General features: G+C 57.9%; 45 protein-coding genes, 4 tRNA genes and 3 rRNA genes (1 of these 52 running past the window's edge). 18 read left to right on the forward strand and 34 right to left on the reverse strand.

Annotated elements, in window-relative coordinates:
- Positions 1-9 precede the first annotated feature (9 nt).
- The 14 genes from rrf to mrcB all read right to left on the reverse strand — a co-directional run bounded on the left by rrf (position 10) and on the right by mrcB (position 15,586).
- A 5S ribosomal RNA gene (gene rrf, locus BFP95_RS07590) occupies positions 10-125 on the reverse strand.
- A 156-nt stretch (positions 126-281) separates the two neighbouring features.
- Positions 282-3,173 (reverse strand): 23S ribosomal RNA (locus tag BFP95_RS07595).
- A 249-nt stretch (positions 3,174-3,422) separates the two neighbouring features.
- Positions 3,423-3,498, reverse strand: a tRNA-Ala gene (locus BFP95_RS07600).
- Between the two features lie 30 nt (positions 3,499-3,528).
- Positions 3,529-3,605: transfer RNA gene (locus BFP95_RS07605), tRNA-Ile, on the reverse strand.
- Between the two features lie 82 nt (positions 3,606-3,687).
- A 16S ribosomal RNA gene (locus BFP95_RS07610) occupies positions 3,688-5,224 on the reverse strand.
- The 16S, 23S and 5S rRNA genes sit together here with 2 tRNA genes alongside, the layout of an rRNA operon.
- Before the next feature lie 545 nt (positions 5,225-5,769).
- A complete protein-coding gene (msrQ, locus tag BFP95_RS07615) occupies positions 5,770-6,390 on the reverse strand; it encodes a protein-methionine-sulfoxide reductase heme-binding subunit MsrQ (RefSeq protein ID WP_065881619.1) in 621 nt (206 codons plus the stop codon).
- The gene (msrP, locus tag BFP95_RS07620) at positions 6,390-7,403 is read right to left on the reverse strand and encodes a protein-methionine-sulfoxide reductase catalytic subunit MsrP (RefSeq protein ID WP_065875698.1); all 1,014 of its coding nucleotides are present in this window, start codon (positions 7,401-7,403) and stop codon (positions 6,390-6,392) included. The genes msrQ and msrP overlap by 1 nt, the downstream gene beginning before the upstream one ends.
- A gap of 63 nt (positions 7,404-7,466) precedes the next feature.
- On the reverse strand, positions 7,467-8,324 hold the full coding sequence (gene pssA, locus BFP95_RS07625; RefSeq protein ID WP_049711521.1) for a CDP-diacylglycerol--serine O-phosphatidyltransferase: 858 nt from the start codon (positions 8,322-8,324) through the stop codon (positions 7,467-7,469).
- A 143-nt stretch (positions 8,325-8,467) separates the two neighbouring features.
- Complete coding sequence (ilvC, locus tag BFP95_RS07630; RefSeq protein WP_065875697.1) at positions 8,468-9,484, reverse strand: ketol-acid reductoisomerase; 1,017 nt, start codon at positions 9,482-9,484, stop codon at positions 8,468-8,470.
- A 47-nt stretch (positions 9,485-9,531) separates the two neighbouring features.
- Positions 9,532-10,023, reverse strand: coding sequence for an acetolactate synthase small subunit (gene ilvN / locus BFP95_RS07635; protein WP_003176102.1), 492 nt, complete (start codon positions 10,021-10,023; stop codon positions 9,532-9,534).
- A gap of 2 nt (positions 10,024-10,025) precedes the next feature.
- Entirely contained in the window at positions 10,026-11,750 is a 1,725-nt protein-coding gene (locus tag BFP95_RS07640; RefSeq protein WP_065875700.1) for an acetolactate synthase 3 large subunit, read from the reverse strand.
- A gap of 431 nt (positions 11,751-12,181) precedes the next feature.
- A complete protein-coding gene (locus BFP95_RS07645) occupies positions 12,182-12,511 on the reverse strand; it encodes a YqcC family protein (protein ID WP_065875696.1) in 330 nt (109 codons plus the stop codon).
- Positions 12,511-13,245 carry a tetratricopeptide repeat protein gene (locus tag BFP95_RS07650; RefSeq protein ID WP_065881620.1) on the reverse strand — a complete coding sequence of 245 codons (735 nt, stop codon included), beginning with the start codon at positions 13,243-13,245 and terminating at the stop codon, positions 12,511-12,513. Before BFP95_RS07650 ends, BFP95_RS07645 begins: the two co-directional genes overlap by 1 nt.
- Before the next feature lie 16 nt (positions 13,246-13,261).
- Entirely contained in the window at positions 13,262-15,586 is a 2,325-nt protein-coding gene (gene mrcB, locus BFP95_RS07655; protein WP_065909727.1) for a penicillin-binding protein 1B, read from the reverse strand.
- Between the two features lie 118 nt (positions 15,587-15,704).
- Between mrcB and BFP95_RS07660 the strand changes: the two genes are divergently transcribed.
- The 3 genes from BFP95_RS07660 to BFP95_RS07670 all read left to right on the forward strand — a co-directional run bounded on the left by BFP95_RS07660 (position 15,705) and on the right by BFP95_RS07670 (position 18,164).
- A complete protein-coding gene (locus BFP95_RS07660) occupies positions 15,705-17,261 on the forward strand; it encodes a bifunctional aminoglycoside phosphotransferase/ATP-binding protein (protein ID WP_065909732.1) in 1,557 nt (518 codons plus the stop codon).
- A 92-nt stretch (positions 17,262-17,353) separates the two neighbouring features.
- Positions 17,354-17,698: a pentapeptide repeat-containing protein gene (locus tag BFP95_RS07665; RefSeq protein ID WP_065875692.1), complete on the forward strand. Its 345-nt coding sequence runs from the start codon at positions 17,354-17,356 to the stop codon at positions 17,696-17,698.
- A 193-nt stretch (positions 17,699-17,891) separates the two neighbouring features.
- Positions 17,892-18,164 (forward strand): TfoX/Sxy family protein, encoded by a 273-nt coding sequence (locus tag BFP95_RS07670; RefSeq protein ID WP_010206563.1) that lies wholly within the window; start codon positions 17,892-17,894, stop codon positions 18,162-18,164.
- Positions 18,165-18,401: 237 nt separating this feature from the next.
- Here the strand turns inward: BFP95_RS07670 and BFP95_RS07675 are convergent, their stop codons facing one another.
- From BFP95_RS07675 to BFP95_RS07685, 3 genes are read right to left on the reverse strand one after another with little or no spacing between them, the layout of a single operon-like run.
- Entirely contained in the window at positions 18,402-19,169 is a 768-nt protein-coding gene (locus tag BFP95_RS07675; RefSeq protein WP_065881627.1) for a heme ABC transporter ATP-binding protein, read from the reverse strand.
- Complete coding sequence (locus BFP95_RS07680; protein WP_065891109.1) at positions 19,169-20,206, reverse strand: FecCD family ABC transporter permease; 1,038 nt, start codon at positions 20,204-20,206, stop codon at positions 19,169-19,171. The genes BFP95_RS07675 and BFP95_RS07680 overlap by 1 nt, the downstream gene beginning before the upstream one ends.
- On the reverse strand, positions 20,203-21,081 hold the full coding sequence (locus BFP95_RS07685) for a heme/hemin ABC transporter substrate-binding protein (protein ID WP_065881631.1): 879 nt from the start codon (positions 21,079-21,081) through the stop codon (positions 20,203-20,205). The genes BFP95_RS07680 and BFP95_RS07685 overlap by 4 nt, the downstream gene beginning before the upstream one ends.
- A gap of 156 nt (positions 21,082-21,237) precedes the next feature.
- On the opposite strand from BFP95_RS07685, the gene BFP95_RS07690 reads away from it, so the two are divergent.
- A complete protein-coding gene (locus BFP95_RS07690) occupies positions 21,238-21,555 on the forward strand; it encodes a Rieske (2Fe-2S) protein (RefSeq protein ID WP_065875688.1) in 318 nt (105 codons plus the stop codon).
- Here the strand turns inward: BFP95_RS07690 and sfsA are convergent.
- Together sfsA and BFP95_RS07700 are read right to left on the reverse strand one after the other, a co-directional pair.
- On the reverse strand, positions 21,552-22,262 hold the full coding sequence (gene sfsA / locus BFP95_RS07695) for a DNA/RNA nuclease SfsA (RefSeq protein ID WP_065891111.1): 711 nt from the start codon (positions 22,260-22,262) through the stop codon (positions 21,552-21,554). The two genes, BFP95_RS07690 and sfsA, sit on opposite strands and share 4 nt — an antisense overlap.
- Entirely contained in the window at positions 22,262-23,434 is a 1,173-nt protein-coding gene (locus BFP95_RS07700) for a pyridoxal phosphate-dependent aminotransferase (protein ID WP_065909734.1), read from the reverse strand. The genes sfsA and BFP95_RS07700 overlap by 1 nt, the downstream gene beginning before the upstream one ends.
- A 319-nt stretch (positions 23,435-23,753) precedes the next feature.
- Here BFP95_RS07700 and dksA point away from each other — a divergent pair, with 319 nt between their 5' ends.
- The 14 genes from dksA to BFP95_RS07765 all read left to right on the forward strand — a co-directional run bounded on the left by dksA (position 23,754) and on the right by BFP95_RS07765 (position 43,322).
- Entirely contained in the window at positions 23,754-24,197 is a 444-nt protein-coding gene (dksA, locus tag BFP95_RS07705; RefSeq protein ID WP_025857127.1) for an RNA polymerase-binding protein DksA, read from the forward strand.
- Between the two features lie 83 nt (positions 24,198-24,280).
- The gene (gluQRS, locus tag BFP95_RS07710; RefSeq protein ID WP_065881637.1) at positions 24,281-25,168 is read left to right on the forward strand and encodes a tRNA glutamyl-Q(34) synthetase GluQRS; all 888 of its coding nucleotides are present in this window, start codon (positions 24,281-24,283) and stop codon (positions 25,166-25,168) included.
- A gap of 62 nt (positions 25,169-25,230) precedes the next feature.
- Entirely contained in the window at positions 25,231-25,407 is a 177-nt protein-coding gene (locus tag BFP95_RS29405; RefSeq protein ID WP_003176118.1) for a hypothetical protein, read from the forward strand.
- Positions 25,391-28,345, forward strand: a complete 2,955-nt coding sequence (locus BFP95_RS07715) for a sensor histidine kinase (RefSeq protein ID WP_175402993.1) — start codon at positions 25,391-25,393, stop codon at positions 28,343-28,345. Before BFP95_RS29405 ends, BFP95_RS07715 begins: the two co-directional genes overlap by 17 nt.
- A 22-nt stretch (positions 28,346-28,367) precedes the next feature.
- On the forward strand, positions 28,368-29,798 hold the full coding sequence (locus tag BFP95_RS07720; RefSeq protein ID WP_065875683.1) for a sigma-54-dependent transcriptional regulator: 1,431 nt from the start codon (positions 28,368-28,370) through the stop codon (positions 29,796-29,798).
- Between the two features lie 707 nt (positions 29,799-30,505).
- The gene (locus tag BFP95_RS07725) at positions 30,506-31,909 is read left to right on the forward strand and encodes a polynucleotide adenylyltransferase PcnB (protein ID WP_065875682.1); all 1,404 of its coding nucleotides are present in this window, start codon (positions 30,506-30,508) and stop codon (positions 31,907-31,909) included.
- A 2-nt stretch (positions 31,910-31,911) separates the two neighbouring features.
- Positions 31,912-32,397, forward strand: a complete 486-nt coding sequence (folK, locus tag BFP95_RS07730) for a 2-amino-4-hydroxy-6-hydroxymethyldihydropteridine diphosphokinase (protein WP_065875681.1) — start codon at positions 31,912-31,914, stop codon at positions 32,395-32,397.
- Between the two features lie 365 nt (positions 32,398-32,762).
- Positions 32,763-33,563 carry a 3-methyl-2-oxobutanoate hydroxymethyltransferase gene (gene panB / locus BFP95_RS07735; protein WP_049711503.1) on the forward strand — a complete coding sequence of 267 codons (801 nt, stop codon included), beginning with the start codon at positions 32,763-32,765 and terminating at the stop codon, positions 33,561-33,563.
- Entirely contained in the window at positions 33,560-34,411 is an 852-nt protein-coding gene (gene panC, locus BFP95_RS07740; RefSeq protein ID WP_065881639.1) for a pantoate--beta-alanine ligase, read from the forward strand. The genes panB and panC overlap by 4 nt, the downstream gene beginning before the upstream one ends.
- A gap of 225 nt (positions 34,412-34,636) precedes the next feature.
- Positions 34,637-36,301, forward strand: a complete 1,665-nt coding sequence (gene pgi / locus BFP95_RS07745) for a glucose-6-phosphate isomerase (RefSeq protein ID WP_065875678.1) — start codon at positions 34,637-34,639, stop codon at positions 36,299-36,301.
- 105 nt (positions 36,302-36,406) lie between these two features.
- On the forward strand, positions 36,407-38,344 hold the full coding sequence (gene acs / locus BFP95_RS07750) for an acetate--CoA ligase (RefSeq protein ID WP_065909736.1): 1,938 nt from the start codon (positions 36,407-36,409) through the stop codon (positions 38,342-38,344).
- Positions 38,345-38,360: 16 nt separating this feature from the next.
- Entirely contained in the window at positions 38,361-39,230 is an 870-nt protein-coding gene (locus BFP95_RS07755) for an oxygenase MpaB family protein (protein WP_065875676.1), read from the forward strand.
- Positions 39,231-39,287: 57 nt separating this feature from the next.
- Complete coding sequence (locus BFP95_RS07760; protein WP_065875675.1) at positions 39,288-40,304, forward strand: class I SAM-dependent rRNA methyltransferase; 1,017 nt, start codon at positions 39,288-39,290, stop codon at positions 40,302-40,304.
- 87 nt (positions 40,305-40,391) lie between these two features.
- Positions 40,392-43,322 carry a DUF748 domain-containing protein gene (locus BFP95_RS07765; protein WP_065909738.1) on the forward strand — a complete coding sequence of 977 codons (2,931 nt, stop codon included), beginning with the start codon at positions 40,392-40,394 and terminating at the stop codon, positions 43,320-43,322.
- A 294-nt stretch (positions 43,323-43,616) separates the two neighbouring features.
- Here BFP95_RS07765 and BFP95_RS07770 read toward each other — a convergent pair whose 3' ends face one another.
- From BFP95_RS07770 to ftsH, 15 genes are all read right to left on the reverse strand, one after another.
- Entirely contained in the window at positions 43,617-44,240 is a 624-nt protein-coding gene (locus BFP95_RS07770; protein WP_049711496.1) for a BON domain-containing protein, read from the reverse strand.
- 295 nt (positions 44,241-44,535) lie between these two features.
- Positions 44,536-46,641, reverse strand: a complete 2,106-nt coding sequence (gene pnp / locus BFP95_RS07775; protein WP_057725022.1) for a polyribonucleotide nucleotidyltransferase — start codon at positions 46,639-46,641, stop codon at positions 44,536-44,538.
- 194 nt (positions 46,642-46,835) lie between these two features.
- On the reverse strand, positions 46,836-47,105 hold the full coding sequence (gene rpsO, locus BFP95_RS07780) for a 30S ribosomal protein S15 (RefSeq protein ID WP_003176135.1): 270 nt from the start codon (positions 47,103-47,105) through the stop codon (positions 46,836-46,838).
- Positions 47,106-47,220: 115 nt separating this feature from the next.
- Positions 47,221-48,138: a tRNA pseudouridine(55) synthase TruB gene (truB, locus tag BFP95_RS07785; RefSeq protein ID WP_016976825.1), complete on the reverse strand. Its 918-nt coding sequence runs from the start codon at positions 48,136-48,138 to the stop codon at positions 47,221-47,223.
- Between the two features lie 3 nt (positions 48,139-48,141).
- Positions 48,142-48,537: a 30S ribosome-binding factor RbfA gene (rbfA, locus tag BFP95_RS07790; protein WP_065875288.1), complete on the reverse strand. Its 396-nt coding sequence runs from the start codon at positions 48,535-48,537 to the stop codon at positions 48,142-48,144.
- Between the two features lie 159 nt (positions 48,538-48,696).
- Positions 48,697-51,207, reverse strand: a complete 2,511-nt coding sequence (infB, locus tag BFP95_RS07795; protein ID WP_065881646.1) for a translation initiation factor IF-2 — start codon at positions 51,205-51,207, stop codon at positions 48,697-48,699.
- Positions 51,208-51,234: 27 nt separating this feature from the next.
- Entirely contained in the window at positions 51,235-52,716 is a 1,482-nt protein-coding gene (gene nusA, locus BFP95_RS07800) for a transcription termination factor NusA (RefSeq protein WP_049711491.1), read from the reverse strand.
- 47 nt (positions 52,717-52,763) lie between these two features.
- Positions 52,764-53,222 (reverse strand): ribosome maturation factor RimP, encoded by a 459-nt coding sequence (rimP, locus tag BFP95_RS07805; RefSeq protein WP_049713475.1) that lies wholly within the window; start codon positions 53,220-53,222, stop codon positions 52,764-52,766.
- Positions 53,223-53,362: 140 nt separating this feature from the next.
- Positions 53,363-53,439 (reverse strand) — tRNA-Met (locus tag BFP95_RS07810).
- Between the two features lie 96 nt (positions 53,440-53,535).
- A tRNA-Leu gene (locus BFP95_RS07815) sits at positions 53,536-53,621 on the reverse strand.
- Between the two features lie 21 nt (positions 53,622-53,642).
- Positions 53,643-54,026: a preprotein translocase subunit SecG gene (gene secG / locus BFP95_RS28830; protein ID WP_083207073.1), complete on the reverse strand. Its 384-nt coding sequence runs from the start codon at positions 54,024-54,026 to the stop codon at positions 53,643-53,645.
- 4 nt (positions 54,027-54,030) lie between these two features.
- Positions 54,031-54,786 carry a triose-phosphate isomerase gene (gene tpiA / locus BFP95_RS07820; protein WP_003194193.1) on the reverse strand — a complete coding sequence of 252 codons (756 nt, stop codon included), beginning with the start codon at positions 54,784-54,786 and terminating at the stop codon, positions 54,031-54,033.
- Positions 54,787-54,852: 66 nt separating this feature from the next.
- A complete protein-coding gene (glmM, locus tag BFP95_RS07825) occupies positions 54,853-56,190 on the reverse strand; it encodes a phosphoglucosamine mutase (protein ID WP_065875290.1) in 1,338 nt (445 codons plus the stop codon).
- Positions 56,191-56,206: 16 nt separating this feature from the next.
- A complete protein-coding gene (folP, locus tag BFP95_RS07830; protein WP_065875291.1) occupies positions 56,207-57,058 on the reverse strand; it encodes a dihydropteroate synthase in 852 nt (283 codons plus the stop codon).
- 8 nt (positions 57,059-57,066) lie between these two features.
- A protein-coding gene (gene ftsH / locus BFP95_RS07835) for an ATP-dependent zinc metalloprotease FtsH (RefSeq protein ID WP_065875292.1) crosses the window boundary here: on the reverse strand, positions 57,067-57,671 show its end. It continues 1,306 nt past the right edge of the window; 605 of the gene's 1,911 nt are visible here — the last part of the coding sequence; its start codon lies beyond the right edge, outside the window; it ends in the stop codon at positions 57,067-57,069.

The following is a 57,671-nucleotide window of genomic DNA, read 5'->3' on the forward strand; positions in this document are numbered from 1 at the left end:
GGAATTTAATCTTGACGATGACCTACTCTCACATGGGGAAACCCCACACTACCATCGGCGATGCATCGTTTCACTACTGAGTTCGGGATGGGATCAGGTGGTTCCAATGCTCTATGGTCGTCAAGAAATTCGGGTACTGAGTCGTGGCCAGATGGCCTCGCTTCAGCAAATTGGGTATGTGACAGCTTTCGGTGTTTTCGTGAGATCGAACTTTCGGTTCTATCGTCTTCACACACCGCAATCTGATGCTCGTTAGAGTAGTCAAATTGCTTGGGTGTTATATGGTCAAGCCTCACGGGCAATTAGTATTGGTTAGCTCAACGCCTCACAGCGCTTACACACCCAACCTATCAACGTCGTAGTCTTCGACGGCCCTTCAGGGGACTCAAGGTCCCAGTGAGATCTCATCTTGAGGCTAGTTTCCCGCTTAGATGCTTTCAGCGGTTATCTATTCCGAACATAGCTACCCGGCAATGCCACTGGCGTGACAACCGGAACACCAGAGGTTCGTCCACTCCGGTCCTCTCGTACTAGGAGCAGCCCCTCTCAAATCTCAAACGTCCACGGCAGATAGGGACCGAACTGTCTCACGACGTTCTAAACCCAGCTCGCGTACCACTTTAAATGGCGAACAGCCATACCCTTGGGACCGGCTTCAGCCCCAGGATGTGATGAGCCGACATCGAGGTGCCAAACACCGCCGTCGATATGAACTCTTGGGCGGTATCAGCCTGTTATCCCCGGAGTACCTTTTATCCGTTGAGCGATGGCCCTTCCATACAGAACCACCGGATCACTAAGACCTACTTTCGTACCTGCTCGACGTGTCTGTCTCGCAGTCAAGCGCGCTTTTGCCTTTATACTCTACGACCGATTTCCGACCGGTCTGAGCGCACCTTCGTACTCCTCCGTTACTCTTTAGGAGGAGACCGCCCCAGTCAAACTACCCACCATACACTGTCCTCGATCCGGATAACGGACCTGAGTTAGAACCTCAAAGTTGCCAGGGTGGTATTTCAAGGTTGGCTCCACGCAGACTGGCGTCCACGCTTCAAAGCCTCCCACCTATCCTACACAAGCAAATTCAAAGTCCAGTGCAAAGCTATAGTAAAGGTTCACGGGGTCTTTCCGTCTAGCCGCGGATACACTGCATCTTCACAGCGATTTCAATTTCACTGAGTCTCGGGTGGAGACAGCGCCGCCATCGTTACGCCATTCGTGCAGGTCGGAACTTACCCGACAAGGAATTTCGCTACCTTAGGACCGTTATAGTTACGGCCGCCGTTTACCGGGGCTTCGATCAAGAGCTTCGCGTTAGCTAACCCCATCAATTAACCTTCCGGCACCGGGCAGGCGTCACACCCTATACGTCCACTTTCGTGTTTGCAGAGTGCTGTGTTTTTAATAAACAGTCGCAGCGGCCTGGTATCTTCGACCGGCATGAGCTTACGGAGCAAGTCCTTCACCCTCACCGGCGCACCTTCTCCCGAAGTTACGGTGCCATTTTGCCTAGTTCCTTCACCCGAGTTCTCTCAAGCGCCTTGGTATTCTCTACCCAACCACCTGTGTCGGTTTGGGGTACGGTTCCTGGTTACCTGAAGCTTAGAAGCTTTTCTTGGAAGCATGGCATCAACCACTTCGCTAACTAAAAGTTAGCTCGTCATCAGCTCTCGGCCTTAAGATCCCGGATTTACCTAAGATCTCAGCCTACCACCTTAAACTTGGACAACCAACGCCAAGCTGGCCTAGCCTTCTCCGTCCCTCCATCGCAATAACCAGAAGTACAGGAATATTAACCTGTTTTCCATCGACTACGCTTTTCAGCCTCGCCTTAGGGACCGACTAACCCTGCGTCGATTAACGTTGCGCAGGAAACCTTGGTCTTTCGGCGTGGGTGTTTTTCACACCCATTGTCGTTACTCATGTCAGCATTCGCACTTCTGATACCTCCAGCAAGCTTCTCAACTCACCTTCACAGGCTTACAGAACGCTCCTCTACCGCATCACTTACGTGATACCCGTAGCTTCGGTGTATGGTTTGAGCCCCGTTACATCTTCCGCGCAGGCCGACTCGACTAGTGAGCTATTACGCTTTCTTTAAAGGGTGGCTGCTTCTAAGCCAACCTCCTAGCTGTCTAAGCCTTCCCACATCGTTTCCCACTTAACCATAACTTTGGGACCTTAGCTGACGGTCTGGGTTGTTTCCCTTTTCACGACGGACGTTAGCACCCGCCGTGTGTCTCCCATGCTCGGCACTTGTAGGTATTCGGAGTTTGCATCGGTTTGGTAAGTCGGGATGACCCCCTAGCCGAAACAGTGCTCTACCCCCTACAGTGATACATGAGGCGCTACCTAAATAGCTTTCGAGGAGAACCAGCTATCTCCGAGCTTGATTAGCCTTTCACTCCGATCCACAGGTCATCCGCTAACTTTTCAACGGTAGTCGGTTCGGTCCTCCAGTTAGTGTTACCCAACCTTCAACCTGCCCATGGATAGATCGCCCGGTTTCGGGTCTATTCCCAGCGACTAGACGCCCTATTAAGACTCGCTTTCGCTACGCCTCCCCTATTCGGTTAAGCTCGCCACTGAAAATAAGTCGCTGACCCATTATACAAAAGGTACGCAGTCACCCAACAAAGTGGGCTCCCACTGCTTGTACGCATACGGTTTCAGGATCTATTTCACTCCCCTCTCCGGGGTTCTTTTCGCCTTTCCCTCACGGTACTAGTTCACTATCGGTCAGTCAGTAGTATTTAGCCTTGGAGGATGGTCCCCCCATATTCAGACAAAGTTTCTCGTGCTCCGTCCTACTCGATTTCATGACTAAGAGATTTTCGCGTACAGGGCTATCACCCACTATGGCCGCACTTTCCAGAGCGTTCCGCTAATCTCAAAGCCACTTAAGGGCTAGTCCCCGTTCGCTCGCCACTACTAAGGGAATCTCGGTTGATTTCTTTTCCTCAGGGTACTTAGATGTTTCAGTTCCCCTGGTTCGCTCCATACACCTATGTATTCAGTGTAAGGTAACCATCTTATGATGGCTGGGTTCCCCCATTCAGACATCTCCGGATCAAAGTCTGTTTGCCGACTCCCCGAAGCTTTTCGCAGGCTACCACGTCTTTCATCGCCTCTGACTGCCAAGGCATCCACCGTATGCGCTTCTTCACTTGACCATATAACCCCAAGCAATCTGGTTATACTGTGAAGACAACATTCGCCGAAAATTCGATAATACTCAAAACTGAGTAACTCACAAATTTTACCTTAGCCTGATCCGTTACCAGTGAAAGTAACGTTCAGTCTATCTTTCTATCACATACCCAAATTTTTAAAGAACGATCTAATCAAAGACTAGAAATCAACATTCACCATCATAACGATGGAATGCTCATTTCTAAGCTTTCATAACGTAGAAGCAGTAGTGGTGGAGCCAAACGGGATCGAACCGTTGACCTCCTGCGTGCAAGGCAGGCGCTCTCCCAGCTGAGCTATGGCCCCGTATTTCTACAGGCGTTTCCCACACAAAATTGGTGGGTCTGGGCAGATTCGAACTGCCGACCTCACCCTTATCAGGGGTGCGCTCTAACCAACTGAGCTACAGACCCAATTTCGGGCTGCTTCTTATCGTCTTCTTCAATGAATCAAGCAATTCGTGTGGGAACTTATGGAGCAGCTGATGTCGTCGATTAAGGAGGTGATCCAGCCGCAGGTTCCCCTACGGCTACCTTGTTACGACTTCACCCCAGTCATGAATCACACCGTGGTAACCGTCCTCCCGAAGGTTAGACTAGCTACTTCTGGTGCAACCCACTCCCATGGTGTGACGGGCGGTGTGTACAAGGCCCGGGAACGTATTCACCGCGACATTCTGATTCGCGATTACTAGCGATTCCGACTTCACGCAGTCGAGTTGCAGACTGCGATCCGGACTACGATCGGTTTTCTGGGATTAGCTCCACCTCGCGGCTTGGCAACCCTCTGTACCGACCATTGTAGCACGTGTGTAGCCCAGGCCGTAAGGGCCATGATGACTTGACGTCATCCCCACCTTCCTCCGGTTTGTCACCGGCAGTCTCCTTAGAGTGCCCACCATTATGTGCTGGTAACTAAGGACAAGGGTTGCGCTCGTTACGGGACTTAACCCAACATCTCACGACACGAGCTGACGACAGCCATGCAGCACCTGTCTCAATGTTCCCGAAGGCACCAATCTATCTCTAGAAAGTTCATTGGATGTCAAGGCCTGGTAAGGTTCTTCGCGTTGCTTCGAATTAAACCACATGCTCCACCGCTTGTGCGGGCCCCCGTCAATTCATTTGAGTTTTAACCTTGCGGCCGTACTCCCCAGGCGGTCAACTTAATGCGTTAGCTGCGCCACTAAAAGCTCAAGGCTTCCAACGGCTAGTTGACATCGTTTACGGCGTGGACTACCAGGGTATCTAATCCTGTTTGCTCCCCACGCTTTCGCACCTCAGTGTCAGTATTAGTCCAGGTGGTCGCCTTCGCCACTGGTGTTCCTTCCTATATCTACGCATTTCACCGCTACACAGGAAATTCCACCACCCTCTACCATACTCTAGTCAGTCAGTTTTGAATGCAGTTCCCAGGTTGAGCCCGGGGATTTCACATCCAACTTAACAAACCACCTACGCGCGCTTTACGCCCAGTAATTCCGATTAACGCTTGCACCCTCTGTATTACCGCGGCTGCTGGCACAGAGTTAGCCGGTGCTTATTCTGTCGGTAACGTCAAAACAATCACGTATTAGGTAACTGCCCTTCCTCCCAACTTAAAGTGCTTTACAATCCGAAGACCTTCTTCACACACGCGGCATGGCTGGATCAGGCTTTCGCCCATTGTCCAATATTCCCCACTGCTGCCTCCCGTAGGAGTCTGGACCGTGTCTCAGTTCCAGTGTGACTGATCATCCTCTCAGACCAGTTACGGATCGTCGCCTTGGTGAGCCATTACCTCACCAACTAGCTAATCCGACCTAGGCTCATCTGATAGCGCAAGGCCCGAAGGTCCCCTGCTTTCTCCCGTAGGACGTATGCGGTATTAGCGTCCGTTTCCGAACGTTATCCCCCACTACCAGGCAGATTCCTAGGCATTACTCACCCGTCCGCCGCTCTCAAGAGAAGCAAGCTTCTCTCTACCGCTCGACTTGCATGTGTTAGGCCTGCCGCCAGCGTTCAATCTGAGCCATGATCAAACTCTTCAGTTCAAACATCTTTGGGTTTTTAAGAAACCCTAAACTTGGCTCAGCAATCGTTGGTTACATCTTTGATTTCTCGCGGAGTAACTTGTGATGCTGATAATCTTGTTGACTATCAGTCTGACTCCACAAGCACCCACACGAATTGCTTGATTCAGTTGTTAAAGAGCGGTTGGTTAAGATCTTTCGTCTCAACCGAGGCGCGCATTCTACAGCAGCCTCATTTGCTGTCAAGTGATTATTTTCAGAAGTTTTCGAAGAATTCTTCAACAACTTCAACCACTTGCGCTTCCGATCTCTCGTTAGCGGGAGGCGAATTCTACAGCGTTACACGCTGCTGTCAACACCTCTTTTTCTCCGCTTTCGACCGAGAGGATCGAAACGTTAATAGAGCCAAACAACGCTGCCCTACCAACTCCTTCTGGGCTTCGATCAACTGAAGCAACTCGCTGTCGAATCTCGCATAACTCTTTGTTTACCAAGGAGTTTTCCGTTTCGACTGCGCCGGAAGTGGGGCGAATTATAGACTTCCAGAATCTGCCGTCAACCCTTAATTACGCTTTTGTTGCAGAAAATGGTTTTTTCGCAATAAGGCGGGGGATCCGGCGCATTACAGGCGGTATTCGCAGCACTAAGAGCAACACACCTATAGAAGCATAGATAGCCCACTCCTTCAGATCAGCCCGCACAATCCACAGCATATGCAGCAAGCCGAGGCCAAGAATCACATACACCAGGCGATGCAGCTTCTTCCAACGACTCCCCAGCCGACGCTGACTATAACGATTCGACGTCACCGCCAATACCAACAGCAACAGGAACCCCAACGCCCCCACAATGATGTAAGGCCGCTTGCGCAATTCCACGCCCAACTGCGTCCAATCCAACCCCAGTACAAACACACAATAAGCAGCCAGATGGAGCACCACATAGGCAAAGCACCACAAACCCAACTGCCTCCGCACTGCTATCCACCCCGCCCAACCGCTAAGCTTCTGCAGCGGGGTCATCCCCAGCGTGATCAGCAACAAGATCAACGTACCCAGCCCCAGTCGATCGACCAGAACCTTGCCCGGATCAGGCCCGAGGGCGAAACCCCACGCCTCATACAGCCAATACAACGGCCATATCGCCGCAGCTATAAAGACGCCAATGCGCCAAACTGGATAGCGCATCAGTAGTTCTTCCGCAAATCCAGACCGGTATAAAGAGAAGCCACCTCATCGGAGTAGCCGTTGAACATCTGCGTTTCACGCACATTCGGACTGAACAGGCCGCTCGGCAGACGACGCTCCCGCGCCTGAGTCCAGCGAGGGTGGTCGACCGTTGGGTTCACATTCGCATAGAACCCATACTCATCCGCAGCGATGCTCTGCCAAGTGGTTTTCGGTTGCTCGCTCACGAGACTGATCCGCACAATGGACTTCACACTCTTGAAGCCATACTTCCAAGGCACAACCAAGCGTAGCGGCGCGCCGTTCTGGTTGGGCAATTCACGCCCATACATGCCAACAGCCAGGATCGCCAGCGGGTTCATCGCCTCATCCAGGCGCAACCCTTCTATATAAGGCCAATCGATCAAGCCGAAACTCGAACGCTGGCCCGGCATACTCTTGGAATCCTGAAGAGTTTCAAAGCGGATGTACTTGGCCTTGGAGGTTGGCTCAACCTGCTTGAGCAAGGCCGAGATCGGAAAGCCGATCCAGGGGATGACCATCGACCACGCCTCGACGCAGCGCAGACGGTAGATCCGTTCTTCCAATTGATACGGCTTCATAAAGTCTTCCAGGGCATATCGCCCCGGCTTGGCGACTTCGCCATCAATCACCACACTCCAGGGCTCGGTCTTGAGCGAGCCCGCATTCGCTGCGGGATCACCCTTGTCCGTACCAAACTCATAGAAGTTGTTGTAGTGAGTCGCATCCTTGAACGGCGTGATCGCTTCGTCCTTTACCGTAACTGCCTGCCATTGGGTACTCGGCAGCTTCTCGGCAAACCAGCTCGGCGCCCTGCCCGCTTCAACATCAGCATAACGTGAGGCTTCCTCAGCATTGGCCCAACGCGGCAAACTGCTGGCTGCGATGCCGGCAAGCGCACCACCAAGCAAGCTGCGGCGAGAAAGATAGAAAGATTCAGGAGTGACATCCGATTCATGGCAATCGGACGCTTTAGGCAACTTGATTAACATGGCAACTCCGCAGCGTTGGAGAACTGATGCACCAATAGACTGCGGAGTATGGGGGAAATTACATTAAGGCAATGTTTTGTCGCGGCGCAGATGCAACAGATACTGAACCGGGCCCGAAGCGGCGTAGACCAGGAACGCCAGCAACAGAATACGCGGAGGATCACTGAACACCACGGCGAACACCAGCACCACTGCCAGGATTGCCACGAAAGGCACGCGCCCCTTGAGGTCCAGCTCCTTGAAGCTGTTGTACTTGATGTTGCTGACCATCAGCATGCCGGCAGCAGCTACCATCAACGCCACCAGGAACGACATTTTCGAACCCTGAATGCCGTAATCACTGAACGCCCAGACAATACCTGCCACCACCCCCGCAGCCGCCGGGCTGGCAAGACCGATGAAATACCGCTTGTCAGCAGTCCCCACCTGAGTATTGAAGCGCGCCAGACGCAAAGCAGCGCCCGCAACATAGATGAAGGCGACCATCCAGCCAACCTTACCCATATCACCCAGCGCCCAGGCAAATGCCAGCAACGCGGGGGCTACACCAAACGCGACCATATCCGACAACGAGTCGTACTCGGCACCGAAGGCGCTTTGCGTGTTAGTCATGCGTGCCACACGACCATCAAGGCCGTCGAGCACCATGGCAACGAAAATGGCAATGGCAGCAAAACCGAAATACTTACTGGCACTCACCGCATCACCCGCCGCCAGCGCACTTTGGGCGCTCATGGAGTTGATGATGGAATAGAAGCCGGCAAACAGGTTTGCCGTAGTGAACAGGTTCGGCAAAAGATAGATGCCACGATGCCGGACCTTGCGACCTTCGGCGTCATGCCCTTCTTCGACATGCTCATCGATCGGCAGCAGGCTTTCGGCGTCAGAAGCCTGGTGTGGCTCTTCGGGACGTTCGCTCATGGACTTTACCTTGCAACGGTGTGAAAAAATTCGACAAATACTTGCGGCGAGTGTTCGCCCGCAAACGATGCAGCTTTATACCAGAACCAGCCCACAAACGAAAAAACGCGGCCTAGGCCGCGTTTTCCGTTGATGCGTACGACTTAGTTTTTGGCTTTGTCGACGATCTTGTTGGCACCGATCCACGGCATCATGGAGCGCAGTTGCTCGCCGATGATTTCGATACCGTGAGCGGCGTTGTTACGACGCTTGGCGGTCATCGAAGGGTAGCCGGTAGCGCCTTCGCTGATGAACATTTTGGCGTATTCGCCGTCCTGAATACGTTTCAGGGCGTTGCGCATGGCCTGACGGGACTCGGCGTTGATCACTTCCGGACCAGTCACATACTCGCCGTACTCGGCGTTGTTGGAGATCGAGTAGTTCATGTTGGCGATACCGCCTTCGTACATGAGGTCAACGATCAGTTTCAGTTCGTGCAGGCATTCGAAGTAGGCCATTTCCGGAGCGTAGCCAGCTTCAACCAGAGTTTCGAAACCGGCTTTTACCAGTTCAACGGTACCGCCGCACAGAACAGCTTGTTCGCCGAACAGGTCGGTTTCAGTCTCGTCTTTGAAAGTGGTTTCGATGATGCCGGTACGACCACCGCCAACACCGGCAGCGTAGGACAGCGCAACGTCCTTGGCATTGCCCGAGGCGTCCTGGTAGATCGCGATCAGGTCAGGAATACCGCCGCCTTTGACGAACTCGGAACGCACGGTGTGGCCCGGGGCTTTCGGCGCGATCATGATCACGTCGAGGTCAGCGCGTGGCACTACCTGGTTGTAGTGAATCGCGAAGCCGTGGGAGAAGGCCAGGGTGGCGCCCTTCTTGATGTTCGGCTCGATTTCGTTCTTGTACAGCGCGGACTGGAACTCGTCCGGGGTCAGGATCATGACCAGGTCGGCAGCAGCAACGGCGGAAGCAACGTCAGTCACTTTCAGGCCATGGGCTTCAGCCTTGGCAACAGTGGCCGAGCCTTTGCGCAGGCCAACAGTCACGTCAACGCCGGAATCTTTCAGGTTGCACGCTTGTGCGTGACCCTGGGAGCCGTAGCCGATGATGGCGACTTTCTTGCCCTGGATGATCGACAGGTCACAATCTTTTTCGTAATAAACTTTCATGAGGTTCCTCTATATATCCAGGCCGTAAGGCCATTCACTAATTTGGGTTAAATGCTGAGTACTTTGTCGCCACGGGCAATCCCGGTGACACCACTGCGTACTGTTTCCAGAATCGAGGCCGTCCCGATCGATTGGATGAAGCTGTCCAGCTTGTCGCTTGTACCGGTCAGTTGAACGGTATAAACGCTGGCGCTCACATCGACGATCTGCCCGCGATAAATATCGGTAGTGCGCTTGATCTCGGCACGCTGGGCGCCGGTGGCCTTGACCTTGACCAGCATCAGCTCGCGCTCGATGTGGGCACTCTCCGACAGGTCGACCAGCTTGACCACTTCGATCAGCTTGTTGAGGTTCTTGGTGATCTGCTCGATCACCTCATCGTGGCCCACGGTGGTCAACGTCAGGCGCGACAGGGTCGGGTCTTCGGTCGGGGCCACGGTCAGGCTTTCGATGTTGTAGTTGCGTTGCGAAAACAGGCCGACAACACGAGACAGAGCGCCGGGTTCGTTCTCCAGAAGCAGGGAGATAATATGCCGCATGATTAAGTACGCTCCGTCTTGTTCAGCCACATGTCGCGCATAGAGCCGTCTTTGATCTGCATCGGGTAGACGTGCTCGCTGGTATCCACCTGAATATCGATGAACACCAGGCGGTCCTTCATGGCGAACGCCTCTTCCATCTTCGGCTTCAGATCTTTCAAGTCGGTGATGCGGATGCCAACGTGGCCATAGGCCTCAACCAATTTGACGAAATCTGGCAGCGACTCCATGTAGGAATGAGAGTGACGGCTACCGTAGCTCATGTCCTGCCACTGGCGAACCATGCCCAGCACACCGTTGTTCAAGCACACGATCTTCACCGGAAGGCCGTACTGCAGGCATGTCGACAGTTCCTGGATATTCATCTGGATGCTGCCTTCACCGGTGACGCATGCAACGTCAGCGTCCGGGAAACTCAGTTTCACGCCCATGGCCGCAGGGAAACCAAAGCCCATCGTGCCCAGGCCGCCGGAGTTGATCCAGCGGTTAGGCTTATCGAACTTGTAGTACTGCGCAGCGAACATCTGGTGCTGGCCCACGTCGGAGGTCACAAAGGCGTCGCCCTTGGTCACTTCGCACAGGGTCTCGATCACGGTTTGTGGCTTGATGATGCTGCCGTCGCCCTTGTCGTAAGGGAACAGGCCGCGATCACCGCGCCATTCGTCAATCTGCTTCCACCAACTGGCGACGGATTCCTTGTTCGGCGCTTCGCCGATGTCCTTGAGCGCGGCAACCATCTCGGTCAATACGCTTTCAACAGGACCTACGATCGGCACGTCGGCCTTGATGGTCTTGGAGATGGACGCCGGGTCGATGTCGATATGGATGATCTTGGCGTTCGGGCAGAATTTGCTCGCGCCGTTGATTACCCGGTCATCGAAACGTGCACCCACTGCAAGGATCACATCGGCATGGTGCATCGCCAGGTTGGCGGTGTAGCTGCCATGCATGCCGAGCATGCCGACGAACTGGCGATCCGTACCCGGGAATGCGCCGAGGCCCATCAAGGTGTTGGTCACCGGCAGGTTGAGCAGCTTGGCCAGTTCGGTCAGCGGTGCGGAACCGCCGCCCAGAATCACACCACCACCCGAGTACAACACGGGACGCTTGGCCGCCAGGAGCATTTCTGCTGCCTTGCGAATTTGCCCCGAGTGCCCACGAACGGCCGGGCTGTAGGAACGCAGCTTGGCTTTTTTCGGGAAGATATATTCGAATTTTTCCGCCGGATTGGTCATGTCCTTCGGGATATCGACCACGACAGGCCCCGGGCGACCGGACTGTGCGAGGTAGAAAGCCTTCTTCATGATTTCCGGAATTTCCGACGCATGCTTGATCATGAAGCTGTGTTTCACGATCGGCCGGGAGATACCGATCATGTCGGTTTCCTGGAATGCATCGGTACCGACCATGGTGCTTGCCACCTGGCCAGAAATGATCACCATCGGGATGGAGTCCATATAGGCAGTCGCGATGCCGGTAATGGCATTGGTTGCGCCTGGGCCGGATGTTACCAGTACCACGCCGGCTTTACCGGTGGCACGGGCATAACCGTCAGCCATATGGGTCGCGGCCTGTTCGTGGCGAACCAGGATGTGGGTAACAGCCGGCTCCTTGAACAGTGCGTCGTAGACATGCAGCAGAGCACCACCTGGGTACCCGTAGATATAGTCGACGCCTTCGTCACGCAAAAAGCGGACGAGCATCTCACCGCCAGATAAAAGCTCCACGTTGTTCACCTCTAAAACGCCAGAATACCGTCCGTTGAAAACCGACGGGTCTTAATAGGTTTACTTCTCAACAGAGCATGAGCGACGGTGGTCGCCGACTACGTCAGCACTGACTGAGCAAGTATTGGGATCGTCCCAAGTGTTGCGGGCTTTTCCCACCCAGCGCGAGGTAACGCGTTGCGGGTGTAACAGGTCGGCGCGGATGTGCGCCTCATGATCTGCTGAGCGGGCCTGCTTCTGGCAGTCCCGATACAGCGGACTTTGGATTCTTCTGTTTCAGCCCCTTCAAGTCAAGCAATAATTGCGCTTTTTTCCAACTAAGCGCATGAGAACGTAGGAGAAAGGGGTTTGAGGAGGGATAAAACTCGCCTGAATGTCGTCAAGCGGTAGAAATGTGCGCAAGACTGCCGGAAAACCCGGCAGTCAGGCAATTAACGAGCGTCGGCGATCAGTTGGTCGAACTTTTTCAGCGCATTGCGCAAGCCGAGGCTTTCCAGCGGGCGGTCCGCGTAGACCATCTCCGCCATCTCCATGATCCCTGAAGCATTTGGCAATGGCAGGTCCTGCTCGAGGATCTGCTTCATGCGCACCAGGAAGATCCATTGCAGCCACTGGTGAAAGTCCAGGGTGTCTACCGAAAAGGGCTCAACGCTGCTGAGTGCCTCGACGCTGGGGGACATCTCGTCCCACCAGCCCTGCACGCGCAATTCGCGCTCAATCAGCAATAACTGTTCGGCAATTGCGGGAAAGCGTGCATCCATCAGAGGCTGACCTTGGCTTTCTGGCGAGCCTGGGCCGCGCCGGCTGCGTCACCTTGTGCGGCACGCGCGTCACCAATCAAGGCCCACAGACTGGCTTGCAGGTCTGGACGACCGTTAGCCAGGGTCAGGCCCCGACGGGCAAACTGCTCGGCTTGCGGTGCGTCGCCCTGGGCCATGCGTACTTGCGCCAGACGGTACAACACTTGAGGCTCGCGAGGTGCAACACGCTGGGCACGCTCAAGGCTGGACGACGCGCCGTTCAAATCCCCCCCGGCCTGCTGTTGCTGGGCAGTGGTCAGCAGCGCCAGCACCGGGCCGTCCAATTGCTCATCAGCCGACAGGCCGCCACCGCTGGAGGATGACGGAATACCACTTGGCGTCGACGGCATGTTGTAGGTGCCTTGATTGATCGGCGCCGCTTGAACCGGCGTGGAGTCAATCGGGCCCGAGGTGCTTGGGCCCGGCGTCCAGGGCTCAGCACTGATCGGCGCCGATGCCGCTGCGCCGCCGCCTGGCACCATCACCACCACGCCGGAATCCTGTGGCATTGCCTGGGTCGTTGCCTGCGCAGGGCGCTGGGTCACGGTTTGACGGAACCCGCCATTGGCCGAAATCCGGTCGTTATTGGAGACGGCTGTGCTCGAGTCCACCACGGGAATGGAGCCGCGCTGGACGCTGGAGCAACCGCTGAGCAAAGCCAGAGCTGTAATAGCTGGAAACAACCATTTGTTCACTTGAAACCCTCTTTGCTTAATTCATCCAGCCCTTGACCCAATCCATCACCGATTCCGCGTCAGCAGGGGCACTGCCACCGCACGCGGCACCGGGTGGCGGTTCGCTGCCGCGAATATACGGCATCTGCACCGCGCCCGGACAATTGGCATCGGAGCCTTGACCCGTGTGCGGATCAATCCAGGCCTGCACGATGTTATCCGGCTGCGGCATGTTCAACGGCAGCGGGTCGGCCTTGCGCATGAAACTGGTCCAGACCTGCAGCGCACCGGTAGCACCGGTGAACGGGGTCTTGCCGTTATCGTCACGCCCCAGCCACACCACCGCCAGCACGTCCTGGCCGAAGCCGGCGAACCAACTGTCGCGCGAATCGTTACTGGTACCGGTCTTGCCCGCCAGCGTCAGGTTCGATGGCAGGACCTTATAGACAGAACTACCGGTACCTTCACGCATCACGCGCTGCATGGCGTTCTGAATCAGATAGATGGAGCCCGCATCAAAACGTTGCTGAATCTGGAACGGGTAACGCTTGAGCGGCTCGCCTTCGGCAGTCAACACGCTGCGGATCCCGCGCATCGGTGTATTGAAACCACCGTTGGCTAGGGTCTGGTACATGGTTGCGACTTCCATCGGGGTCATCGCGCCAGCGCCCAGCAGGATCGACGGAAAGGCCGGGAATTCACGGGTGACACCCAGTCGCGCGATCGTCTTGAGGACGTTCGGCACGCCGACTTCAAGGCCGAGGCGGGAAGTGGAGATGTTGTAGGAGTGAGCGATCCCTTGGTATAGGAACACCGTACCGTGGGAGCGACGGTCGAAGTTCTGCGGCGTCCACACCTGGCCATCAGCCCCCTTGACCGACAATGGATCATCCGACAGCCAACTGGTCAGCGTGTATTTGCTCGGCTTTTCCAAGGCGGTCAGGTAAACCGCAGGCTTGACCAGCGAACCGATTGGCCGTACCGCATCCAGCGCGCGGTTGAAACCGGCGAAGCTGGCCTGGCGACTGCCGATCATGGCCTGCACTTCACCGGTTTCCGGGTTGGTCACGACCATTGCCGCTTCGACTTCATCGGAGCCTTTACGCCCCGTGAGGCGCTTGAAGGTGTCATTGACGGACGCTTCGGCTTTCATCTGCAGGATCGGGTCGAAACTGGTGAAGATCCGCAGGCCTTCTTCGGTCAAGTCTTCGTCGCGGTAGTCTTCACGCAGTTGACGTTTGACCAGATCGATAAAGCCTGGGAAGGAGCTGTCCGCCAGCTTGCCGCGGGTAGTGACACCCAGTGGCATTTTCTTCGCCGCCGCAACTTGCTCCGCCGTGGCAACGCCCTGCTGCTCAAGCACATCGAGCACCAGGTTTCGACGTTCCAGTGCGCGCTCAGGGTTACGACGCGGGTTGTAGTAGGAAGGCCCCTTGACCATGCCCACCAGCAACGCGACCTGATGCAGCTTCAATTCAGACAGCGGCTGGCCAAAGAAGAACTGGCTGGCCAAGCCAAAACCATGCACGGCGCGCTGGCCGTCCTGGCCGACGAACACCTCGTTGAGGTAGGCCTCGAGGATTTCCTGCTTGCTGTAGTGCAGCTCCAGCAGCATCGCCATCATGGCTTCGGTGAGCTTACGGGTCAGGCTGCGCTCGCTGGTCAGGTAGAAATTCTTGACCAATTGTTGCGTGAGCGTACTGCCGCCCTGGGTCATCTTACCGCCAGAGGTGTTCACCCAAACCGCGCGGGCAATCGACTTCGGCGAGACGCCCCAGTGGTGGTAGAAATCGCGGTCTTCGACGGCAACCAGGGTTTCCAGCAGGTACGGCGGCACCTGATCAAGCTTGATCAGGATGCGATCTTCAAGGTTTTTCGGGTAAATGCCGCCAATCATCAGCGGTTCCAGGCGAACCACGGGCAGCTTCGAGCCATTGAGCGAGGACAACTCGGCAACGTAATCGCCGGAAAAGCGCACGCGCACCGGCTGGGCTTTTTCCAGGCCTTCATAGAACTGGAAGCCACGGGTATTCAGGTCGACGGTGTTGCCCGTGACGGCGGCCGCACCCGGACCGTTGCTCACGGGTTCACGGCGGTAGCCCAAGGCGTCGAGCTCGGTCAGGAAGTCGTCCTTGCTCAGCTTCTGGCCGGTGAACAGTTCCAGTGGACGCGCGTACACCTTGGCCGGAATGGTCCAGCGCTTGCCGGAGAATTTCTCCTGGACCACAGCGTCGAGGTACACCGCAAAGCCGGCTAGCACGACGAGGCCCACCAAGCCAAGCTTGAGCGCCCAGCCCAGCCAAGGGCGCAGGCCACGGGAGGGAGGTTTTTTACGGGAACGGGGAGATCGGGTTCGAGTCATGGCGGCGGATTATACGCACTTTATTGAGGATCAACATGAGCCGGACAGCGGTTTGCACGACCGGCCGCAGCAGCCATAATGCCCGCCATGTTTTTCCCCAGACTCTGAAGGATCGCCCGTGAGCCAGTCCCTGATCGCCGCCCTGCAAAACCCGGCTTTATACCCCCATCCGGTTGAAGCATTCCAAGTCATCGAGACCCATATTTCCTGGGTCGTACTGACCGGTTCCTACGCTTATAAACTGAAGAAGCCGATGAACTTCGGCTTTCTGGATTTCACCGACCTGGAAAAGCGCGGCCACTTCTGCCGGGAAGAACTGCGCCTCAACCAGCGCCTGACAGACGATTTGTATCTTGAAGTGTTGCCGATCACCGGCACTGCCGAAGCCCCGCAACTGGGTGGCGATGGCCCGGTGATCGAGTACGCGCTGAAAATGCGTCAGTTCCCACAAAGCCAATTGCTCAGTACCCTGCAAGCCAACGGCGAACTGACCAGCGCGCACATTGATGAGATGGCCAAGCAGATCGCGCACTTCCACCTCACCGCGCCGACAGTCCCGCAAGAACACCCTGCCGGCACCCCGGACGAAGTGATGGCACCGGTTCGCCAGAACTTCGATCAGATCCGCCCGTTCCTCAGCGACAAGGTTGACCTGGCTCAACTGGACGCGCTGCACGCCTGGGCCGAAAGCAGCTTCGAGCGCCTCAAGCCGCTGTTCGCCCAGCGCAAGCTGGAGGGTTTTACCCGCGAATGCCACGGTGATATTCACTTGGGTAACGCAACCCTGATCGATGGCCACGTGGTGATCTTCGACTGCATCGAGTTCAACGAGCCTTTCCGCTTTACCGACGTGTACGCCGACACCGCCTTCCTGGCCATGGACTTGGAAGACCGTGGCCTCAAGTCCCTGGCGCGTCGCTTCATCAGCCAGTACCTGGAGCTGACCGGTGATTATCACGGCCTGGAAGTCCTGAACTTCTATAAAGCCTACCGAGCGCTGGTACGCGCCAAGGTTTCACTGTTCAGCATGCCGAGCGAAGCCAGCCCGGTGCAGCGCGCGACGACCCTGCGCCAATACCGCAACTATGCCAACCTGGCGGAAAGCTACAGCACCATTCCGTCGCGCTTCCTGGCAATTACCCATGGTGTTTCGGCCGTAGGCAAAAGCCATGTTGCCATGCGCCTGGTCGAAGCCTTGGGCGCTGTGCGCCTGCGTTCGGATGTGGAGCGCAAGCGCCTGTTCGGCGAGCAACATGTGGAAAACACGCCTCAGGCCGGCATCTATGCAGCCGATGCCAGCGCGGCGACCTACGCGCGCTTGAATGAAATCGCCGACACCGTCCTTCGCGCAGGTTACCCAGTGGTGCTGGATGCGACCTTCCTTAAGCGCGAACAACGTGATGCAGCTGCCAAGATTGCTGAAGCCACCGGTGCACCCTTCCTGATCCTGGATTGCAATGCGCCTCAGGCCGTTATCTCAAGCTGGTTGGCGCAACGTCAGGCAGATAAAAACGATCCTTCCGACGCGACATTGACGGTTATCGAAGAACAGCACGCCAATCGCGACCCGCTGACAGCCGAGGAACTGCTCCTCAGCAAACGCGTCGAAACCAACGAAAGCGGGACCCTGGATGCCTTGGTCGCGCATATTCGCCAACACTTGCCAGGCTTGTAAGAAAAATTTCTTGGTCGTGTCGTCTGCCAAGTCGCACGACCACGCAATAGTGGCACTATAATGGCGTCATAAATCCAACAGGAGTCGCCTTCATGAGTCAGCCCAAGCTTCTTGATACTCCGCTTTACTCGCTCCTGCATAAAGATGATGTCCGAGGATTTAACGAGGAACGCCCAAAAGACGGCGTCATCGATATGCGCGGTGGCGACTTCCGTGGGTTGGACCTGCGTGAGCTTAACGCCGCTGGCGTGGATTTTACCGACGCGTATTTCCGCTCCGCCGATTTGCGTGGCCTGGACTTGCGTGACTGCCCACTGGAAGGAGCGAGCCTGGCCCATGCGCAGATTTCCGGTACTTACTTCCCGCCAGAACTCACTGCCGATGAGATCCTCATGTCGGTCAATTTCGGCACCCGCCTACGCTACCGCACCCGCTAAAATCCGCTGCCTCTACCCCGGTTTCGCATAGTCGAACCGGGGACTTCCCGCCTGCATGATCTAGTCATTCTCATACGTCTTTAGGCCGTTTCCGACTAAAGAACTACGCTTTTCCTACTGAGCGCTACACTCCTGCTCAGGCTTGCCTGGTCACGATACCCACCGAACCATTCGGCCGTCGCAAGGAGGCTTGATGAACGATGAGCTGCAACACCTGAAAAACCTCGGCAAGACGTCAGCACAGTGGCTGCACGCAGTGGGCATCCACAGTGCGTCCGACTTGCGTCGCCTGGGCGCGGTCGATGCTTACCGAGCCGTGCGGACGCGCGGGTTCCGCGCGTCAAAAGTGCTGCTGTATGCCATCGAAGGGGCATTGATGGATGTGCACTGGAACGACATTCCTGCTGAGCGCAAGGAAGCGTTGAACCGTCAATTGGACGCTCTGTCGGCACGCCAGAAAAATTAGCTCGACTATAAAACCCAACATTTACAGGCATTGCGAACATACGTTTGAGAAAACGCGGAAGACATGCAAAAACAAATGTTGACTCTCAAATGAGAATCGTTATGATTATCACAACTGGTCGCGAGATCAGCCGATAACTGAAAGACCATTGGTTCGGACTCTCAGATTATCTCCTCATCAGGCTAATCACGGTTATTTGACCCGGCTCTTGCCGGGTCTTTTTTTGCCTGTCAAAACCTAGCGCGCAATAATCAACGGATGCCCACGTTCCGGATGGGGTTGCACGAGCACATCCAGACCAAACACCGCTTTCAGCGGCTCAGGCTGCATTACCTGCGCCGGTGTATCCAGGGCATGGGGACACCCCGCCTGAAGCAACAGAATTCGATCACAGTAACGCGCCGCCAGGTTCAGGTCATGAAGGATCACCAGCACTGCCGCTCCTCGATCGGCAAAGGTCCGGATGGCCTGCAAGGTTGTATGTTGGTGCAAGGGGTCCAGCATTGACGTCGGCTCATCCAGCAGTAACGTCTGCCCTGCTTCACCTGGCCATAACTGCGCAAGCACGCGCGCCAGGTGAACGCGTTGACGCTCCCCGCCAGACAACGCCAGGTAGCTGCGACCGCTCAAGTGACCGACATCTGCCGCCTGCAAGGCTGCCTTTATAATCTCGTCGTCGCGTACTCGCCCAGTTTGATGTGGCAAACGCCCCATGCCGACAACCTCTTCGACGCGGAATGCAAAGTCCAGCGTCGAAGCCTGGGGCAAAACCGCAAGGCGCTGCGCCCGCTGCGCACCACTCCATTCGCTCAACGGTCGTTGATCCAGCCACACCGTGCCTTGATCGGGATGCAGTTCACCGCACAACGCGCCTAGCAACGTGCTTTTACCCGCGCCATTTGGGCCCAATACGCCAAGCACCTCGCCCGGCAATAAATCGAGGGTGACATCCGCCAACACAATTTTACGCCCGCGACAGATCTGCAAGTCTTCCACACGCAGCATCAGGCATGCCCCCGCAACAACAGGTAAAGAAAAAACGGAGCGCCGATAAACGCAGTGACGATGCCGATCGGCAGTTCAGCCGGCGCCAAGGCAAGGCGCGCTACCAGATCGGCAAACAGCAGCAAGCTTGCACCCGCCAATACGGAAGCTGGCAACAGCACCCGATGATCCGGCCCCGCCAGCAATCGCACCAAATGCGGCACCACCAGGCCCACGAAGCCAATCATGCCTGCTGCGGCCACCGCAGCGCCCACCCCCAAAGCCGTGCAGAAGACCAGCTCACGCTTAAGCCTTTCCACATCAATCCCAAGGTGATTGGCTTCTGACTCGCCGAGCAGCAATGCATTCAGCGCCTTCGCTCGGCGCGGCAACCACAGCGCCACACCCGCGCTCACCAGCAACAGCGGCCATAACCTGGAATAGCTGGCGCCGTTAAGGCTCCCTAGGTTCCAGAATGTCAGGGTGCGCAAGGTGGCGTCATCGGCCAGGTAGGTAAACAGGCCCACCGCAGAGCCGGCGAGGGCTGTAAGGGCAATGCCGGCAAGCAGCATCGTCGCGACATTGGTTTGGCCGTTGCGCCGCCCCAGTCGATAGACCAATGCGGTGACGCCCAGCCCGCCGAGGAATGCGCACAGCGATAACAAGTACGGCCCGAATGCATCCGGCAAACCGCCAAAAAACGAAGCACCGACAATCGCCACTGCAGCCCCCAACGCCGCACCGCTGGAAACCCCGACTAATCCAGGATCAGCCAGAGGGTTGCGGAACAATCCCTGCATCGCCACTCCCGACAAAGCCAACACGCCGCCGACCGCCAACCCCAGCAGCGTACGCGGCAAACGGATCTGCCCCAGGATCAGCTCAGCCTGCTCCAGCCCCTGTGCCTCAATAGGCAGCCCCATCAGTCGCAACGCGGCGTTGAGCGTATCCAGCAATGGCAAGCTGACCGGCCCCAATGCCAGCGAGAGCCAGATAGCCAATACACACAACAGCGCCAGCCCAATAAAGAGCGTCTTCGGTTTAACCAACGTGGTCATGGGGCAGGCTTAGCCTGGGACGGATAAAACCCGGCAGACAGCTCTGCCAGGCTTTGCGGCAGGCGCGGCCCAAGCCCGCCGACCAGCAAGGTGGTGTCCACCTCAAACACCCGCCCACTCTTAGCCGCCGGAGTGGAAGCCAGGATCGGATTCTCTTTGAATAGCGCCGCACGCGCCGCATCACCACTCAGGGCACGGTCAGCAAATACCAGCACATCCGGGCTCAACCCCGCCAACGACTCCACCGAAAAAGGTTTGTAACCACTATGGGTCGCCAGATTGCGCCCGCCCGCCTGTTGCAACATCCAATCAGCCGCCGTGTCTTTGCCCGCGATCAGCGGCTTGCCGCCTGCATGCCCGAGCAGCAGCAATACACCTGGCGCGTTTTGGGTGGACTGAGCCTTGGCGACCCAACGCTTTTGCTGGTTCAGCGCCTGCTCATATCCGGCAAACAATTCGGAGGCCTTGGCGTCATTACCCAACAACTTGCCCAAGTGCTGAAGATTGCCTTTTAACGCAAGCAAGTCAGGCTGCGCCGAGAACATCTCCACCTGCACGCCCGCGCTACGAATCTGCGCCAGCACGGGCGGTGGGCCCATTTCTTCAGTCCCCACCAGCACCTGCGGGCGCAAACTCAGGATGCCTTCAGCCGACAACTGTCGCTGGTAGCCAATGCTCGGCAACGCCCTGAGGGACTCGGGATGTTGACTGGTGGTATCGACCCCCACCAGTTTTGCCTCACCGCCCAGGGCCGTCACCCATTCCGACAGCGCCCCACCGGCACTTACCCAGCGTTGTGGCAGTTCAGAGGCTTGGGCCCCATGGTTGACCAGCAGTCCGACAACAAGCGCGATAGCGCTGGCACTCAGGCGCATAACAGGGTTTCCTTCCAGGGGCAGGGCCGCTCAAGCACTCATCAATGTGACAGAAAACGCTTGCCCACCATCGTAATGAGCGCCCGTACAGCAAACGGGCGAAGCCGGCATTTGATAATTGTTTGCATTTGAACGTCAAGGCACTTAAGGACTGAAATGAAGTTTCTCTGCTCCTCCGACACCCTCGCGCCAGACAGCAGCCTCGGTTTTGACATCGACGGCTGCAAGCTGTTGGCCGTGCGCCGAGACGGCGTGCCCTACTTCTATATCAACCGCTGCCCCCATCGCGGCGTTCCACTGGAATGGCAACCCGATCAGTTTCTCGACTCCAGCGCCAGCCTGATCCAATGCGCCACCCACGGCGCTCTGTTCCTGATCGAAAGCGGCGAGTGCATCGCCGGCCCTTGCGCCGGCCAAAGCCTCACCCCCCTGCCTGGCCGCGAAGACGCCCAGGGCCTTTGGGTGGAACTCTAGTCGAGCAGCACGTCCAACCGTCGGTCTACACAGATTTCTTCTGATGTAACCCGCACGCCATAGGCCAGCACTTCCACCCCCGCCGCCTTGGCTTCACGTAGCGCAGAGGCGTAACCGGCGTCGATCTCCACGGCCGGGCGCACTGCATCAATCCCCGAGAGATTGACGCAATACAACTGCACTGCCCGCACGCCCTCGCGCGCCAGATGGGCCAGTTCGCGCAAATGCTTGGCGCCGCGCTGGGTCACCGCATCGGGAAAAGCGGCAACCGAGGAACCATCAAAGCCCAGGGTCACGCTTTTGACTTCAACGTAGGCCGCGCCGTCGGCATACTCCAGGCGAAAGTCGATACGGCTTTTCTCCTGACCGTAGGGTACTTCGCGCTTCAAGGCGGTGAAGCCATTGAGTTCGGTAATTACCCCTGCACGCAATGCCTCCTCGACCAACTGATTAGCGCGTGCCGTGTTCACGCACGCCAGACGGCCCTGGGGTGTCTCGGCGATTTCCCAGGTGCCGGGCAACTTGCGTTTAGGGTCATTGGAGCGACTGAACCAGACCTGCCCGCCTTCGACCATGCAATTGAGCATCGAGCCGGTGTTAGGGCAGTGAATGGTCAGCAACTCGCCGCTAACGGTTTCGATATCGGTGAGAAAACGCTTGTAGCGGCGAATCAGCCGCGCTTCTTCGAGGGGAGGATTAAAGCGCATCAGCCTTGCCAACTCCGCAAGCCACGTGCGATCCGTTCCACTGCTTCCTGTAGCCGATCGAGGTTTTGCGTGTAGGCAAAGCGCACATGGTGGCCGGCGTGGTAGCGGCCAAAATCCAAGCCTGGCGTAAACGCCACATGCTCGGTTTCGAGGAAGTGGCGACAGAATGCGAAGGCATCACCGCCGAACGCGCTGATATCGGCATACAAATAGAATGCGCCTTCCGGCTCGACGGCAATACCAAATCCCAGCTCGCGTAACGCTGGCAGCAAGAAGTCGCGACGGCGACCAAATTCGGCCCGGCGCTCTTCCAGAATGTTCAGGGTTTGTGGGGTGAAGCAGGCCAGCGCCGCGTGCTGCGCCATGCTTGGCGCACTGATGTAGAGGTTTTGCGCCAGTTTCTCCAATTCACCCACAGCGTCGGGCGGCGCAACCAACCAACCCAGGCGCCAGCCGGTCATGCCGAAATACTTCGAAAAACTATTCAGGACGAAAGCATCATCGTCGACTTCCAGCACGCTGGCTGCGTCCGTGCCGTAGGTCAGGCCATGGTAAATCTCATCCACCACCAGATGGCCGTTGCGCGCTTTGATTGCGCCGGAAAGGCCGGCCAATTCGTCGCGGGTCAGGATCGTGCCGGTCGGGTTGGCTGGCGACGCTACCAGCGCGCCCACACTGTCCTGGTCCCAGTGCTTGGCTACCAAGTCGGCGGTCAACTGATAGCGCAACTCGGGGCCAACCGGCACCAGTTGCGCCGCGCCCTCCACCAATCGCAGGAAGTGGCGATTGCAGGGGTAGCCTGGGTCTGCGAGCAACCAATGCTTGCCCGGGTCCACCAAAAGGCTGCTGGCCAGCAACAAGGCGCCGGAACCACCAGGGGTGATCAAAATGCGCTGGGGGTCAACGTTCAGCCCATAGCGCAGCTGATAGAAACCGCTGATGGCTTCGCGCAGTTCCGGCAGGCCGCGTGCCGCGGTGTAGCGGGTCTTGCCATTGGCCAATGCTGCCTGGCCGGCCTGGATGATCGGCTCGGCGGTGGTGAAGTCCGGCTCGCCGATTTCCAAGTGAATCACGTCATGCCCGGCGGCTTGCAGCTCATTGGCCCGCGCCAGCAATGCCATGACATGAAAAGGTTCGATGGCGCGACTGCGCGCACTGTAGGGCTGAGCCATTAGCCTTCCTTAACGGTAGGGACAAAATCTGGATTCTACCGAACCCACGCCGTAAAACATGTTCTATTGCCTGCCCGGCGGCCTGTACGGATCGGGCAAGCGCCTGCAAAACGACTAAAATCAACATTCGAGGCAACCCATGCCCAGCAATGGCGGGCTGATGTAGTTTGCAACCCCTTTGCCATGGGCCTCGACAACCGGGAGTGGCGCACCCCGAATCTATCTGGTAAGTTCGCCCGCTTGCAGCCGCAGGGCCGGCAGGTGTCGGTGACGTTGCAATCCTGCGCAATGGATTAGAAGAGTGAGAGGCGGTCTATTCATGTCCACCCAAGCAAAGCAACAGCAGACTCAAGGCCTCAACGGCTTCGAACCTTACGTAGAGAAGAAAGGTGAGGAGTACATGGGCGAGCCCATGCGCGAGCACTTCACCAAAATCCTGAACAAGTGGAAACAGGACTTGATGCAGGAGGTCGACCGCACCGTTGACCATATGAAGGACGAAGCAGCCAACTTCCCTGATCCGGCCGACCGTGCGAGCCAGGAAGAAGAATTCGCCCTTGAACTGCGCGCCCGTGATCGCGAGCGCAAATTGATCAAGAAGATCGACAAGACGCTGCAGCTGATCAAGGACGAAGAATACGGCTGGTGCGAATCCTGCGGTGTCGAGATCGGTATCCGTCGCCTGGAAGCCCGCCCAACCGCGGACCTCTGCGTAGACTGCAAGACCTTGGCCGAAATCAAGGAAAAACAGGTCGGCAAGTAATCCCGCCGAGCTGAACGAATGGGGCGTGCAAACGCCCCATTTTTGTTTCTGGCGTTTACCGAATTTCCAGTAGTATCCGGCCCATGACAGCCTCTACTTATATCGGGCGTTTCGCCCCCACGCCCAGTGGCCATTTGCATTTCGGCTCGCTGGTCGCTGCTCTCGCCTCCTACCTTGATGCCCGCGCCAATAACGGCCGCTGGTTGATGCGTATGGAAGACCTCGACCCTCCCCGTGAAGAGCCCGGCGCCCAAGCCGCGATCCTGCACGCCCTGGAAAGCTACGGCTTTGAATGGGACGGTGAACAGGTCCGGCAAAGCGAGCGGCACGAAGCCTACGCCAAAGTGCTGAACGACATGTTCAACCACGGCCTGGCCTACGCCTGCACCTGCTCACGCAAACAACTGGAACCCTACAACGGGATCTACCCAGGCCTGTGTCGCAATGCCGGCCACGATCAGCAGGACGCCGCCATCCGCTTGCGTGTCCCTGAGCTTGCGTACCACTTTACCGACCGCGTTCAGGGCGAATTCCGACAGCACCTGGGACGCGATGTAGGCGATTTCGTCATCCGTCGCCGAGATGGCCTTTATGCCTATCAACTGGCTGTAGTGCTCGACGATGCATGGCAAGGTGTTACCGACATCGTGCGCGGCGCTGACCTGCTCGACTCCACGCCACGCCAACTCTACTTGCAAGAGTTGCTCGGCCTGCGCCAACCGCGCTACCTGCACGTGCCGCTGATCATCCAGCCGGACGGTAACAAGCTGGGCAAATCCTATCGTTCCCCACCGTTGACGCCCGACCAGGCCACGCCTTTGCTACTGAGAGCCCTGCGCGCCCTCGGCCAGCAACCCGGCGCCGAACTGCTGCACGCCAGCCCACGGGAACTGCTGGATTGGGGCATTTCACACTGGGATGCGACAAAGATCCCGCGCACACTCACGCTGGCCGAAGCGCAATTGAGCTGAAGGCGCTTGCAGCTTGCCAAGCATCCGTTACCATCGCCGCAGTTTTTCAATCAGAGGCCAACATGTACATCTATCGATTGGTCCTGCTGCTGGTCGTCGGGATCTACCTGTTTTCTCCCGCCATCATGGATTGGTGGATCGACGCCACGGGCGCCTGGTATCGCCCTTATTTGCTGTGGCTGATCCTGATCGTCGTGACTTTCATCCTGCAGAGCCAAAAAGATGCCGATGAGCTTTAGCCTCACCCAGATGCTGCTGATCAGCGCCGCCTATCTGGCCGCGTTGTTCGGCGTCGCCTGGATCAGTGAGCGCGGAATGATTCCGCGGGCGATCATTCGCCATCCATTGACCTACACCTTGTCCCTGGGCGTGTATGCCAGTGCCTGGGCGTTTTACGGCACCGTCGGCCTGGCTTATCAATACGGTTATGGCTTTCTTTCCAGCTATCTCGGGGTGTCCGGCGCGTTTCTGCTGGCGCCGGTGTTGCTGTACCCGATCCTGAAGATCACCCGCACTTATCAGTTGTCATCCCTGGCCGACCTGTTCGCCTTCCGCTTTCGCAGCACCTGGGCCGGCGCGCTGACCACCATCTTCATGTTGATCGGTGTATTGCCGTTGCTGGCCCTGCAAATCCAGGCCGTGGCCGACTCCATCAGCATCCTCACCCGCGAGCCTGTGCAACATAGAGTCGCCCTGGCGTTCTGCGCGCTGATCAGCCTGTTCACGATTTTCTTCGGCTCGCGCCATATTGCCACCCGTGAGAAACACGAAGGCCTTGTGTTTGCGATTGCCTTCGAGTCGGTGATCAAGCTGATCGCCATTGGCGGCGTAGGCCTCTATGCGCTGTACGGTGTGTTCGACGGCCCGCAACAGTTGGAGTTGTGGCTGCTGCAAAACCAGACCGCCCTCGCCGCCCTGCACACGCCCCTGCAGGAAGGCCCATGGCGCACGCTGCTGCTGGTGTTCTTCGCCTCGGCGATCGTGATGCCGCACATGTACCACATGACCTTCACCGAAAACCTCAACCCGCGCTCGCTGGTCAGCGCCAGCTGGGGTTTGCCGCTGTTCCTGCTGTTGATGAGCCTGGCAGTGCCGCTGATCCTGTGGGCGGGTCTGAAACTGGGGGCAACCACCAACCCGGAATACTTCACCCTCGGCATCGGCATTGCCGCCAACAGCCCGGCCCTGGCACTGCTGGCTTATGTCGGCGGTTTGTCAGCGGCCAGCGGGTTGATCATCGTCACGACCCTGGCGCTTTCGGGCATGGCACTCAACCATTTGGTATTGCCGCTTTACCAGCCGCCGGCCGAAGGCAACATCTACCGCTGGCTGAAATGGACGCGCCGCGCGCTGATTGTTGCGATCATCATGGCAGGATACGGTTTCTACCTGCTGCTGGGCGCCGGGCAAGACCTGGCCAACCTGGGTATCGTTGCATTTGTCGCCACCTTGCAGTTCCTGCCGGGTGTGCTGTCAGTACTGTACTGGCCGACCGCCAATCGCCGTGGGTTTATCGCCGGCTTGCTGGCGGGGATCCTGGTGTGGGTCGTGACCATGCTGCTACCGCTGGTCGGCAACCTGCAGGGCTTCTACATCCCGCTGCTGAACATGATTTACGTGCTGGATGACACCAGTTGGCACATGGCGGCGATTGCGTCCTTGGCCGCCAACGTCTTGATGTTCACCCTGATCTCGCTGTTCACCAACGCCAGCCCGGAAGAAACCAGCGCCGCCGAAGCCTGTGCGGTGGATAACGTGCGTCGCCCGCAACGGCGTGAATTGCATGCGGCCTCGCCCCAAGAGTTCGCCACGCAACTGGCCAAGCCATTGGGCGCCAAGGCGGCGCAAAAAGAAGTCGAACAGGCGCTGCGCGATCTCTACCTGCCGTTCGACGAACGCCGCCCCTACGCGCTGCGTCGTTTACGTGATCGTATCGAAGCCAACCTGTCGGGGCTGATGGGGCCGAGCGTGGCTCAGGACATGGTAGAAACCTTCCTGCCCTATAAGGCTGGCGGCGAAAACTATGTCACCGAAGACATCCATTTCATCGAGAGCCGACTGGAGGATTACCACTCCCGCCTCACCGGTCTCGCCGCCGAACTCGACGCCCTGCGCCGCTACCACCGCCAGACCCTGCAGGAACTGCCGATGGGCGTGTGTTCCCTGGCCAAGGATCAAGAGATCCTGATGTGGAACAAGGCCATGGAAGAGCTCACGGGCATCCCTGCACAACGCGTCGTCGGTTCACGCCTCAATACCCTGGGCGAGCCCTGGAAAGAACTGCTGCAAGGCTTCATCAATCTGCCCGACGAACACTTGCACAAGCAGCACTTGGCCCTCGACGGCCAGACACGCTGGCTCAACCTGCACAAGGCCGCCATCGACGAACCCCTCGCCCCCGGTAACAGCGGCCTGGTGTTGCTGGTGGAAGACCTGACCGAAACCCAGATGCTCGAAGACAAGCTGGTGCACTCCGAGCGCCTGGCCAGTATTGGTCGACTGGCAGCGGGGGTGGCCCATGAAATCGGTAATCCGATCACCGGTATCGCGTGCCTGGCGCAGAACCTGCGGGAAGAGCGCGAAGAAGACGGCGAAATTACCGAGATCAGCGGGCAAATCCTCGAACAGACCAAGCGCGTCTCGCGGATCGTGCAGTCGCTGATGAGCTTCGCCCACGCGGGCGGCCATCAGAACCAGGACGAAGCCGTGTGCCTGGCCGAGGTGGCGCAGGATGCCATAGGCTTGCTCGCCTTGAACCGGCGTAATTTCGAAGTACAGTTTTTCAACTTGTGCGACCCGGACCACTGGGTAGACGGCGACTCACAACGCCTAGCCCAAGTGCTGATCAACCTGCTGTCCAACGCCCGCGATGCGACCCCAGCCGGCAGCGCGGTACGCGTCAAGACCGAGGCTTTCGAACATACGGTCGATCTGATCGTCGAAGATGAAGGTAGCGGTATTCCACAGAACATCATGGACCGATTGTTCGAACCCTTCTTCACCACCAAGGACCCAGGTGAAGGTACCGGTCTGGGCCTTGCACTGGTCTATTCCATCGTTGAAGAGCATTATGGACAAATCACCATCGACAGCCCGGCTGACACAGAAAGCCAACGCGGCACCCGTATTCGGGTGACCTTGCCGCGTCATGTCGAAGCGACGTCCGCTGTGAACTGAGACCGTCGAGAGAATTGAATCAATGCCGCACATTTTGATCGTCGAAGACGAAACCATTATCCGCTCTGCCTTGCGTCGCCTGCTTGAACGAAATCAGTACCAGGTCAGCGAAGCCGGCTCGGTGCAGGAAGCCCAGGAGCGATTCAGCATTCCCACGTTCGACCTGATTGTCAGTGACCTGCGCCTGCCTGGCGCACCTGGCACCGAGTTGATCAAGCTCGGCCAAGGCACCCCGGTGCTGATCATGACCAGCTACGCCAGCCTGCGTTCGGCGGTGGACTCCATGAAGATGGGCGCGGTGGACTACATCGCCAAGCCGTTCGACCATGACGAAATGCTTCAGGCGGTGGCGCGTATCTTGCGCGACCGTCAGTCGGTCAGCAGCGCGCCTGCCGAACAGCGTCCCGCCGGCAAAGCTGCCGACAAGCCAGGGGTTGATAACAGCAATGGCGAAATCGGCATCATCGGTTCGTGCCCGCCCATGCAGGATCTGTACAGCAAGATCCGCAAAGTCGCGCCGACTGACTCCAATGTATTGATCCAAGGCGAATCAGGCACCGGTAAAGAACTGGTGGCCCGCGCCCTGCACAATCTGTCCAAGCGTGCCAAGGCGCCGATGATTTCGGTGAACTGCGCGGCGATCCCCGAATCCCTGATCGAGTCCGAACTGTTCGGTCACGAGAAAGGCGCGTTCACCGGCGCCAGCGCCGGGCGTGCGGGCCTGGTGGAAGCGGCGGACGGTGGCACCTTGTTCCTCGATGAAATCGGCGAACTGCCATTGGAAGCCCAGGCGCGTTTGCTGCGCGTGCTACAGGAAGGTGAGATTCGCCGTGTTGGTTCGGTGCAATCGCAAAAGGTCGACGTGCGCCTGATTGCGGCCACCCACCGTGACCTGAAAAGCCTGGCCAAGATCGGCCAGTTCCGTGAAGACCTGTATTACCGCCTGCACGTGATCGCCCTCAAGCTGCCGGCCCTGCGTGAACGCGGCGCCGACGTCAACGAGATCGCCAGCGCGTTCCTGCTGCGCCAGAGCGCACGCATCAACCGTACCGACCTGAAGTTTGCGCCGGATGCCGAGCAGGCGATTCGGCATTACTCGTGGCCGGGTAACGTGCGGGAACTGGAAAATGCGGTCGAGCGCGCGGTTATTCTGTCGGAAAGCCCGGAAATTTCCGCTGAGCTGCTGGGCATCGATATCGAGCTGAGCGACTTGGAAGACGACGATTTCATCGGCCTGGCCCCGCAACAGGGCGGCGGTAGCAATACCAGCCATGAGCCGACGGAAGATTTGTCACTGGAAGATTACTTCCAGCATTTTGTCCTCGAGCATCAGGACCATATGACCGAGACCGAGCTGGCACGCAAACTGGGCGTGAGCCGCAAGTGCCTGTGGGAACGCCGCCAGCGCCTGGGCATTCCACGGCGCAAGACCGGTGTGGCCAGCGAGAGTTGAGGGTGCGCCCCACAGGTAACACCCTCAGATGTGAAAAAACTGTTACCGCGGATATTTCCCGTAACAAAAGCCGGGGCTTACGGTAACGAAGCCCCGGCTTTTTTTGGTCCGTCAAAAGCCCGAAACCACCTCAACCCCCCGGTTTTGCTAGGCGGCGCAAAAGTTGGCACGCACCCTGCTATATGCTTAGTACAAAAACAATAACAAGCTTAGTACAAGACAATAAAAATAAGACGAATCGACTCACGCATAACAAAAACAACACGGCGGAGGCGCAGCTAACTGATTCTTTTGGAGAGGCGTTGCATTTGGGGCTTGCCCCGCAACCAGGCCGAGAACAACAAAAACTGCCCTAAGGCAGAGCCTGAACTGGTTGGATCGTAGATCAGCAACACAGCGACCAAAGCAATCCGTTTGCTCTTGACTCCCGATTGGGAGTGTCATGAAGGTGAAGCTTCATGGCGAGGGCGATCAACAAAAACAAGAAGCCCGCAACCAATAATAAAAATAGAGCACGCAACTACTTCTGGGGGAGCTTCGGCTCCCCTTGTAGTTTCTGCGAATTGGCCTTCCAGCAACCTCTTGAAGCTTTTGGCTTGGGGCTTGCAGCTTGTTCCTACACCATCCCCTGACTAAATGCTAGAATCCCGGCCCATCATGCGGTCATTCTTCGTTATGGCCGAACATTCCTTCAAACAGTGCATCCCATGCTGAAGAAGTTGTTCCAGTCATTCCGTTCTCCCTTGCGTCGTACGCAACACATTCGCAGCACGCCTGAAGTGCTTAACAGCAATCAGCATTCATTGCAGCGCGCTCAATTCAGCCGTTATGCAGTGAACATCGTCGAACGTTTGCAGAACGCCGGCTACCAGGCTTATCTGGTGGGTGGCTGCGTACGTGACATGCTGCTCAATATCACGCCGAAAGACTTCGACGTCGCCACCAGCGCCACGCCTGAGCAAGTGCGTGCCGAATTCCGCAACGCGCGGATCATCGGCCGGCGCTTCAAGCTGGTGCATATCCACTTCGGTCGCGAAATCATCGAAGTGGCGACGTTCCGTGCAGGCCACCCGCAAAACGATGAAGAGGAAGACACCAATCAATCTTCCCGCAACGAAAGCGGGCGCATCTTGCGCGACAACGTCTATGGCACCCTGGAAGAAGACGCGCAGCGCCGCGACTTCACCATCAACGCCTTGTATTACGACCCGGTCAGCGAGCGCATCCTCGATTACGCCAATGGCGTACACGATATTCGCAATAACCTGATCCGCCTGATCGGCGACCCGGTGCAACGCTACCAGGAAGACCCGGTGCGCATGCTGCGGGCCGTGCGTTTCGCCGCCAAGCTGAACTTCGGCATCGAGAAACACACCGCCGCGCCGATTCGCGAACTGGCACCGATGCTGCGGGAGATTCCCTCGGCACGCCTGTTCGAGGAAGTGCTCAAGCTGTTCCTCTCGGGCTACGCCGCCGACACCTTTGAAATGCTGGTGGACCTGCAGTTGTTCGACCCATTGTTCCCGGCCAGCGCCGAGGCTTTGGAACACAACCCGACGTACACCCACACCTTGATCAGCGAAGCGCTGATCAACACCGACCTGCGTATCAAACAGAACAAGCCGGTCACACCGGCGTTCCTGTTTGCCGCCTTGCTGTGGCCAGCCCTGCCAAAACGCGTACTGCGCCTGCAGGACCGTGGCATGCCGCCGATTCCAGCCATGCAGGAAGCCGCGCATGAGTTGATCGTCGAGCAGTGCCAACGCATCGCCATCCCCAAACGCTTCACCCTGCCGATCCGCGAGATCTGGGACATGCAGGAGCGCCTGCCACGTCGCAGCGGCAAACGCGCCGATCTGTTGCTGGATAACCCGCGCTTCCGCGCCGGCTACGACTTCCTGCTGCTGCGCGAAAGCGCCGGCGAGCAGACCGACGGCCTGGGCGAATGGTGGACCGACTACCAGGACGCCAATGACAGCGAGCGCCGCGACATGATTCGTGACCTCGGCAGCAAAGGCGATGGCGAAGGCGCTGGCCCTAAGAAGCGTCGCCGCAGCAGTACCAAACGCAAGCGCAGTTCGGCTGACGCCTCGGGCGCTGCGGGCGAATAAACGTGGAACGTATCTACATCGGCATGGGCAGCAATCTGGCTGCCCCGGATCAGCAATTGCGCAGCGCTATCGAAGCGCTGGCACAATTGCCAGGCACCACCGTTGCTGGCGTCTCCGCCTTTTATCAAAGTGACTCCCTGCTCCCAGGCCAACCGCGCTACACCAATGCCGTTGCTGCCTTGGACAGCAGCCTTGCGCCCCTCGAACTGCTGGATGCGCTGCAAGCCATCGAGAACGATCAAGGCCGCGAACGCCGTGAGCGTTGGGGCCCGCGCACGCTCGACCTGGACATCCTGCTGTTTGGCGATCGCCTGATCGACGAGCCGCGCCTCAAGGTGCCGCACTATCAAATGCACCTGCGGGCGTTTGTGCTGTATCCACTGGCCGAACTCGCGCCCGCCGAATTGCAGTTACCCAACGGCCAGACGCTCAGCGACTTGCTGGCAGCCTGCCCGTTTGTCGGCCTGGAACGCCTGCCCCAAGACTGACGCGGTCAATGTGGGAGCTGGCTTGCCTGCGATAGCATCACCTCGGTTTCACTGAAAGAACGAGGCGTCTACATCGCAGGCAAGCCAGCTCCCACATTTTGATCTCATGTAGCTTGAAAACGTCTCTCCACTTGCTGAATCGCGTCAGTAACAGCGGTAACACAGCCATCGTAACAATGCGGTAACACATCCAATTGACTTCCCGTGCCCTCCTCACGACTATAGGCGTCCCGCTGCCGCCAACCCGGCGCTAAAGGGCGCAATCCAGGCCTTATAAGCACTGCTCTCAAGACAGTGCGCCTGAATAAACGAAGACTCACGCGCGTTACTCGCTGTTTCCAAGCGCCTGAACGAGGACCCTTTTCATGCCAGACATTACCCTGACCACCTTGCAGAGCCTCAAGCTCAAGGGTGAAAAAATCACCATGCTGACCTGCTATGACGCCACATTCGCCCACGCCAGCTGCCAGGCCGGGGTTGAAGTGTTGCTGGTGGGCGACTCCCTGGGCATGGTTCTTCAAGGGAATGACAGCACCCTGCCCGTCACCACCGATGAATTGGCGTACCACACGGCCAGCGTCAAGCGCGGCAACGACGGCGCGTTTATCATCGCCGACCTGCCGTTCATGGGTTACGCGACGCTCGAACAGACTTTCCAGAATGCCGGCAAGTTGATGCAAGCCGGTGCGCACATGATCAAAGTTGAAGGTGCGGTGTGGCTTGCCGAATCGATCCGCCTACTGGCAGAGCGTGGTGTGCCGGTGTGCGCACACATGGGCCTGACCCCACAGTCGGTGAACCTCCTCGGCGGTTACAAGGTACAGGGCCGCAATGAGGCGCAGGCACGGCAGATGCGTGCCGATGCAATCGCCCTGGAACAAGCAGGCGCGGCAATGATCCTGCTCGAGTGCGTGCCGAGCGAACTGGCCGCCGAAATCACCCAGGCCGTCAAAGTGCCAGTCATCGGTATCGGCGCGGGCTCCGCAACCGATGGCCAGGTGCTGGTGTTACACGACATGCTCGGCCTGTCGATCACCGGCCGCGTGCCGAAATTCGTTAAGAATTTCATGATTGGCCAGGCCAGTATCCACGACGCGTTGAGCGCCTATGTTGCTGAAGTCAAAGGCGTGACGTTCCCTGGCGCCGAACACGGATTCTCTGCATGAACACCGTAAAAACCGTACGCGAATTGCGTGCTGCCGTGACTCACGCACGCAGCGCCGGCAAGCGCATAGGCTTCGTGCCGACCATGGGCAACTTGCACAGCGGTCACGCCACCCTGGTGACCAAGGCAGCCCAGCAGGCGGACTTCGTGGTCGCCAGCATCTTCGTCAACCCGCTGCAATTCGGCGCCGGTGAAGACCTGGACAAATACCCGCGCACCTTGGCTGCCGACCAGGAAAAGCTGCTGCAAGCTGGCTGCAATCTATTGTTCGCACCTACCGTCGAAGAAATGTACCCCGGCGGCATGACCGGCCAAACTCGCGTCAGCGTGCCGCAACTGTCCGAAGGCCTGTGCGGCGCCAGCCGCCCGGGGCATTTCGAAGGTGTAGCGACGGTGGTCAGCAAACTGTTCAACATGGTCCAGCCGGATATGGCCGTATTTGGCCAGAAGGATTACCAGCAACTCGCCGTAATCCGCGCCATGGTCCATGACCTGAACATGCCGATCCAGATCGTCGGCGAACCCACCGTGCGCGCCGACGACGGCCTTGCGCTGTCGTCACGCAATGGCTACCTCACCGACGAGCAACGCGCTATTGCGCCGGTGCTGTATCGCTGCCTCAGCCAGATCGCTGCTGCGATCAAAGCCGGTGACCACGACTTCGCGACGTTGCGCGCCGAACAGGTCCAGCACATCGAAACCGCCGGGTTGCGCCTGGACTACCTCGAAGTACGCCAAGGTGTGCATCTGCGCCCGGCCACTGCCGAGGATCGGGATATCGTCATTCTGGTGGCCGCCTACCTGGGCGCCACTCGCCTCATCGACAACCTGCATCTGACCCTCGACTGACCCCTTGCAGTTGCCCTTCTCCCTGCGTCAATAAAAAGTGCCGGTGCAAAAAAGTACCGGCATAAGCGCAGACAAAGCCAAGACATATCGACACGCTAGGTTTAATGTAATCGACCTGCGCTATGGTTAGCGCTGTCCCGAACCCATTCCTTGATGAAAGACTGGACGTTCCGGGCTCAGAAGTGTCCTAAAGGCAGTCCCCGTAATAAAAGGAAACCCGCAGCGATGGCGTACTACCGCACTCCTCATGACGTTACCGCTCTGCCCGCCTGGCAAGCGCTCAATCAACACCGCCAAGCCATGCAGGATTTCAGCATGCGCGAAGCGTTCAATGCCGATCCTCAGCGTTTTTCCCAGTTCACCTTGAGCAGCTGCGGACTTTTCCTCGATTACTCGAAAAACCTGATCACCAGCGAAACCCGCGACCTGCTGGTGTCCCTGGCGAAGGAAGTGAATCTCAAAGGCGCGATCGATGCGCTGTACGCGGGCGAGCCAGTCAATTCCTCCGAAGGCCGCCCTGCCCTGCACACCGCCCTGCGCCGCCCAGTGGGTGACAAGCTGTCGGTCAACGGCGTGAACATCATGCCGGACGTGCACAAGGTGCTGAACCAGATCACTGACCTGGTCGGCCGCATCCACGACGGTTTGTGGCGTGGCTACACCGAGAAGCCGATCACCGACGTCGTGAACATCGGTATCGGTGGCTCGTTCCTCGGCCCGGAGCTGGTTTCCGAGGCGCTGTTGTCTTATGCCCATAAAGGCGTGCGCTGCCATTACCTGGCAAACATCGACGGCAGCGAGTTCCATGAGCTGACCATGAAGCTGCGCGCCGAGACCACCCTGTTTATCGTCTCGTCGAAATCCTTCAACACCCTGGAAACCCTGAAAAACGCCCAGGCCGCCCGCGCCTGGTACCTGGCCCAGGGTGGCTCGGAAGCCGAGCTGTATCGCCACTTCATCGCCGTGTCGAGCAACAATGCGGCTGCCGTGGCTTTCGGCATCCGCGAAGAAAATATCTTCCCGATGTGGGACTGGGTCGGCGGCCGTTACTCGCTGTGGTCGGCCATCGGTTTGCCCATTGCCCTGGCCATCGGCATGTCCAACTTCAAGGAACTGCTGTCCGGTGCCTACACCATGGACCAGCATTTCCAGAACGCGCCATTCGAAGCCAACATGCCGGTGCTGCTGGGCTTGCTGGGCGTGTGGTACGGCAACTTCTGGGGTGCGCAGAGCCATGCGATCCTGCCGTACGACCACTACCTGCGTAACATCACCAAGCACTTGCAACAGTTGGACATGGAATCCAACGGCAAGAGCGTGCGCCAGGACGGCACCCCCGTGTCTACCGATACCGGCCCGGTGATCTGGGGCGGCGTGGGCTGCAACGGTCAGCATGCTTACCACCAGTTGCTGCACCAAGGGACCCAACTGATCCCGGCCGACTTCATCGTGCCGATCGTCAGCTTCAACCCGGTGTCCGACCACCATCAGTGGTTGTATGCCAACTGCTTGTCCCAGAGCCAGGCGCTGATGCTCGGCAAGACCCGCAGCGAAGCCGAAGCCGAGTTGCGCGACAAGGGCATCTCGGAAGAAGAAGTGCAGAAGCTTGCCCCGCACAAGGTGATCCCGGGCAACCGTCCGAGCAACACCCTTGTGGTCGAGCGTATCAGCCCGCGCCGCTTGGGCGCGCTGGTTGCCATGTATGAGCACAAAGTGTTCGTGCAGAGCGTGATCTGGGGTATCAACGCCTTCGACCAATGGGGTGTGGAACTTGGCAAAGAGCTGGGCAAGGGCGTCTACAACCGCCTGACCGGTGCCGAGGAAACCCTGGCTGACGATGCGTCGACCCAGGGCCTGATCAACTACTTCCGTGGTCGTCACCGCGGCTGATTCAGGTATTGCAGGGCCAACGTCCGTTTGGAGGTTGGCCTTGAACCCTCCTCCTGCTGGGTGCATCTTTATGACTTGTTGCTAAAACAAGAATAAGGATCGCTCATGTTCGATATCAGCACGTTCCCCACCGCCGATGCCGTCCGCCGGGCTGCGCAACTCAGTCAAGAGGACTATCAGCGCCTCTATCGCCAATCCATCGATCAACCGGACACGTTCTGGGCTGAACAGGCCAAAGGCTTTCTCGACTGGATAACCCCTTGGCACACCGTTCAACGCTCAGACATCAAGACCGGTGCTGCGCAATGGTTTGCCGGCGGCCAGTTGAACGTCAGCTACAACTGCATCGACCGTCACCTGGCGCAACGCGCCGATCAGCCGGCCTTCATCTGGGAAGGCGATGATCCGACAAAATCTTCCAAAATCACGTACCGCCAACTGCACCAGAACGTCAGCCGCCTGGCCAATGTGCTGAGAAGCCGCGGCGTGAAGAAAGGCGACCGGGTGTGCATCTACATGCCGATGATCCCGGAAGCAGCCTACGCCATGCTCGCCTGCACGCGGATTGGCGCGGTGCATTCCGTGGTGTTTGGTGGTTTCTCGCCGGACGCCCTGCGCGACCGTATTCTCGACGCAGACTGCCGCACCGTGATCACCGCTGACGAAGGCGTGCGCGGCGGTAAGCCAGTGGCGCTAAAACAGAATGTCGACAAAGCCCTGGCCAACTGCCCGAACGTCAGTACGGTGCTGGTGGTGGAACGCACGGGTGCGACCGTTAACTGGACCGAAGGCCGCGACCTCAAGTATCAACAGGCTCTGGATGCCGCAAGCGGCGACTGCCCGCCCGAGCCGATGGACGCCGAAGACCCGCTGTTCATCCTTTACACCTCCGGCAGCACCGGTAAACCCAAGGGCGTTCTGCACACCACGGGCGGTTACCTGCTGCAAGCGGCGATGACCTTCAAATACGTGCTCGACTACCGCGATGGCGAGGTGTTCTGGTGCACCGCCGATGTGGGCTGGGTCACCGGCCACAGTTACATCGTGTACGGCCCGCTGGCCAATGGCGCGACCTCGCTGATGTTCGAAGGCGTGCCAAGCTACCCGGATAGCTCGCGTTTCTGGCAGGTGATCGACAAGCACAAGGTCAACATCTTCTACACCGCGCCCACTGCCTTGCGCGCGTTGATGCGCGAAGGCCACGGCCCGCTGGAAAACACGTCCCGCGCCAGCCTGCGCTTACTGGGCAGCGTCGGCGAACCGATCAACCCGGAAGCCTGGGACTGGTACTTCAACGCGGTGGGCGAACAGCGCTGCCCGATTGTGGATACCTGGTGGCAGACCGAAACCGGCGGCATCATGCTCAGCCCCTTGGTCAGCGCCCAGCGGATCAAACCCGGTTGTGCGACCCAGCCGATGTTCGGTGTACAACCCGTATTGCTTGACGAGCACGGCAAGGAATTCAGCGGCGCCGGCAGCGGTGTGCTGGCGATCAAAGCCAGCTGGCCCGGGCAGATCCGCAGTGTTTACGGCGATCCGCAGCGCATGATCGACACCTATTTCAAACCCTACCCCGGTTATTACTTCACCGGCGACGGCGCGCGGCGCGATGAAGACGGCGATTACTGGATCACCGGGCGTATCGATGACGTGATCAACGTGTCTGGCCACCGCATCGGCACCGCCGAGGTGGAGAGCGCGCTGGTCCTGCATGACCTGGTGGCCGAAGCCGCCGTGGTGGGTTACCCCCACGACGTCAAAGGCCAGGGCATTTATGCGTTTGTCACGCCCATGAACGGCGTGGAACCCGACGATGCGCTGAAAAAGCACCTGCTGGATTTGGTCAGCAAGGAAATCGGCAGCTTTGCCAAGCCCGAACTGATCCAATGGGCACCGGCCTTGCCGAAAACCCGTTCCGGCAAGATCATGCGCAGGATTTTGCGCAAGATCGCCTGCAACGAACTCGACAGCCTCGGTGATACCTCGACCCTGGCCGACCCGAGCGTCGTAGAGGGTTTGATCGACAAACGCCTGAACCGATAGGAAGCCCCGAGTCGCCATGGAATTTATCCGCAGCCGTATCGAAAACCAGCTGATGAGCCTGACCGGCTTGTCGCTGGGCCAGTTGGACCTGGAAAACCCCAAGGGCGACCCCGGTCTGTTCGGGCCCGACTCGGTGAGTTGGCACGTACATGGCGATTTCAGCAGCATGCTTATCGGCGGCATCAGTGCCTTGATGCTGCAAGCTTTGCACCCACTGGCCCTGGCGGGCGTGTGGGACCATTCTAATTTTCGCCAGGACATGCTCGGGCGGTTGCGGCGTACCTCGCAGTTCATCTCGGGCACCACCTTTGGCTCGCGAAAAGATGCCGAATGGCTGATCGAGAAAGTCCGCACCATTCACCTGCAGGTGGTCGGCCATGCGCCGGACGGGCGACCTTATGCGGCCAGCGACCCGGAGCTGCTGACTTGGGTGCATGTCGCGGAGGTCAGTAACTTCTTGGCCGCCCACCTTCGCTACCGCAACCCGCACCTTTCAGGTCGAGACCAGGACCGTTACTACAGTGAAATTGCCTTGGTGGCCGAGCGTCTGGGCGCGCAGGATGTTCCGCATTCCCGGCAGGAAGTGTCGGATTATCTGGCACGCATCCGTCCGCAGTTGCTGTGCGATGACCGCAGCCGGGAAGTGTTGCGCCTGCTGCTGAATGCGCCCTCCCCCAGTACGCTTGCCAAGCCCTTTGGCGCCTTGATGATGCGGGCCGGGATCGACCTGCTGCCAGACTGGGCCAGCGCCATGCTCGGTCAGCACCAGAGTCCGCTGCAACGCCAGATGATCCGTGCCGGGGTCAAACGCAGTGCGCCGATGCTGCGTTGGGCGATGCGCAATGGTTCGGTGCAACGGGCCCATCGGCGGATGGGGTTGATGTAGGCGACGGCGCATAACTGTTAAACTTCGCGCCCTCATTTCCCCAGCAAGGCGCGCTCCATGTCTTCCTTGAATCAGGCGCTGCGCGCCGCCCTCGATCATCGCCAAGACCTGATCAGCGAACTGCACGCCCAAGACACCGACTGCTACCGGCTGTTCCACGGCAGCCAGGAAGGCGCCGGCGGCCTGACCATCGACCGCTACGGGCCTCAGCTGCTGGTGCAGAGCTTTCACCAATCCCTGGAAACGGCAGACCTGCTGGACCTGCATCAACAGATCAACCAGTACTTGGGCCTGGAATTGCTACTGGTCTACAACGACCGCTCCCGTGGCAATTCGCGCATTGACCGCGAAGACACGGTGTATCGTGCCGAACCTGCTGCACTGGAAGACCTGGTGGGTCACGAGTGGGGGCTCAATTACCGCGTACGCGGGCGGCATGCCGGGCAGGATCCGCTGCTGTTCCTCGACCTGCGCAACACCCGTGGCTGGGTCAAGGAACACAGCGCCGGTAAAAGCGTGCTGAACCTGTTCGCCTACACCTGCGGCGTCGGCCTGAGCGCGGCCGCCGGTGGTGCCCGCGAGGTGTGTAACCTGGACTTCGCCGAGGGCAACCTCGCAGTCGGGCGCGAAAATGGCCTGCTGAACCCACAATTGCCGACCATGCAATTCGTGCAATCCGACTACTTCCCGGCGATCCGCCAACTGGCGGGCCTGCCGATCACCCAGCGTCGCGGGCAGAAACTGCCGAGCTATCCGCGCCTGGAGCAACGTCAATACGACTTGGTATTGCTGGACCCTCCCGCCTGGGCCAAGAGCGCGTTCGGCACCGTCGACCTGCTGCGCGACTATCAAAGCCTGCTCAAACCCGCGTTGCTTGCCACCGCTGACAACGGCGTGCTGATCTGCTGCAACAACCTGGCAAAGGTCAGCATGGAGGATTGGCGCGAACAGGTGCTGCGTTGTGCGGAAAAGGCCGGGCGCCCGGTGCGTGACTGGACAATCATGACGCCCGGTGCGGACTTTCCCTCACAGGATCAACAGCCACCGCTGAAAACCCTGATACTCCAACTGTAAGACGTTTCCCAAAGGCCCTGCGCTTCGGAACCGAAAACCCGTGCCATACTCCAAGGCACTCTTGTTTGATATAGATGGCGCCGCCCCATGCCCAAAGGATTGATTCGCGCCGCTGGCGCTTTGTTGACCGCCCTTGCCCTTTACAGCTCGCTGGGCTTTTTGATTCTCCCCGGTATCGCGCTTCGCATTGCCAACCAGCAACTGGCCAATTACGCCACGGTGCCAGCACGGCTCGAGCGAATAGAGCTCAACCCGTTCAGCCTGGAAGTGACGGCATGGGGGCTCAAAATAGGCGAGCCTGGCAAAGAACAAGTGGGTTTCGAACGCCTCTACGCCAACCTGCAAATCGACAGTCTATGGACCCGAGCCCTGCATCTGGCTGATGTGCAATTGGACAAGCCCAAGACCGAGTTGCTGTTCGACAAGTCCGGCAAGTTGAATCTGGCGCAGTTGTTCAAGCTGCCCGCCAGCGAGCCCGCCCCGGCCGATCCGGATGCCAAGCCTTTCCCGCTGCGTGTCGACGGCATCAAATTGTCGGGCGGCTATGTGCACTTTCAAGACTTGCGCCCCAGCGAACCTATCGAATTTCTATACGACTCACTCGACTTCGAGCTAAAAAACCTCAGCACCCTGCCGGAAGACAATGCCGACATGACGCTGGTCGCGGCGGGGCCTGACGGTGGGAGAATCGATTGGAAAGGTAATTTCAGCCTGGTGCCGATTACCTCCGAAGGTACGCTGAAGGTCACCGATGGCAAGATGAAAGCCTGGTGGCCCTATGTACGTGATGCGTTGCCCCTGGTGCTGGAAGACGGTGTGCTCAACTTCAGCACCGAATACACGTTCAGCCTGGCCAAAGAGACTGAACTGAACCTGACCAACACCGCCGCCAGCATCGCGCCATTTGCCATCAAGGCACCGGACGGCCGCCCGTTGGTGCGCCTGGAGCGCTTGGACGTCAGCGAGACCACGGTGGACCTGGCCAAGCAGCAGGTAATCGTCGGTAAGATCCGCAGCAACAAGCTGGAAACCTGGGCGGCCCTTGAGGCCGATGGGCAACTGGACTGGCAGAAACTGTTCGCCAGCCAACCCAGTAAACCCGCCAAGGCGCCCGAGCCTGCCAGCGCTCCGGCCACTGCCGACTCGCCAAAAGCCGAACCTGCGGCGCCGAGCAAACCGTGGCAGGTGCTGCTCAAGGATGTGCAACTACGCAACTATCAAGTGCACCTGGCCGACCGTCAGGCCAAACCGGCGGTAGCGCTGGAACTGGGGCCGTTGAACGTCGATGTGCAGAACTTCGATAGCCTCAACCAGAACCCGTTCACCGTGAAGCTCGACACGGGGCTGGGCAAGCAAGGCAAAATCCAGGCGACCGGCGAGGTCAACCTCAACCCAGTCAGCGCCAAGCTGAAGGTCAATACCCAGGACATCGACCTGCGGGTCGCCCAGTCCTACATCAGTCCGTTCATCCGCCTGGAACTGCGTAGCGGCATGCTCGGCAGCAATCTCGATGTGAACCTGAAAGGCACCGCCCCTCTGAAGTTGCAGGTCACCGGTCGGGCGCAGGTCGACCAACTGCACACCCTCGACACACTCAAAACGCGCGATTTCCTCAAATGGCAGCGTCTGGTACTCGAAGGCGTGAACTATCAGCACGGCGACAGCCTGTCGATCGACAAGGTCAACCTGCTGCAACCGTATGCGCGCTTCATGATCAATGATGACCGCACCACCAACATCGACGACCTGCTGATTCCACAGCCGGCCGACAGTGGTGCCAAGTCGGCAGCCAAACCGGCCAGCAAAGATAAGCCCCTTGGCATTCGTATCGGCCAGATTGCGATCAACGACGGCTCCGCCAACTTTGCCGACTTCAGCCTCACACCTAACTTCGCCACGGCGATTCAACAACTCAACGGACAAATCGGCACTATCGACAGCCGACAGGCCAAACCGGCCAGCGTCGACATCAAGGGTAAGGTGGACCGTTACGCGCCCGTTACCATCAAAGGCAGCGTGAATCCGTTTGATCCAATGGCAGCGCTGGACATCGCCACCAGCTTCAAGCGCGTCGAACTGACTAACCTGACGCCCTACTCTGGCAAATTCGCCGGCTTCCGTATCCGCAAGGGCCGACTCAACCTTGACCTGCACTACGTGATCACCAAGGGCCAATTGAAGGCCGAAAACAAAGTGGTGGTCGAGCAATTGCAACTGGGCGAGAAGGTCGACAGCACTGATGCGGTGGACTTGCCGATTCGCCTGGCGATTGCGCTACTCAAGGACAGTGACGGCAAAATCACCATTGAGTTGCCGGTGACGGGCGATTTGAACAATCCACAATTCAGCGTAATGCCGATCGTTTGGCAAACCCTGCGCAATCTCGTGGTCCGCGCGGCGACGGCGCCCTTCAAGTTTATCGGTGGGCTGGTGACCGGTGGGGGCTCGGAAGACCTCGGTAATGTCTCGTTCGGCCCGGGTTCCAGCGAGCTGAACAAAGACGCCGAAGGCGCCTTGAACACGCTGGCCAAGGCGCTTAAAGAGCGCCCTGCCCTGCGCCTGGAAATCGAAGGCACGGCCGCTGCCAGCAGTGACGGGCCGCTCCTCGCCGCGCAGCGCCTGGAACGCGAATACCAATACAACTACTACAAGATGCTGCAACGCCGCGGTGACAAGGTTCCGGCCCAGGCGTCCTTGCTGGAAGTACCGGAAAGTGAAAAAGCACCGTTGCTGGAAGGCATCTACCGCACCCGTCTGAAACAGCAGCCGCCGGCGGAGTGGAAAGACCTCAGCCGCGATGAACGTACCGCCAAGCTGAAGGACGGCGTGATCAAATTCTGGAGTGGCAGTGATGTGTTGCTGCGCCAGTTGGGCCAAGACCGCGCAAGCACTATCAAGGATTACCTGGTAGACAAAGGACAGTTGGAAGATGACCGGGTGTACTTCATCGATGCCAACCTGGGGCAGGCAGAGAAGGATGGTCGAGTGGTGACGCCGATGCATCTGGATGCTGAGTAACCGGGCAGCCATACACATCTGAAAGTGAGAGCGGGCTTGCTCGCGAATACGGTGTATCAGCAGCTTATAAGTTGACTGACACTCCGTATTCGCGAGCAAGCCCGCTCCCACATTTGTTCTTCATAAGCCTACAGAATGTATTCCGAGCCAGAATAGAACAGGCCCCGACACAAGTGCCGGGGCCTGTAATGACCACATCCGTGTGGTCGGTCGCATGAACTTGTGAAGGTGCGTTGAGTGTATATCTAGCTCACTCGTCGCCGCCGGCGCCTAGTTCAGGCGAATTCTGGAGCGTTACTCTGCTTTCAGGCCATCAGCCGATACAGCTTTAACGCCTTTGATTTTCTTGGTGATCGCTACAGCTGTGTCTTTCTGCGCTTCAGTCACAGCAGTAGTCGACGACAGCGAGACCACACCTTGGTTGGTTTCGACTTTGATGTCGGTACCAGGAATGCCTTTCTCGGTGACCAGATCAGCTTTCACTTTGGTGGTGATCCAAGTATCGGAGGTTGCACCTTTAGCATCAGCAGCGGCGACCTTGGTTTTGTCGACGTTGTCAGCTTTGTATGCGCCACCTGCGTGCAGGCTGTCAGCAGAAACAGCTTTCACACCTTTGATTTTCTTGGTGATGGCGACTGCGGTCGCTTTTTGCGAGGCAGAGATCTTCACGTCGGAGGACAGGGTAACCACGCCGTTGTTGGTTTCAACTTTGATGTCCGAACCAGGAATACCTTTTTCTGTCAGCAGGTCGGCTTTCACTTTGGTGGTGATCCAAGTGTCCGAAGTAGCTTCCTTGGCCTGGGTCACTTCACCGGCCGCCAGAGTCATAGGGGCCTGGGAAGGTTGGGCGAAGGCAGCGTTAGCCATGGCCAGGGTCAGAGCGGTAGCAGTTGCGGTAGCGAGAGCGAACTTCTTCATACGAGTAACTCCTGTTTTATTAAAAGACTGCAGTGTGTGAACCTTGATGCTGCAGCGCTAACAGGGTTGTTGCAGGCACTGTGCCAACTCTCCGCATCAAATTAAACCCTTATAAATCAACAGCTTAATAAAATTGCTAATTTTCGGAATCGTGCAACTTGCATGAACATGAGCTTGCCTGCATGCAAGTTGCGGGTTTTAGATATAACTAAGCGACTGATTTTTAGACATTTTCTTATAGGCATAAAAAAAGGACTCCGAAGAGTCCCTTTTTCAGCGTACAGCTTTGGGGTAATTAAACGCCCGAAGCCTTGGCTGCTGCTACGTCCTTGATGGAGAGCTTGATACGGCCGCGGTTGTCCACGTCCAGTACCAGTACTTCCACTTCCTGGCCTTCTTTCAGAATGTCGGTCACTTTCTCAACGCGGGCGTCGCTCAGCATGGAGATGTGAACCAGACCGTCTTTGCCCGGCAGGATGTTAACGAATGCGCCGAAGTCGACGATGCGCTCAACCTTACCGACGTAGATCTTGCCGATCTCGGCTTCCGCAGTGATGCCCAGAACGCGCTGACGCGCCGCTTCTGCAGCTTCCTTGGTTTCGCCGAAGATCTTGATCGAGCCGTCGTCTTCGATGTCGATCGAAGCCTTGGTCTCTTCGCAGATCGCACGAATGGTCGCGCCACCTTTACCGATAACATCACGGATTTTGTCGGTGTCGATTTTCATCGCGATCATGGTCGGAGCATTTTCCGACAGTTCGGTACGGGACTGACCAATGATCTGGTTCATCTGGCCGAGGATGTTCAGGCGCGCTTCCAGGGCTTGGCCCAGAGCGATTTCCATGATCTCTTCGGTGATGCCTTTGATCTTGATGTCCATCTGCAGCGCGGTAACACCTTTGGCGGTACCGGCCACTTTGAAGTCCATGTCGCCCAGGTGGTCTTCGTCACCCAGGATGTCGGTCAGGATGGCGAACTTCTCGCCTTCTTTAACCAGGCCCATGGCGATACCGGCAACCGGTGCCTTCATCGGCACACCAGCGTCCATCAGCGCCAGGGAAGCACCGCAGACCGAAGCCATGGAGCTGGAACCGTTGGACTCAGTAATTTCCGACACAACGCGGATGGTATACGGGAACACGTCAGCAGCAGGCAGCATGGCGGCGATCGAACGACGAGCCAGACGGCCGTGACCGATTTCGCGACGACCAGCGCCACCCATGCGACCACACTCGCCCACCGAAAACGGAGGGAAGTTGTAGTGCAGCATGAACGGGTCTTTTTTCTCGCCTTCCAGGGTGTCCAGCAGCTGCGCGTCACGGGCAGTACCCAGGGTCGCAACGACCAGAGCCTGAGTTTCACCACGGGTGAACAGGGCCGAACCGTGAGTCTTAGGCAGAACGCCGACTTCGATGTTCAGCGGACGTACAGTGCGGGTGTCGCGACCGTCGATACGTGGCTTGCCGTTAACGATGTTTTCGCGAACGGTGCGGTATTCGATTTCACCGAAGGCAGCTTTGACTTCGCTGGAAGAAGGCTGGCCTTCTTCACCGGACAGCTTGGCAACAACCTGATCCTTCAACTCACCCAGGCGAGCGTAACGGTCGGCCTTGACGGTGATGGCGTATGCCTGGGAGATCGCGTCGCCGAACTCGGCACGGATAGCGCCCAACAATGCGGTAGCTTCAGGCTGTGGAGCCCAAGCCCAGGTTGGTTTGGCAGCTTCGGCAGCCAATTCTTTAACAGCGTTGATCACAACCTGGAACTCGTCGTGAGCAAACAGCACGGCGCCCAGCATCTGGTCTTCGGTCAGCTCTTTGGCTTCCGATTCAACCATCAACACGGCTTCCGAGGTACCGGCTACGACCATGTCCAGGCTCGAAGCTTTCTGTTGCTCGTAAGTCGGGTTCAGCAGGTAACCGGTGCTTTCGTGGAAGGCAACGCGGGCAGCGCCGATCGGGCCATCGAAAGGAATACCCGAAATAGCCAGGGCAGCCGAGGTACCGATCATCGCAGCGATGTCCGGATCGGTCTTCTTGCTGGTGGAAACGACGGTGCAGACAACCTGCACTTCGTTCATGAAGCCTTCTGGGAACAGCGGACGGATCGGACGGTCGATCAGTCGGGAAGTCAGGGTTTCTTTCTCGGAAGGACGGCCTTCACGCTTGAAGAAACCGCCAGGGATCTTACCGGCAGCGTAAGTCTTTTCCTGGTAGTGAACGGAAAGAGGGAAGAAGCCTTTGCTCGGGTCAGCGGTCTTGGCGCCAACAACGGTCACCAGAACGGTAACGTCGTCGTCAACGGTAACCAGCACTGCGCCGGAGGCTTGACGGGCGATACGGCCTGTCTCGAGGGTAACGGTCGACTGACCGAACTGGAATTTTTTGATAACCGGGTTCACGGTGTCCTACCTTCTTTGTGGCTCTTGGGGAACTTGTCTTCTTGCGAAATTCTTGGGCAATGTCGGGAATCGGCCCGACCCTCGTCCAGGGTAAAACGTGTATCCAGATAAAACTTGAGGCTGGGAGCCTGCCATGGGCCAGCGGGAATCCCACTGACACACGGCAGACAACCAACCTCTAGCGCAATCGCTTATTAGCGACGCAGACCCAGGCGACCGATCAGAGCCTGATAGCGACCCAGATCCTTGCCTTTCAGGTAGTCCAGCAGCTTACGGCGCTGGTTTACCATGCGGATCAGACCACGACGGGAGTGGTGGTCTTTACCGTTGGCCTTGAAGTGACCTTGCAGCTTGTTGATGTTGTGGGTCAGCAGTGCAACTTGCACTTCTGGCGAACCAGTGTCACCAACAGCTTGCTGATAGTCAGCTACGATTTGTGCTTTTTCTTGAACGTCGAGAGCCATGAGGCAATCCTTTTTTCAGGAAACCACCCAAAGGGCAGTTTCAACAGGCCAGGGACAAATCCCTGTATCTAAAAATGAGTGTTGACCATGCCTGTTAACAGCCACACTCGTTCGGTCATTCTGACCGAATCAGTCGACGCGGCGCGATGCGCCCGTCTTCGCTCACTTCACCGATACCGATAAAGCGACCGTTATGATCCTGCACCCGCACCATACCGAACTTCGGGGCATCCGGGGCACGTACCGGTTGGCCGTTGAGCCAGTAGAACGCGCTGTGCTCCGAGAAGTGCAGCAATGGCCAATCCAGCAAGCCGCTGTCTGAAGGCATCAGGAAGCGATCAACCGCTTCGTTGCCACCTTCAGCATGCACCGCTTCCAACTCTTCCAGCGTGACCGTCTGGGCCAGGCTGAAAGGACCGGCCTGGGTGCGTCGCAATTCTGCAACGTACGCGCCGCAACCGAGCTTTTCACCAATATCTTCCACCAGGGTACGGATATAGGTGCCTTTGCTGCAGTCCACGGCCAAGCGGGCGGTGTCGCCTTCACAGGCGAGCAATTCCAAGCGCGCAATAGTAACAGAACGCGGTTCTCGCTCCACTACTTCGCCGGCACGTGCCAGCTTGTAAAGAGGCTGCCCATCGCGCTTGAGCGCCGAGTACATCGGCGGTATCTGACTGATTTGCCCACGAAAACCGGGTAGAGCAGCTTCAATATCAGCACGACCAACGGTCACGTCGCGAACCTGCAAAACATCACCTTCGGCGTCGGCCGTGGTGGTGGTCTTGCCCAGTTGCATCAGGGTTTCATAACCCTTGTCGGAATCGAGCAGGTATTGCGAGAACTTCGTCGCCTCGCCAAAGCACAGCGGCAACACGCCGGTGGCCAAGGGGTCGAGGCTGCCGGTGTGCCCGGCCTTCTCGGCATTGAGCAGCCAGCGGACCTTCTGCAACGCGGCATTGGAGGTAAAGCCAATGGGTTTGTCGAGCAGAATGATGCCGCTGACATTGCGACGTATACGTTTGACCTGAGCCACCGCTTACTCCTTGGCGTCTTCAGGTGTGGACGGGCGCTGGCTGTCTTCAGCCACGGCGCGCTCGATCAGAGCCGACAGGTGCGCACCACGCACGACACTTTCGTCGTAGTGGAAGTGCAACTGAGGAACGCTGCGCAGCTTCATCTCACGGGCCAACTGCATGCGCAGGAAACCCGCTGCCGAGTTGAGCACCTTGATGCTTTGTGCGATTTCTTCGCTGTTGTCCTGCCCCATCACAGTGATGAAGATCTTGGCGTGACCCACGTCACGGCTCACTTCAACGGCGGTGATGGTGACCAGACCAACGCGAGGGTCTTTGACTTCGCGACGGATCAGCTGGGCCAGCTCGCGCTGCATCTGATCGCCGATACGCTGGGTACGGCTGTATTCTTTTGCCATGTCTTGTTACCTGTTACTGCCACACGGTGAAACCCGTGGGGTCTGAAAGCGGCAAACGCCCGGCCTGACAAAAGCCAGACCGGGCGTTGCGTTTAGAGTCCGGACACAGCGTGGGACATTTGCATGCCCACACGCCGCGTGGCTCCTGAAGTGCGCGAGTTAGAGGCTGCGAGCAACCTGGACCTTCTCGTAAACTTCGATCTTGTCGCCAGGCTTAACGTCGTTGTAGCTCTTGACGCCGATACCGCATTCCATGCCGGCACGCACTTCGGAAGCGTCATCCTTGAAGCGGCGCAGGGATTCCAGCTCGCCTTCAAAGATAACGATGTCTTCACGCAGTACACGGATTGGACGGTTACGGTGCACAACACCTTCGATAACCATGCAACCGGCGATCGCGCCGAATTTCGGCGAGCGGAACACATCACGCACCTCGGCCACACCCAGGATGTTCTCCCGGACATCGCTGCCAAGCATGCCGGTGAGGGCCTTCTTGACGTCTTCGATGATGTCGTAGATGACGTTGTAGTAACGCATGTCCAGGCCTTCCTGCTCGACGATCTTGCGAGCGCCAGCATCGGCACGCACGTTGAAACCGAACAGTACAGCGTTGGAAGCCAGTGCCAGGTTGGCGTCGGATTCGGTGATACCACCAACACCGCCACCGACAACGCGCACTTGCACTTCGTCGTTACCCAGGCCGTTCAAGGCGCCGTTCAACGCTTCGAGAGAGCCACGGACGTCAGATTTGAGGACGATGTTGAGCGTCTTCTTCTCTGCCTGGCCCATGTTTTCGAAGATGTTTTCCAGCTTGCCGGCGTGAGCACGAGCCAGTTTGACTTCGCGGAACTTGCCTTGACGGAACAGAGCCACTTCACGGGCTTTCTTCTCGTCCGACAGCACGCTCATCTCGTCGCCAGCGTCCGGAGTACCGTCCAGGCCGAGGATCTCGACAGGGATGGAAGGACCGGCTTCTTTGATTGGCTTGCCGTTCTCATCGAGCATGGCACGTACACGGCCATAGTTCGAACCGACCAGCACCATGTCGCCTTGGCGCAGGGTACCGTCTTGAACCAGAACAGTTGCAACCGGGCCACGACCTTTGTCGAGACGCGATTCAACCACAACACCGCGACCTGGGGCCGATGGGGTTGCTTTCAGTTCGAGTACTTCAGCTTGCAGCAGAACAGCTTCGAGCAGCTCGTCTACACCGGTACCGACTTTCGCCGAGACTGAAACGAACGGCGTATCACCGCCCCACTCTTCGGAAGTCACACCGTGAACCGACAGTTCGCTACGGATGCGATCGAGATCGGCGCCCGGCTTGTCGATTTTGTTCACGGCAACAACCAGTGGAACACCCGCAGCCTTGGCGTGCTGGACAGCTTCAATGGTCTGCGGCATCACGCCGTCGTCCGCTGCAACTACCAGGATCACGATGTCAGTCGCCTTGGCACCACGGGCACGCATTGCGGTAAACGCGGCGTGACCAGGGGTGTCGAGGAAAGTGACCATGCCGCGTTCGGTTTCAACGTGGTACGCACCGATGTGCTGGGTGATACCACCGGCTTCGCCAGCAGCTACCTTGGCACGACGGATATAGTCGAGCAGGGAAGTTTTACCATGGTCAACGTGGCCCATTACGGTCACAACTGGCGCACGGGAGAACGTCTCACCTTCAAACTTCAGGGACTCGGCCAGGGAATCTTCCAGGGCGGTGTCGCTGACCAGGGTCACTTTGTGGCCCAGCTCTTCGGCTACCAGTTGAGCAGTTTCCTGATCAAGCACCTGGTTGATGGTCGCTGGGGTGCCCAGTTTGAACATGAACTTGATGATTTCAGCAGCCTTGACCGACATCTGATTGGCGAGATCGCCAACAGAGATGGTCTCGCCGATCTGCACATCACGCACGACAGGGCCGGTTGGGCTCTGGAAACCGTGAGCGTTGCGTTTTTTCAGCTTGGCCTTGCCGCGACCACCACGACGGAAGCTATCGCTTTCTTCGTCGGTAGTACGTGGGGCAACGCGTGGCGCAGGCGCTTTCTCTTTGACCGAGGCACGATGCGGAGCATTTTTGCGCTCGCCATCACCGCCGCCGCCGCGACGATTGTTATCGTCAGCACGTGGCTTGTCCGGACGGCGAGGCTCTTCGCGCTTGCGGGCATCAGCAGCAGGTGCTGGTGCCGCGGCAACCGGAGCGGCTTCACGCACAGCTTCTACTGGCGCGCTAGGCGCGGAGACCGCTTCAGTAGTCGCAGGCTGGCGACGCGCTTCTTCTTCGGTGCGACGCTTGGCTTCTTCTTCAGCCTTCTGACGAGCAGCATTTTCTACTGCGCGACGTTCTTCCAGATCGCGTTTGCGCTCGGCTTCGATTTCTTCCGGGCTGCGTTGTACGAAGACTTTCTTCTTGCGTACTTCAACGCTGATGCTCTTGCTACCCGCAACACGCAGTGTGCTGGTGGTTTTGCGCTGCAATGTAATCTTGCGCGGTTCTTCCACTTTCGCCTTGTGGCTGCTCTTCAAGTGAGTCAGCAAAGACTGCTTCTCACTATCGCTCACACCTTCATCGGCGGCGGTGTGCGGCAGACCTGCCTCACGCATCTGCTGCAACAGGCGCTCTACCGGTGTTTTGACCTCATCGGCCAGTTGTTTCACCGTGACTTGCGTCATGCACTTCTCTCCTCAGGCCGCGCCTAGTTACTCGAACCAATGGGCTCGGGCGGCCATGATCAACTTGCCGGCACGATCTTCGTCAATGCCGTCGATGTCGAGCAGATCGTCAATAGACTGCTCGGCCAGGTCTTCGCGGGTAATTACGCCGCGCACCGCCAGTTCCATCGCCAAATCCTTGTCCATACCCTCAAGCGAGAGCAGGTCTTCGGCCGGATGGGCGTCTGCCAGCTTTTCCTCAGTAGCGATGGCTTTAGTCAACAAACGATCCTTGGCCCGAGCGCGAAGCTCGTTGACGGTGTCTTCGTCAAAGCCGTCGATGTTGAGCATTTCTTCCAACGGTACGTAGGCAATCTCTTCCAGGCTGGTGAAGCCTTCATCTACCAGCACCTGTGCCAGGTCTTCATCGACTTCGAGCTCTTCGATAAAGTTGCGCAGGATGTCACCGGTTTCTGCTTGCTGCTTAGCCTGGATGTCCGATTCGGTCATCACATTCAGGGTCCAACCGGTCAGTTGGCTGGCCAGACGCACGTTCTGACCACCACGACCAATGGCCTGAGCCAGGTTGTCTGCGCCGACGGCGATGTCCATTGCATGGGCATCCTCGTCAACGATAATTGCCGCCACTTCAGCCGGCGACATTGCGTTGATCACGAACTGAGCCGGGTTATCGTCCCACAGCACGATATCCACACGCTCACCGCCCAATTCGCCAGACACTGCCTGGACGCGCGAACCGCGCATACCAATGCAAGCACCTTGCGGATCAATACGCTTGTCCTTGGAACGGACCGCGATCTTGGCGCGCGAACCCGGGTCGCGGGACGCAGCCATGACTTCGATCAGGCCTTCGGCAATTTCCGGCACCTCGATACGGAACAGCTCGATCAGCATTTCCGGCGCGGTACGCGACAGGATCAACTGAGGACCGCGGTTCTCGGTGCGGATTTCCTTGAGCAGCGCACGCAGACGCACGCCGACACGGAAGGTTTCGCGAGAGATGATGTCTTCACGGGCCAGCAACGCTTCAGCGTTGTTGCCCAGGTCAACGATCACGTTGTCGCGGGTGACTTTCTTCACGGTACCGGAGATGATTTCACCCAGGCGCTCGCGATAAGCGTCAACAACTTGAGCGCGCTCGGCTTCGCGAACCTTCTGCACGATGACCTGCTTGGCGGTCTGTGCAGCAATACGGCCGAACTCGATCGATTCGATCTTTTCTTCTACGACATCACCGACATTGGCGCCAGGGTGCGTTTCGGCAACCTTGCTCGGCCAGGTTTCGATGGCCGGATCATCAAGATCGGCTTCTTCGACGACCGTCCAGCGACGGAAAGTCTCATAGGCACCGGTGTGGCGGTTGATTTCCACACGCAGATCTACTTCGTCTTCAAAACGCTTTTTGGTAGCAGTGGCCAGGGCCAGCTCCAGCGCTTCAAAAATCACGTTTGCCGGTACGCCCTTTTCATTGGATACCGACTCAACAACCAGCAGTACTTCTTTGCTCATCGTACGCCTCGCCTTTCGCAAGCCATTGGATCCGCGGGATCCGCGTCTCAGCCAAAACTGGGAATAATGTTGGCCTTGTCGATCATATCGATCGGCAACAGGAACTCATGGTCTTCCACTTGCACCACAACGTCCTGCTCTTCTACACCGCGCAGAAGGCCCTGAAAATTGCGTCGCCCTTCGAATGGGGATCGCAGCTTGATCTTCACTTGTTCACCGGCAAATTTTGCAAACTGATCAATAGTGAACAGTGGGCGTTCCATGCCTGGCGAGGAAACTTCGAGGGTGTATTCAACGGCAATTGGATCTTCAACATCCAGCACACCGCTGATCTGACGGCTGACAATGGCACAATCGTCCACCAGCACGCCGCCCTCTTTATCGATATAAACGCGCAACATTGAGTGGCGACCTTGAGCCGAAAACTCAATACCCCAGCATTCATAGCCTAGGGCCACGACCACCGGGGCCAGCAAGGCCTGCAACTCTTCTAGCTTGCTCGACACCTGAACCCCCTCGTGCATGTATGTGCATGCTGTGCAAAATAAAAAAATGGGCGAAACGCCCATCCTTGAAACGCCGTCGAACAGCGGCGTTGAAAGTGTCCAGCTAACAAAAAGCCCCTTAAAAGGGGCTCCGCTAAAACTGGTTGCGGGGGCCGGATTTGAACCGACGACCTTCGGGTTATGAGCCCGACGAGCTACCAGACTGCTCCACCCCGCGACAAAGCTGGGGCGGAAGTATACGACTGATCCCCAACAGGGTCAATGTAACCTTCCACCTACAAGAAAGCCCGCAACAGCGGGCTTTCCTGATAATTGGTACCGAGAAGGGGACTCGAACCCCTACACCCTATGGGCACAACCACCTCAAGGTTGCGTGTCTACCAATTCCACCACCTCGGCAATACAGCGTTTACAACCTTCTTACTTCTGCTCTTGAGCTGGAGGCACGTCAGTCGCTGGAGTAGCCGACTTTTGCTCTTGAAGCACCGGGACATCATCAGAAGCCGGTTTTGCTTTTGGTACTTCCAACACTGCTGGGTTTGGCAAACCTACTTGAGTCAGCACATGAGCTTTCTCTTTAGCAAAGTAACCTAACCCTAAGCTGGTTATGAAGAAACCGGCGGCAAGTATAGCAGTAAACTTACTAAGAAAGGTAGAGGTACCTTGGCTTCCGAATACAGTATTTGAAGCACCTGCACCGAAAGACGCACCAGCATCTGCACCTTTACCCTGTTGCAGCAAAACCAGGGCAACTACGCCCAAGGCAGCCAACAGATGAAAAACGACTACGACTGTTTCCAGCATTTTTTCAGTTTCCCGCGGCGCGACAAATCGCACCGAACTCATCTGCATTCAGGGAAGCTCCACCAATGAGCCCCCCATCGATATCCGGCATGCCGAACAGTTCGACCGCATTGGCCGCCTTCACGCTGCCGCCGTATAGAAGACGCACACCTTGTGCGACTTCAGAATTCTCTGCCGCCAACTGCGCGCGGATGGCTGCGTGCACATCCTGCGCCTGTTGCGGTGTAGCAGTCAGCCCGGTACCAATGGCCCAGACCGGCTCGTAAGCAATTACCGCTTTTGCAAACGCACCAACACCCAGCTCCTCGATGATGCTGCCCAGCTGACGCGAGACAACTTCAAGAGTCTTGCCCGATTCGCGCTGCTCCAGGGTTTCCCCTATGCACAACACTGGAATCAAGCCACAAGCCTGTGCTGCGGCGAACTTGCGGTTGAGTGTCCCATCACGCTCGCCCATCATCTGACGGCGTTCGGAGTGCCCAACAAGCACATAGGAACAACCCGCATCGACCAACTGACTCGGCGAAATCTCACCGGTCAACGCACCTTGCATCGGTTCCACCGCAGAGTTCTGCGCGCCGACCTGAATCGACTTACCTTTCAAGCCATCAACCACTTGGTTGATATGCAGGCAAGGTGGAAAAACCGCAACATCAACACCGCTAGGCAAGGCCAGGTGACGAAGGCCGTTGATCAGCTCAGCGACACTGGCGCGGGTACCGTGCATCTTCCAGTTACCAGCTACCATAGTGCGACGCATGCTGTACCTCGTCGGTCAAAGTGGGCGCAGATGTTACCCAACCACATCATCACTGGCAAGCCGAATTCAGGCGCAAACTTCAGTTACCAGTTTTGCCAGGTCTTCGGCATGGCCGCGAACCTGTGTTTCGTCGTCACCTTCAACCATGACGCGCACCAGAGGCTCTGTGCCGGACTTGCGCAACAACACACGGCCACGCCCCGCCATCGCCAGAGTCACGCGCTCGCACGCCTCCTTGACAGCAGGGTGATCGATCGGGTTTTCGCCACCGGCAAAACGCACATTGAGCAGCACTTGCGGACATTTACGCAGCGCCTGACGCGCCTGGGCGAGGCTCTCTTCGCGACGACGCAATGACAGCAGCACCTGCAGCGCAGCAATAATCGCATCGCCTGTGGTGGTGTGCTGGAAGCAGACAACGTGCCCGGAATTCTCGCCCCCCACCAGCCAATTACGCTCAAGCAGTTCGGCGATCACATAGCGGTCACCGACATTGGCGCGCACGAATGGAATCCCCAGGTCTGCCAAGGCCAGCTCAAGCCCCAAATTACTCATCAGTGTGCCGACAACGCCGCCTTGCAGCTTGTTACGCTCATGCAGGTCGCGTGCAATGATGAACAACAGATCATCACCATCAACAATGGCACCCGTGTGATCCACCATCAGAACGCGGTCGCCATCACCATCGAAGGCAATACCCAAGTCGGCATGCTCGGCAAGGACGGCCGCCTGCAACTGCCCCATATGAGTAGAGCCGCAGTTATCGTTGATGTTCAAGCCGTTCGGCTGGGCCGACAGAACCGTCACGTCCGCACCCAATTCCTTGAATACGCTGGGCGCTACTTTGTAGGTAGCACCATGAGCGCAGTCGACCACAATTTTGAGGCCGGCGAAATTGGTACTGCTCGGCACACTGCTCTTGCAGAATTCGATATAGCGGCCAGAGGCGTCGTTGATTCGCGACACCTTGCCCAGCTTGCTGGAATCAACCACCGTCATCGGCGCGTCCAGCAGCTCTTCAATCATCAACTCGATCTCGTCCGGCAGCTTGGTGCCCTGGCCCGAGAAGAACTTGATGCCGTTATCATCATGGGGGTTGTGCGAGGCACTGATCACGATACCGGCTTCAGCGTGAAAGGTACGCGTCAGGTAGGCGATCGCTGGCGTCGGCATAGGCCCCAGCAGCATTACATCGGCACCCGCGGCGGACAGACCTGCTTCCAATGCGGACTCAAACATGTAACCCGAAATACGGGTGTCCTTGCCGACCAGGATGCGGCACGCGCCCATACTGCGGAACGCCATACCCGCCGCCCAACCCAGCTTGAGCATGAAGTCAGGGGTAATTGGAAATTCGCCGACCCGACCACGGATACCGTCGGTGCCAAAGTATTTTTTAGTCATAAGTGCTCCATCATTCTTATTCGGCTGATTCTACCGCAGCAATCATACGCACCACATCCACGGTCTGGGCGACATCATGCACGCGCAAGATGCGTGCACCCTTGGTTATCGCGAGCGCTGCCAGTGCAAGACCACCGTACAACCGCTCGCCCACCGGACGATTCAGCGCCAGCCCGATCATGCTCTTGCGCGAAACACCGACCAACAGCGGCCGACCAAGTGCGTGCAGGGATTCCATATGCTTGAACAGGCTTAAATTGTGTTGCAGGGTCTTAGCGAAGCCAAAGCCGGGATCGAGGATGATCTTTTCAGCCGCAATCCCTACGGCAGCGCATTGAGCAATCCGCTCAGCGAGAAAACCACTCACTTCACCAACAAGATCATCATAGTGAGGACTGTCCTGCATATTGCCGGGCTCACCCAGCATATGCATCAGACACACCGGCAAACCGCTAGCCGCGGCAGCATCCAATGCGCCATCTCGCTGAAGAGAGCGTACATCGTTGATCAGCCCGGCGCCCAGGCGCGCAGTCTCGCGCATCACGGCAGGGGTCGACGTATCAACCGAGATGATCACATCCAACTCTCGGGAAATGCGCTCAACGATGGGCGCCACCCTCTCCAGCTCCTCCAGGGGAGAAACTACGCGAGCACCGGGGCGAGTAGACTCACCGCCGACATCAATAAGGGTTGCCCCTGCCGCCACCATTGCCTCTGCGTGACGCAGCGCGGCATCAAGCTGGCTGAAGCGGCCACCATCGGAAAAAGAGTCGGGGGTTACATTAAGAATGCCCATAACGTGTGTATGGGCCAAATCAAGAACCCGGCTGCCGCAAGGCAACCGGGTGGAGGACACAACAGAAGTCATTTCAAACCTTAGACGTCAGCTGCCGGGCCGCCGATTGGTGTTTCAGGGCGCTCATTCTGAACCACAGGCGGAGTGCCTGAAGTACCCGAACCACCTTCCCAATCGCGAGGCTCGCGCGGTGCGCGACCCGCCATGATGTCGTCAATCTGGTCGGCATCAATGGTCTCGTACTTCATCAGCGCATCAGCCATTGCATCCAGCTTGTCGCGATTGTCGGTCAGGATCTGCTTGGCCGTGCCGTAGCATTGGTCAATGATACTGCGCACCTCGGAGTCGATCAGCTTAGCCGTCTCACCGGAGAAGCTGGCGCTTTGACCACCACCGCCACGCCCCAGGAATACCTCGCCCTCTTCCTCGGCATACATCAAAGGACCGAGTTTTTCAGAGAGGCCCCACTTGGTGACCATGTTCCGTGCAATCTGGCTGGCACGCATGATGTCGTTGGATGCGCCAGTGGTCACACCGTCGAAGCCCAGCGTCATCTCTTCAGCAATTCGGCCACCGTACAGCGAGCAGATCTGGCTGATCAGTGCGCGCTTGGAAAGGCTGTAACGATCCTCTTCCGGCAGGAACATGGTGACACCCAGCGCCCGACCACGAGGAATGATCGACA

Source organism: Pseudomonas sp. 58 R 12, assembly GCF_900005865.1.
GTDB classification, from domain to species: domain Bacteria; phylum Pseudomonadota; class Gammaproteobacteria; order Pseudomonadales; family Pseudomonadaceae; genus Aquipseudomonas; species Aquipseudomonas tritici.

Coding starts and splice junctions, on each gene's coding strand:
- msrQ (WP_065881619.1), bottom strand. CDS start 6,390: ATGCGCTATCCAGTTTGGCGCATTGGCGTCTTTATAGCTGCGGCGATA.
- msrP (WP_065875698.1), bottom strand. CDS start 7,403: ATGTTAATCAAGTTGCCTAAAGCGTCCGATTGCCATGAATCGGATGTC.
- pssA (WP_049711521.1), bottom strand. CDS start 8,324: ATGAGCGAACGTCCCGAAGAGCCACACCAGGCTTCTGACGCCGAAAGC.
- ilvC (WP_065875697.1), bottom strand. CDS start 9,484: ATGAAAGTTTATTACGAAAAAGATTGTGACCTGTCGATCATCCAGGGC.
- ilvN (WP_003176102.1), bottom strand. CDS start 10,023: ATGCGGCATATTATCTCCCTGCTTCTGGAGAACGAACCCGGCGCTCTG.
- BFP95_RS07645 (WP_065875696.1), bottom strand. CDS start 12,511: ATGGATGCACGCTTTCCCGCAATTGCCGAACAGTTATTGCTGATTGAG.
- mrcB (WP_065909727.1), bottom strand. CDS start 15,586: ATGACTCGAACCCGATCTCCCCGTTCCCGTAAAAAACCTCCCTCCCGT.
- BFP95_RS07665 (WP_065875692.1), top strand. CDS start 17,354: ATGAGTCAGCCCAAGCTTCTTGATACTCCGCTTTACTCGCTCCTGCAT.
- BFP95_RS07670 (WP_010206563.1), top strand. CDS start 17,892: ATGAACGATGAGCTGCAACACCTGAAAAACCTCGGCAAGACGTCAGCA.
- BFP95_RS07675 (WP_065881627.1), bottom strand. CDS start 19,169: ATGCTGCGTGTGGAAGACTTGCAGATCTGTCGCGGGCGTAAAATTGTG.
- BFP95_RS07680 (WP_065891109.1), bottom strand. CDS start 20,206: ATGACCACGTTGGTTAAACCGAAGACGCTCTTTATTGGGCTGGCGCTG.
- BFP95_RS07685 (WP_065881631.1), bottom strand. CDS start 21,081: ATGCGCCTGAGTGCCAGCGCTATCGCGCTTGTTGTCGGACTGCTGGTC.
- BFP95_RS07690 (WP_065875688.1), top strand. CDS start 21,238: ATGAAGTTTCTCTGCTCCTCCGACACCCTCGCGCCAGACAGCAGCCTC.
- sfsA (WP_065891111.1), bottom strand. CDS start 22,262: ATGCGCTTTAATCCTCCCCTCGAAGAAGCGCGGCTGATTCGCCGCTAC.
- BFP95_RS07700 (WP_065909734.1), bottom strand. CDS start 23,434: ATGGCTCAGCCCTACAGTGCGCGCAGTCGCGCCATCGAACCTTTTCAT.
- dksA (WP_025857127.1), top strand. CDS start 23,754: ATGTCCACCCAAGCAAAGCAACAGCAGACTCAAGGCCTCAACGGCTTC.
- gluQRS (WP_065881637.1), top strand. CDS start 24,281: ATGACAGCCTCTACTTATATCGGGCGTTTCGCCCCCACGCCCAGTGGC.
- BFP95_RS29405 (WP_003176118.1), top strand. CDS start 25,231: ATGTACATCTATCGATTGGTCCTGCTGCTGGTCGTCGGGATCTACCTG.
- BFP95_RS07715 (WP_175402993.1), top strand. CDS start 25,391: ATGCCGATGAGCTTTAGCCTCACCCAGATGCTGCTGATCAGCGCCGCC.
- BFP95_RS07720 (WP_065875683.1), top strand. CDS start 28,368: ATGCCGCACATTTTGATCGTCGAAGACGAAACCATTATCCGCTCTGCC.
- BFP95_RS07725 (WP_065875682.1), top strand. CDS start 30,506: ATGCTGAAGAAGTTGTTCCAGTCATTCCGTTCTCCCTTGCGTCGTACG.
- panB (WP_049711503.1), top strand. CDS start 32,763: ATGCCAGACATTACCCTGACCACCTTGCAGAGCCTCAAGCTCAAGGGT.
- panC (WP_065881639.1), top strand. CDS start 33,560: ATGAACACCGTAAAAACCGTACGCGAATTGCGTGCTGCCGTGACTCAC.
- pgi (WP_065875678.1), top strand. CDS start 34,637: ATGGCGTACTACCGCACTCCTCATGACGTTACCGCTCTGCCCGCCTGG.
- acs (WP_065909736.1), top strand. CDS start 36,407: ATGTTCGATATCAGCACGTTCCCCACCGCCGATGCCGTCCGCCGGGCT.
- BFP95_RS07755 (WP_065875676.1), top strand. CDS start 38,361: ATGGAATTTATCCGCAGCCGTATCGAAAACCAGCTGATGAGCCTGACC.
- BFP95_RS07760 (WP_065875675.1), top strand. CDS start 39,288: ATGTCTTCCTTGAATCAGGCGCTGCGCGCCGCCCTCGATCATCGCCAA.
- BFP95_RS07765 (WP_065909738.1), top strand. CDS start 40,392: ATGCCCAAAGGATTGATTCGCGCCGCTGGCGCTTTGTTGACCGCCCTT.
- BFP95_RS07770 (WP_049711496.1), bottom strand. CDS start 44,240: ATGAAGAAGTTCGCTCTCGCTACCGCAACTGCTACCGCTCTGACCCTG.
- rpsO (WP_003176135.1), bottom strand. CDS start 47,105: ATGGCTCTCGACGTTCAAGAAAAAGCACAAATCGTAGCTGACTATCAG.
- rbfA (WP_065875288.1), bottom strand. CDS start 48,537: ATGGCAAAAGAATACAGCCGTACCCAGCGTATCGGCGATCAGATGCAG.
- infB (WP_065881646.1), bottom strand. CDS start 51,207: ATGACGCAAGTCACGGTGAAACAACTGGCCGATGAGGTCAAAACACCG.
- nusA (WP_049711491.1), bottom strand. CDS start 52,716: ATGAGCAAAGAAGTACTGCTGGTTGTTGAGTCGGTATCCAATGAAAAG.
- secG (WP_083207073.1), bottom strand. CDS start 54,026: ATGCTGGAAACAGTCGTAGTCGTTTTTCATCTGTTGGCTGCCTTGGGC.
- tpiA (WP_003194193.1), bottom strand. CDS start 54,786: ATGCGTCGCACTATGGTAGCTGGTAACTGGAAGATGCACGGTACCCGC.
- glmM (WP_065875290.1), bottom strand. CDS start 56,190: ATGACTAAAAAATACTTTGGCACCGACGGTATCCGTGGTCGGGTCGGC.
- folP (WP_065875291.1), bottom strand. CDS start 57,058: ATGACTTCTGTTGTGTCCTCCACCCGGTTGCCTTGCGGCAGCCGGGTT.